The organism is Streptomyces flavotricini (assembly GCF_020639365.1).
Lineage (GTDB): Bacteria > Actinomycetota > Actinomycetes > Streptomycetales > Streptomycetaceae > Streptomyces > Streptomyces flavotricini.
The window spans coordinates 3,518,661-3,576,034 of record NZ_JAINUL010000001.1; the positions used below are offsets into that span (position 1 = coordinate 3,518,661).

Here is a 57,374-nt window from a genome sequence, read left to right on the forward strand (position 1 = left end):
CGGCTGCGGGGGTGCGGCGGCGGTCTCGGCCGGCGCGGGCTGCGGCTGCGCGGCCGGCGCACCTTGCGCGGCAGCGGGAGCGGGCGCCTCGGCGGGCTGCACCCCTACCCGGCTACTGCTCGTCGTCTCCATCGATGCGGCCTCTCGTTCCGTGGGGTCCGGAACGCGCCCTCCCCCACGTGTCGTCGGGGGGACCCCCACCCTGGGGCGTCCTGGGTCCGGACTCATGGAGGATAGCCACAGGACCCCGAATCGCCCGGGAAGGCTCGAACGAGGGGGTGTCTCAGGTGGCGTCGGCGTCGTACGGGGTGCGCTGGTCGGCGGCCGGGGCGGCGGGCTTCTTCAGCGGGTCCGGGCCGGTGGCGGCGGGCGCGGCGGAGCCGCCGGAGGCGGCCGGGGCGGCGTCCGCCCCGCGGCTGTTCACGGCGTCGGTGACGTCGTTCAGCTCCTTGCGGAGATCGAAGGTGCTCCGGATCTCCTTCAGGTCCTCGTTCTCGCCCAGCTGCTTGCGCAGGAACGTCTTCGGGTTCAGGTCCTCGAACTCGAAGTCCTTGAACTCGGGGCCGAGTTCGGACCGGATGTCCTGCTTCGCGCTGTCGGAGAACGCGCGGATCTTCCGGATGACCCCGGTGACGTCCTGGATCACCTTGGGCAGCTTGTCCGGGCCGAAGATGAGGATGGCGAGCACCACGATCGTGACCAGCTCGAGTGCGCCTATGTCGTTGAACACCTTGCCGCTCCTCGGCTCTCTTCACTTCGGGCCACGACACACGGTACCCGGCGTTGTCCGCGGGCCCGTACATCGGTGCCGCATCAGCCCGGGATTCTCCATCTGGTCATGATCCGTTCGCCGAACCCAGTACCAGTTCCAGGGTGAGCTCCCGGCCGTCGCGCAGCACGGTCAGGGTGAGCGGATCGCCGGGGCGGTGGGCGCGGATCTTGATGACGAGCTCGTCGCCGCCGTGCACGCGCACCCCGTCCACCTTGGTGATCACGTCGCCGCCCTTGATCCCGGCCCGGGCGCCGGGGCCGTCGGGGGTGACGGCGGGCTTGCCGCCCTCGCCCTTGGTGCCCACGCGGGCCCCGTCGCCGGTGTACTCCATGTCGAGGGTGACGCCGATGACGGGGTGGGTGGCGCGGCCGGTGCGGATCAGCTCCTCGGCGACGCGCTTGCCCTGGTTGACGGGGATGGCGAAGCCGAGTCCGATGCTGCCGCTCTGCTTGGCGCGCTCGGCGCCGTCCCCGCCGGCGTCGGCTCCCCTGATCGCGCTGTTGATGCCGATCACGCGGGCCTTGGCGTCGAGGAGCGGGCCGCCGGAGTTGCCGGGGTTGATGGGCGCGTCGGTCTGGAGGGCGTCGACGTAGCTGATGTCGCTGCCGTCGCCCTTGTCCCCGCCCGCGGTGATGGGGCGGCCGGTGGCGCTGATGATGCCGGCGGTGACGGTGTTGGAGAGGTCGAAGGGCGCGCCGATGGCCACGACGGGGTCGCCGACCTTCACGTTCTCGGAGTTCCCGAGGGAGAGCGGGTGCAGGCCCCGTACGCCGTCGACCTTGACCACGGCCAGGTCGTAGCCGCTGTCGCGGCCGACCAGCCCGGCGGTGACGCTCTCGCCGCTGCTGAAGGTGACCGTTATGTCCTTGGCGTCGGAGACCACGTGGTTGTTCGTGAGGATGTGGCCCTGGCCGTCGAGGACGAACCCGGTTCCGGTGCCGCTGCCGGTGCTGCCGCGTACGTGGAGGGTGACGACTCCGGGCAGCGCGGTGGCGGCGATCCCGGCCACGCTCTCGGGGGCGCGGCCCTTGTTCTCGACGGCGGCCTGGGGCAGTTCCAGGCGCGTGCTGCTCTGCCGCTCGGCGAGCACGCCGAGCCACCCGCCGATGCCACCGGCGAGGAGGGCGATGCCGAGGCCGAGTGCGAGGGCGTGCCGTATCCGTACCACCGGGCCGCCGCCGGTCGCCTTGCCCTGGTCGGCCACCTGCAGCGGCTGCTCGCCCCAGGGGTCGTACCGCGTCGCCGGCGCGGCTTCGGGGCTCTTCGGCGCGTCCCCGGCCGCCGGATCGGCATCCGGCCCGGGGACGGACTCGGCCGCCGGGCCGGAGCCCGCCTCCGGAGCCGCCCCGGGTGCCGCTTGCGGGGCGGCGGGGCGGCTCCACCACTTCGGGGCCGTGTCGGACTGCTGTTGGTCGGCCATGGGCGCTCCCCTGGGGGTCCCCCCGGCGGAGCCAGGGGGAGGGTACCTGTGGCACCGCCGGGCGGCGCATCTGCCGCCGATTCAACCAGGTGCTCCGTCGACCGGGGGCTCCGCCCCCGGTCCGCCGCGGACTCAGCGGGTCAGCGAGACCGGGCGCGGAGAGATCGACGGATGCACCGGGGGAAGGGGAGCCGTCGGCCTGGGGCCGGCCACGAAGCCGGGGCCGGGGCCCGGGCCGGGAGAGCGGTCGCGGACCACCGCGTCCGTCACCGACACGGCCGGGCCCGGACGGGATGCCGGGGGCTCTCCCCGTACGGTCTGGTCCATGGAGTCGATCGGGAGCGAACCGCCCAGTGCGATGGCGGCCAGCGAGACCGCTCCGGCCGCCACGAACGCGAAGCGGCGGCGCGGCCGCCCCACCTCGTGGATGCGGAAGCCCTGCTGCGGCGCGGCCGGAGCCACGTACCCGAAGAGATCCGCGCCGGGCGGGGCCAGCGGACCGGAGGGCGGGCCGGACGGCCCGTCGGGACCGCCGCCGGGCAGCCCCTGCAACCGGGCCAGCAGCCCGGGCGACAGCGGCGGCGGCGCGCTCTCGACGAACATGCTCTTCACGCGGCGCTGTGCGTCGGCCTCGGCCTTGCACCTGGCACACGTGGCCAGATGAGCCAGGACCCGCTCGCGCGCGTCATGGCTCAGTTCCCCGTCGACCAGGGCGGCCAGCCGGTCACCCAGGTGCTGTTCGGCAGGAGAGGGACTGACTCCGCTCACTCGGTTCCGCCCTCTCCCCCGGCGCCCGGTGCGCCCACCGCCACTCCCGCCAGCGCCCGCTCCGCCCGGGCCTCGGGGGACCGGTGCTTGAGCGCCTTGCGCAGGTGCGAGCGGCCGCGGTGGATTCGGCTGCGCACGGTGCCGAGCTTCACGCCCAGCGTCGCGGCGATCTCCTCGTACGACAGGCCTTCGATGTCGCACAGCACCACGGCGGCGCGGAACTCGGGCGCGAGGGTGTCCAGCGCCTGCTGCACGTCGGCGTCGAAGTGGGTGTCGTGCAGGACCTGCTGCGGGGACGGCTCGCGGCTCGGCAGCCGCTCGGCGGCGTCGTCGGCGAGCGCGTCGAAGCGGATCCGCTGCTTGCGGCGGACCATGTCGAGGAACAGGTTGGTGGTGATCCGGTGCAGCCAGCCCTCGAACGTGCCCGGCGTGTACGTGGACAGCGAGCGGAAGACGCGGACGAAGACCTCCTGCGTCAGGTCTTCGGCGTCGTGCTGGTTGCCCGTCAGACGGTAGGCAAGGCGGTAGACCCGCGCACTGTGCGTGCTGACGATCTCCTCCCATGAAGGAGGGGTCCACGCCTGGGTGCCCGCATCGGCGGCAAAGGTCGCGGTGGTTGCGGTGGCAGCGGTGTGGAAGCGGTCAGCAATGTCGGTCACGGATTTCGGCTCACCCGCCGACCAGAAGAGGCGTCTGAATACGCCTCCACGATCCACAGGCGCAGCCGCACCTCCCCTATCGGCTCTGGTGGTGTCCAGTGGAGTCCCTACCATAGCCACCCCTCCCGTCAGCTCCGGATAAGCGTTTTTGCAGTAACTTTGCACGTGCCTGAGGCCGGCGGGGCCGTCGATCTGCCCGCTGCCGCCCCATCTATCCCGGCCGCTGCCCGCCCATACGCCCCTTTTCACCTCGCTGGTTCAGTCCGCCGCTGTTTTCTCCAACGCCCGGTCCCATCTGCGGGTTCCCGACGTCAACGGATACAGTCACCGTTGCGCCAACTATGGGGACAGGAGAGGGTCATTACCGGCAACCGGCAGACGAGCTGGGCTTTCGCCGACGCGTTTGTCGCCGAGGACGACGCTCTGCGGTGGGCCCGCGACCGGGCCAGGGAAGCGGGCCTTCGCTCCGTCTCCCCCGGCACCGGGGCCGCGCTGCGCCTGCTCGCCGCCACCGCGGACGCCAAGGCGGTCGCCGAGATCGGCACCGGCACCGGCGTCTCCGGCATCCACCTCCTCCACGGCATGCGCCCCGACGGGGTGCTGACCACCGTCGACCCCGAGGCCGACCGGCAGGCCTTCGCCCGCCAGGCCTTCCGCGCCGCCGGCTTCGCGGGCAACCGTGCCCGGTTCATCCCCGGCCGCGCACTCGACGTGCTCCCCCGCCTCGCCGACGGCGGGTACGACCTCGTCTTCTGCGACGGGGACCCGTCCGAGTCCCTCGACTACCTCGCCGAATCGTTGCGCCTGCTGCGGCCCGGCGGGCTGGTCTGCTTCGAGGGGGTCTTCTCGGACGGCCGCACCGTCGACGGGGCGGCGCAGCAGACCGAGGTGCTGCGCGTACGGGAGCTGCTGCGCAGCGTCCGCGAGAGCCCGGCACTGGAGGCCGCCCTGCTCCCGGTGGGCGACGGCCTGCTCTGCGCGGTCCGGCGCTGACCGCCCGTACGCCGCGGCGGGACCCCGCCCGGGGGACCGGGCTCAGCCCAGCAGCAGGAAGATGAGGGCGGACGTACCGCCCAGCGCCGTGCCGGCCAGGAGTTGCGCCGGGGCGTGCGCCCGCAGGACCAGCCGGGACCGGGCGGCGGCGGCGGCGATCAAGGCCGCCGGGACCGTGTGGGCCGGCGCCAGCCCGTCGGATCGGTCCGGGGCGGGCTCCCCGGGACATGACACAACGCCGCCCCGACCGCGGGAAGCGGCCGGGGCGGCGCAGAGAATACGGGTACTGCGGTGCTGCCGACGGGTTAGCCGACGACCTTCTTCAGGGCGTCACCCAGGGCGTCCGCCTCGTCCGGGGTCAGCTCGACGACAAGCCGACCGCCGCCCTCGAGCGGTACGCGCATGACGATGCCCCGCCCCTCCTTGGTGACCTCGAGCGGGCCGTCGCCCGTCCGCGGCTTCATGGCCGCCATGCTCGTTCCCCTTCCTGAAACCAGCTCATCGTCAGCCGACGGCCCCATTCAGGCGCCTGGAACCCGGCATCGAACACATTGCTTCTTGGCCATTATCCCGCATGTCAGGACCCGATGACCAACATCGGCAGGGAACGCTTGCGCAACGCGCTCGGCCAAAACCACTCATTTCGGGGACGTGCCTGCGATACTTCGCCGCCGCACCCGGGGTCCGCCCTCGGCTTTCTTTGACGCACATCACATGCCCCGGAGCGGTCCGGTCCGCCATGCTGGCCCTTGCACCGGCCGGTACCGGCCGGTAGCCAAGCCCGCGACGAAGGGGGACCCCCTGCCATGGCCGACAGCGTGCTCTACGAAGTGACCGACGGACTCGCGAAGATCACGATCAACCGTCCCGACGCCATGAACGCGATGAACACCGAGGCCAAGGTCGCGCTGCGCGACGCGGTCCAGGCGGCGGCCGCCGATCCGGCCGTCCGCGCGGTGCTGCTGACGGCGGCCGGCGACCGGGCGTTCTGCGTCGGCCAGGACCTCAAGGAGCACATCGGGAACCTGGCGGCGGACCGCGAGACCGGTTCCTCCCTGACGATGAACACGGTCGCGGAGCACTACAACCCGATCGTGCGCGCCCTGACCGAGATGCCCAAGCCGGTGGTGGCGGGCGTCAACGGCGTGGCGGCCGGGGCGGGCTTCGGCTTCGCGCTGGCGGCGGATTTCCGGGTCGTCGCCGACACGGCCTCCTTCAACACCTCCTTCGCGGGGGTGGCGCTGACCGCCGACTCGGGCGTCTCCTGGACCCTCCCCCGCCTGATCGGCGCCTCCCGCGCCGCCGATCTGCTGCTCTTCCCCCGCTCGGTGAAGGCGCAGGAGGCGTACGAGCTCGGCATCGTGAACCGTCTGGTCCCCTCGGACTCCCTGCACGCGGAGGCCGAGGCGGTGGCCCGCACCCTGGCGGCCGGCCCGACGGTGGCCTACGCGGCCCTGAAGGAGTCCCTGGCCCACGGAGCGTCGCACTCGCTGTCCGAGGCACTGGACCACGAGGACACCCTGCAGGCCCGCGCGGGTGCCTCCGAGGACCACTCGATCGCCGTCCAGGCCTTCCTCGCGAAGCAGCCGCCGAAGTACCTGGGCCGCTGAGTCCGCCACCTCCGCCGCCTGCCCCGGCCCTCCCCCGCCTCAGGCGGGGTCGCGGGCGGCGCAGGCGGCCAGGTGGTCGTTGACCAGCCCGCAGGCCTGCATCAGCGCGTAGGCGGTGGTGGGCCCGACGAACCGGATCCCGGCCTTCTTCAACGCCTTGGACAGGGCCGTGGACTCGGGCGTCACCGCCGGCACCTCGGAGATCACCGCCGGTGCCGGGCGGCCCGGCTCCGGCACGTGCGACCAGATCAGCGCGTCCAGTTCGCCCGGCTCCCACTGCGCCAGGACCTTCGCGTTGGCGAGCGTGGCCTCGATCTTGGCCCGGTTGCGGATGATCCCCTCGTCGGCGAGCAGCCGCTGCGCGTCGGCCGGCCCGAATTCCGCGACCTCGGCGATCACGAACCCCGAGAAGGCCGCACGGAAGCCCTCCCGGCGGCGCAGGATCGTCAGCCAGGACAGCCCCGACTGGAAGGCCTCCAGGCACAGCCGCTCGTACAGGGCGTCGTCCCCGTGCACCGCGCGGCCCCACTCCGTGTCGTGGTACGCGATGTAGTCCTCGGTGGCCAGCGCCCAGGGGCAGCGCAGCCCGCCGTCCGGACCCGCGACCGCCGTCACCGGTCCTCCTCCCGGGCGTCCTTGTGCAGGTCGACGGGGGCCGGCGCCGCCTGTGCGCGGCCCTGCGCGGCGGCGGCCGTCAGCTCCGCGATCCGCGCGTCCCGCTCGGCGAGCTCCGCCGCGAGCCGCTCCAGTACGTCGTCCACCTCGGCCATCCGGTAACCGCGCGGCGCGACGGGCAGGCGCAGGGCGTCGACGTCGGCCCGTACGACCGGGCGGCTCTCCGGCAGCGCGTCGGCCACCCGGTCCGGCTCCGCCTCCGGCAGTACGGCCTCGGAGCCACCGCCCACCACGGCCAGGGTGACCGCCGCGACGACCACGACCAGCGCGATCAGCAAGAACCAGAACACGAGCAACTCCCTGAGAGACATCGGCCACCGGGCACCAGGTTAAGGTCGCAACGAGGCGCGAGGGCCGCCGGAGGAGGAAAGAACGGGATGCTGCGACTGGGCAGGCGCGAGTTCGACACCCACGAGCCGGTGATCATGGCCATCGTGAACCGGACTCCGGACTCCTTCTACGACCAGGGCGCGACGTTCCGCGACGAGCCCGCGCTGGACCGGGTCGAGCAGGCGGTCGCCGAGGGCGCCGCGATCATCGACATCGGCGGGGTCAAGGCGGGCCCGGGCGAGCACGTGGACGCGGTCGAGGAGGCCCGCCGCACGGTCGGCTTCGTGGCCGAGGTGCGGCGCCGCCACCCGGACGTGGTGATCAGCGTCGACACCTGGCGGCACGAGGTCGGCGAGGCCGTCTGCGAAGCCGGGGCCGACGTCCTGAACGACGCCTGGGGCGGGGTGGACCCGAAGCTGGCCGAGGTGGCGGCCCGGCACGGCGCCGGGCTGGTCTGCACCCACGCGGGCGGGGTCGAACCTCGCACCCGGCCGCACCGGATCACGTACGAGGACGTGGTGGAGGACATCCTGCGGGTCACGGTGGGGCTGGCCGAACGCGCCGTGGCACTCGGCGTCCGCCGGGACGCGATCATGATCGACCCGGGCCACGACTTCGGGAAGAACACCCGCCACTCGCTGGAGGCCACGCGCCGGCTGGGCGAGATGACGGACACCGGCTGGCCGGTGCTGGTCTCCCTGTCCAACAAGGACTTCGTCGGCGAGACCCTCGACAAGCCGGTCAAGGAGCGCCTGCTGGGCACCCTGGCCACGACGGCCGTCTCGGCCTGGCTCGGCGCCCAGGTCTACCGGGTGCACGAGGTCGCGGAGACGAAGCAGGTCCTGGACATGGTCCGTACGATCCAGGGCCACCGGCCGCCCGCGGTGGCCCGCCGCGGACTGGCCTGAGCCGCACGGCCCGACGGCCACCGGCCACCGGCGGTGGCCCCCGGCGGTGGCCCGCCGGGGGCTCGCGTGACGGCGGCGGCCGCGGCTACTTGCCGACTTCCTTGGTCACCAGCGCGATCGCCTCGTCCACGTCGTCCGTGACGTGGAAGAGGTAGAGGTCGCGCTCCGAGGCCTTGCCCTGCGCGATCACCGTGTTCTTCAGCCAGTCGACCAGGCCCGACCAGTACTCCGACCCGAACAGCACGATCGGGAACCGGGTGATCTTCTGGGTCTGGACCAGGGTCAGGGCCTCGAACAGCTCGTCCAGCGTGCCGAGTCCGCCCGGCAGGACCACGAAGCCCTGGCTGTACTTCACGAACATCGTCTTGCGGACGAAGAAGTACCGGAAGTTCAGCCCGAGGTCCACGTGCTGGTTGAGCCCCTGCTCGAAGGGCAGCTCGATGCCCAGGCCCACCGAGATCCCGTTGGCCTCCCGGGCGCCCTTGTTGGCCGCCTCCATCGCGCCCGGGCCGCCGCCCGTGATCACCGCGAAGCCCGCCTCCACGAGCGCGCTGCCGATCCGTACGCCGGCCTCGTACTCCGGCGAGCCGGCGGGCGTACGGGCCGAGCCGAACACGCTGATCGCCGGCGGCAGCTCCGCCAGCGTGCCGAAGCCCTCGATGAACTCCGACTGGATGCGCAGGACCCGCCAGGGATCGGTGTGCACCCACTCGGAAGGCCCGGCGGAATCCAGCAGCCGCTGGTCCGTCGTACTGCCGGCCTGCACCTGGCTCCGCCTGCGCAGCACCGGCCCGAGCTGCTGCTCTTCGGGCCGACGACGAGCGGACCCTTCGGAGTTGCCCATGATGTGCTCCCTCCTGCTGATCGTTGGATCAGACTAGGCGCACAAAGGTGACGAGAAGCGGAATTCAGGAGGTCAGCCAGGCGCGGAGTCGTTCTTCGCAGTGGAGGATGGCCTTCGTCTCCACGCGCTCGTCGACCTTGTGGGCCAGCAGGGCGTCGCCCGGGCCGTAGTTGACCGCCGGGACGCCGAGGGCGCTGAAGCGGGAGACGTCCGTCCAGCCGAACTTCGGCATGGCGCGGCCGCCGACCGCCTCCATGAACGCCGCGGCGGCGGGGTGGGAGAGGCCCGGGAGGGCGCCGCCCGAGAAGTCGTCGATGACGAACTCGTCGACGCCGCAGTCCGCGAAGACCTCCCGCACGTGGGCGATCGCCTCGTCCATGCTGCGGTCCGGGGCGAAGCGGAAGTTGACCGTCACCGTGCACGCGTCGGGGATGACGTTGTTGGCGACGCCGCCCTCGACGCGGACCGCGTTCAGGCCCTCGTGGTACTCCAGGCCGTCGATCACCGGCTTGCGGGGCTCGTACGCCGCGAGTTTGGCGAGAATCGGGGCCGCCGCGTGGATGGCGTTGGACCCCATCCAGCTGCGCGCGGAGTGGGCGCGCTCGCCGGCCGTGCGGAGCAGGACGCGCAGGGTGCCCTGGCAGCCGCCCTCGACCTCGGCGTTCGACGGCTCCAGCAGGACCGCGAAGTCGCCGGTCAGCCAGTCGGGGTGGGCCTCGGCGACCTTGCCCAGACCGTTGAGGTCCGCGGCGACCTCCTCCTGGTCGTAGAAGACGAAGGTGAGGTCGCGGTTGGGCTCGGGCACGGTCGCGGCGATGCGCAGCTGCACGGCGACGCCGGATTTCATGTCGGTCGTTCCGCAGCCCCACAGGACGTCGTTCTCGTCCAGGCGGGACGGGACGTTGTCGGCGATCGGCACGGTGTCGAGGTGGCCGGCGAGGACGACGCGCTCGGCCCGGCCGAGGTGCGTACGGGCCACGACGTTGTTGCCGTACCGGTCGACCGTGAGGTGCGGCAGGGCCCGCAGCGCGTGCTCCACCAGGTCGGCGAGGACCTTTTCGTCGCCGCTCACGGACGGGATGTCGACGAGCCGGGCGGTCAGCTCGGCGGCGTCCAGGGTGAGGTCCAGCTCGGATTCGGACATGTCCCCGACCCTAACGCCCAGGACTGCGGCGAAGCTCTCACGTCCGGCCGGTGGACGCGTCGCGTGGCTCAAGTACGGTGGGCGCCGTGACCCGGAACGATCCCCCCCGTCCTCGTCGCCGCCGCCGGCCGCTGCTCACGTGTGCCGGTGTGTTGGTGCTGCTCGCGCTGATCGGCTATTTCGCCGTGCAGTACAACACGACGAACGGCGGTGGCGGCGCGCCGCACTGCACGGCGAGCGTGCCGACGGGTTCGACCGGCGTCGACATGACCCCGGAACAGGCGGGCAACGCCGCGACGATAGCCGCGGTCGGCGTGGCCAAGGGCCTGCCGGACCGGGCCCTGACCATCGCGCTGGCGACCTCGATGCAGGAGTCGGGGCTGCGCAACCTCCCCCACGGCGACCGGGATTCGCTGGGTCTGTTCCAGCAGCGGACCTCGATGGGCTGGGGCACCGAGGAGCAGATCATGGACCCGGTGTACTCGGCCGGGAAGTTCTACGACCACCTCGTCCAGGTCAAGGGGTACGCCGATCTCCCGCTGACGGAGGCCGCGCAGGAGGTGCAGCGCAGCGGCTACCCCGAGGCGTACGCGAAGCACGAGGCGGAAGCGGTCGTGATCGCGGCGGCGTTCGCCGGGGACGGCGAGCTGACCTGCGGCGGACCCGCGCCGACCGCGCCGGGCGACCCGGAGAAGGTGCGTACCGAGCTCACCCGGATCTTCGCCAAGACCAAGATGCACAACGCTCCGGCGGAGCCGCGCCGTACGCAGGACGCGGCCGGGAAGGTCAAGGAGGCCGAGGTGACCTTCGTCGAGAAGAAGGACGGCGGGGCCTCCGCGGCGCGCGGCAGCAAGGTGATGGCGGGCTGGGCGGTGGCCAACTCGCGCGGGATGGGAGTCGTCCGGGTCTCGTACGGCCGGGCGAGCTGGGTGGCCGGCCAGGCGCGGGGCGAGTGGCAGGAGCTGGGCCCCGCCGGCCCGCAGGGCAAGGCCGGGGCGGTCGACCCCCACCGCGCGGAGGCCGGCTCGGTACGGATCTTCGTGGCCCAGTGAGGCACCCCCGGCCGTGGGTCCGCCTGTACGAGGCGTCCCCCGTGCGGGGGTGACCGGGCAGCGGCCCGATCCGCCTCCCGGAGGACGGAACCCCTGGTCGGCGCGCGTCCGACGCACTTGCCGCGCAGGCCGATTAAACGATGCGTTACCGATCCTTTACCCGGAGCCTCCGCAACTCCACCCGCCCCCCGAGCGGTTGTACACGGCGTACTCAGCCGCTACCGCTTAGGAGCATCATGTCCCTCCCCCTGACCCGCCGGATCGCCCGTACCGCGCTGCTGCTCGCAGCCGGGGCAGCTCCCGTGGTCGGTGCGGCCGGCGCGGCCAGCGCCGCGGGCCTGGAGTCCGTGCCGCAGCTGGGCGCGCTCACCAGCCCTGACGCCGCCGCTCCCGCGGGCGACGTGGTCGGCACCGGTGAGGCCGCTGCCGCCGGCGCGGCGGACACCGCCGCCCAGTCCGTACCCGGCGCCCCCGCCCAGGTCACCGACGCCGCGACCGGCCTGCTCGGCGGGCTGCCGGCGGCCAAGGGCCTGCCGACCGACGCGCTGTCCAAGGGCGTCCTGCCGACCGACACCCTGCCCACCAGCTCGCTGCCGACCGGTGCTCTGCCGACCGACGCCGTCCCGACCGGCAGCCTGACCAGCGCGCTCCCCACCCAGGCGCTGGGCGGCCTCCCGCTGGGCGGCTGACCCGCCGCACGCAGGAACACCGAGGGGCCGGGAGCACGAACTCCCGGCCCCTCGGGCCGTTCACCGGGTCCGCGGCGGATCAGGCGGCCAGGCGCTTGACCGCCGCTTCGACCCGCTCGTCCGTGGCCGTGAAGGCGACGCGGACGAACCGCGCACCCGCCTCACCGTAGAAATCGCCCGGCGCGACCAGGACGCCCAGCTCCGCGAGGTGGGCGACCGTGTCCCAGCAGGGCTCGTCCCGGGTCACCCACAGGTACAGGCTGGCCTCGCTGTGCTCGACCCGGAAGCCGTGCGCCTCCAGCGCCGCCCGCAGCGCCTCGCGCCGCGCCGCGTAGCGCCCGCGCTGCTCCGCGACGTGCGCGTCGTCGCCGAGCGCGGCGACCGTGGCCGCCTGCACCGGCGCCGGGGTCATCATGCCGCCGTGCTTGCGGATCTCCAGCAGCTCGCCGAGCACCTCGGCGTCACCGGCGATGAACGCGGCCCGGTAGCCCGCCAGGTTGGAGCGCTTCGAGAGGGAGTGGACGGCGACGATGCCCTCGTACGAGCCGCCGCAGACGTCGTCGTGCAGGACGGAGACGGGCTCGGCCTCCCAGCCCAGCTCCAGGTAGCACTCGTCGCTGAAGAGCAGGATCCCGTGCTCGCGCGCCCAGGCCACGATCCGGATCAGGTCTTCCTTCGGGATGACCTTCCCGGTGGGGTTGGACGGGGAGTTGAGCCACAGCAGCTTCACGCCGGCCGGGTCGAGATCGGTCGGGTCGTCGTAGACGACGGCCTCCGCGCCGCACAGCCGCGCGCCGACCTCGTACGTGGGGTACGCGAGCCGCGGGTACGCGACCTTGTCCCCGGCGCCCAGGCCCAGCTGGGTCGGCAGCCAGGCCACCAGCTCCTTGGAGCCGACGACCGGCAGGACGTTGCGGTGCCCGGCGGCGCTCGCGCCGAGGCGGCCCCGCAGCCAGCCGGTGATCGCGTCGCGCAGCGCGACGGTGCCCCACACCGTGGGGTAGCCCGGGGAGTCGGCGGCCGCGACGAGCGCGTCCCGGACCAGCTGCGGGACCGGGTCCACGGGCGTGCCGACGGACAGGTCGACGATGCCGTCCGGGTGGGCCGCCGCCGTCTTCTTGTACGGCTCCAGCTTGTCCCAGGGGAAGGCGGGAAGACGTGCGGATACTGCGGCCACGGTGTTCTCTGCTCTCTACTGGTGCTGGACGTACTGGCTGTACGGGCGTGCGGGACCGGCCGGCCGTACGGGCAAACGGCTCGGTCCCGCGCGGCACGGGGCCGTACGGGACCGAGGGGCGGTTCTGGCGGTACCGACCGTCGTCAGTGACTCGGGTTGATGTCCGCCGGAAGCGCCGCGATGAAGGGGTGGTCGCGCTCGATCAGGCCCAGCTTGGAGGCACCACCGGGCGAACCGAGCTCGTCGAAGAACTCGACGTTCGCCTTGTAGTAGTCCTTCCACTCTTCCGGAGTGTCGTCCTCGTAGAAGATGGCCTCGACCGGGCAGACCGGCTCACACGCACCACAGTCGACGCACTCGTCGGGGTGGATGTACAAGGACCGCTGGCCCTCGTAGATGCAGTCGACGGGGCACTCTTCGATGCATGCCTTGTCCTTGACGTCGACACAAGGCTCCGCGATGACGTAGGTCACGCTCTCGTTCCTCCTCGGTAGGGCTTTCCATATCGCGCGGGAGCGCGGCGTCGTCGATGCCCACGCCTAGTATCTCCGTTCCCGGGCACGATCCGAACAGGAGGGGCGGACAGAGCTGTGGAAATCACTGCCGGTGGGCTGCTGGAGATCCGTATTACCCCGGCTGACGTGGGTAAACGAGTCTCTGTACGACGGGTGCGGAGCGGGGCGGACGAGGCGCCCTCGTTCACTGACACGGTAGGGGTTCTCACATCCTGGGACCAAGGTGTGCTGACGATCACACGAAAGAGCGGTGAGACCGTCCACATCTCGGAATCGTCGCTGGTGGCGGGCAAGATCGTCCCCCCGGCGCCGGCCCGGCGCCGGGGTCCCGCGGCCTCTTTCGAGGAGCTGGCGCGGGTCGGCGCGCGGGCCTGGCAGCCCCTGGAGAGCGAGCCGCTCGGCGAGTGGACGCTGCGGGCCGCCGGCGGCTTCACCCGGCGGGCCAACTCCGTGCTGCCGCTCGGCGACCCGGGGGCGCCGCTGGACGAAGCACTCGCGCGAGTGACGTCCTGGTACGCGGAACGTGAACTTCCGGCGTATGTGCAGACGGCGACGGGCGCGGCCGGCACGCAGGAGCTGCTGGGCGCGGAGCTGGAGCGCCGGGGCTGGGTGAACGAGGTGTCGGCGGAGGTCCGGATCGCGGCGCTGGCGCCGATCGCGGACGTGGACACCGGTGCCGGCGCCCGCGAGGTACGGCTGACCCGCGCCCCGGACGAGGAGTGGCTCGGGATGTACGGGCGGGTCAAGGACCCGGAGGTGGCCCGGCGGGTGCTGGTCGCGGGGCCGTCGGTGTGGTTCGCGACGCTGCCCGGGCGGGCGATAGGGCGGCTGGTGGTGGACGGCCGGTGGGCCGGCTTCGCGGCGGTCGAGGTGGATCCGGAGCACCGGCGCGCCGGCCTGGGCACGGCCGTGATGGCCGTACTGGCACGGCAGGCGCTGGAGGAAGGCGCGTCGGCGGCCTGGCTCCAGGTGGAGGCCGACAACACGGGAGCGCTGGCGCTGTACGACGGGCTGGGTTTCGCGCGGCACCACGCGTACCACCACTTCCGGTACCGGGCCGAGGCGGCCTCGGCCGCGGGGGACCCGCGATGAGCGCGGAGTCCCGGGCGCGGTTCGCGGAGGAGGCCCGCTCGGAGCGGCCGGACCTGGCGCTGCTGTGCCTGCTGCTGGCTGCGGAGGCCGATCCGGAGCTGGACGAACGGACCGTGGACCGGGCGCAGATCGAGCTGGACCGGCTGGCGGGGATGCTGCCGTACGGGCTGCGCGGCGGGAAGGCGTGGGCCTCGGCGGTGACGGAGCTGCTGGGAGGCCGGATGGGCTTCCACGGCACGCCCGCGGACTACGACCGGCTGTCGTCCTCGCTGCTGCACGAGGTGCTGCGCAGACGCCGGGGCCTGCCGATCCTCCTGTCCGTCGTCTGGCTGGAGGTCGCGCGGCGCGCGGGCGCGCCGGTGTACGGGCTGGGACTGCCGGGGCACTTCGTCGTGGGGTTCGGGGATCCGGACGAGGGGCTGGTGGTGGACCCCTTCGCCGGGGGCGCCTCGCTGGGCGCCGGGCCGGCGGAGCAGGCGGCGGAGCCGCGGACGCCGGCCCGGACTCTGGACATCGTGCTGCGGATCCTGAACAACATCAGGGCGTGGGCCTCGGCTCGGCCGGAGCACTCGGGGGTGGCCTTGTGGGCGCTGGAGCTGTCGCTGCTGCTGCCCTCGCATCCGGCGTCGTTGCGGTACGAGCGGGCGAAGCTGCTGGTGGAGCGCGGGGAGTTCGCTTTCGGCGCCGCCGAGATGGAGTCCTACGCGGAGGTGGTCGACGCGATCGATCCGCCCGCCGCGGCGCGGATCCGCAGCGAGGCCCTGTCCGCCAGGGCGCTGCTGAACTGACCCGGCCGGGGGCGGGCGCCGCCGCGCGGGGCCGGTCCGGTCACAGCCAGCCCTTTTCGCGGGCCACGCGTATGGCTTCCGCGCGGTTGCGGGAGGCCAGCTTCTGGATGGCCGTCGAGAGGTAGTTGCGGATCGTTCCCTGGGAGAGGTGGAGCCGGGCCGCGAGTTCGGCGTTCGTGGCTCCGTCCTCGGCCGCGCGCAGGACCTCGCGTTCGCGGTCCGTCAGCGGGTTGGCGCCTTCCGCCAGGGCCGCCGCCGCCAGGGTGGGGTCGATGACGCGCTCGCCCGCCAGGACCTTGCGGACCGCCTCGGCCAGTTGCGCGGCCGGGGCGTCCTTGACGAGGAACGCCGAGGCTCCCGCCTCCATCGCGCCGCGCAGGTAGCCGGGGCGGCCGAAGGTGGTCAGGACCACGATCTTGAGGTCCGGGACCGCGGTCCGCAGGGCCGCCGCCGCCTCGATGCCCGTCATGCCCGGCATCTCGATGTCGAGCAGCGCGACGTTCACGTCGTGGGCCCGGGCCGCCGGCACCACCTCGTCGCCGCGGGCGACTTGGGCCAGCACCTCGATGTCCGGCTCCAGCCCGAGGAGGGCCGCGAGGGCTTCCCGGACCATGGACTGGTCCTCCGCCAGGAGGATCCGGATGGGGCGTGTGCTCATGATCCCGATCCTAGGGGGACGCGGGCCAGCAGGCGGAAGCCCCTCTTGCCGGTCGGACCTGCCGCCAGCGTGCCGCCGACCGCCTCCAGGCGTTCCGTCAGGCCCGTCAGGCCGTTGCCCGCCTCCGCGGAGCCGCCCCCGCCGTCGTCGGCCACCGAGAGCTCCACCACCGGTCCGGCCAGGGTCTGCGACCTCTCCAGCCGGACGGTGCAGCGCTGCGCCCCGCTGTGCCGGACCACGTTCGTCACCGCCTCGCGCAGCGACCAGGCCAGCGCCGACTCCACCTCTTCGGGGAGGTCCTCCACCGGCTCCACCGGGAGGTCCGCCGCCACGCCCGCCGCCGTCAGCGCGGTGCGGGCGCCCGCCAGTTCGCCCGGCAGGGTCGGCCGCCGGTAGCCGCTCACGGCTTCCCGTACGTCGACCAGTGCCTGCCGGCTGACCTGCTCGATGTCCGCCACCTGCTGGGCCGCCTGCTCGGGGTGGTCCGGCAGCATCCGCCCCGCCAGCTCGCTCTTGAGCGTGATCAGGGACAGCGAGTGGCCGAGGAGGTCGTGCAGGTCCCGGGCCATCCGCAGCCGTTCCTCGTTCGCCGCGAGCTGCGCCACCGTGGCCCGCGCCTCGCGCAGCTCCATCGTCGTGCGGATCATGGCGCGGATGCCGACCATCGCGAACCCGCCCATCAGGGCCGGGATCAGCAGTCCGGCCAGGTACTCGTCGCCGCCCGGCACCGCGAAGGCGGTCAGCGCGAGCAGCGCGGTGGCGCCGGGCACCGTGAACCGGGAGATCTCCCCCGGCAGCGCGGCGCCGGAGGCGATCGCCACGTACACGAAGAGGACGAGCCATTCGCGCCCCAGGCTCAGCGACAGGATCGTGGCCTGCGCGGAGAGGACCGCGACCGAGAGCAGCACGCGCCGCACCTCGGTCTGCCGCGCGGTGCGGAAGACCAGGATCAGGTACCAGGCGACGAAGGCCACGAGGCCCAGGCCGCCGAGCAGCCGGGCCCCGAGGCTGTGTCCGCCGCTGACCAGGTCGGTGACGGGGGCGCTGAGGTAGAACAGCCAGACGCTGATCCACAGCGACTTCACGATCTTCTGCCGCCGGTTCTCGGGGCGGAGGCCGACCCGGGGGCCGCCCTTCGTTCCCATCGGATCGGTCTCGGTCATCGGCTCCGTCGCGCCGGTCTTACCGGTCACTCCCGTCGCACCCATCACGCTCGTCACACCCGTCATGCCTTCAGCGAGTCCTTGCGGTACAGCCATGCGGCGGCACCGGTGAACAGTACGAAGTAGCCCGCCAGGATCGCCACGTCCTTCAGATGCGGCGCGCCCCCGAGCTCGATGGCCTGGCCGAGGCCCGCGTACGCCCGGGTCGGCAGCCACTCGCAGATGTTCTGGAGCCACTGCGGGAAGTTCGCGGTCGGCATCCACAGGCCGCCGAGGATCGACAGGCCGAAGTAGAACAGCATCGTGATCGGGCGGACGGTGTCCCCGCTCGCCAGGTAGCCGATCGCCACGCCGAGGGCGGCGAAGACCAGGCTGCCGGCCCAGATGGAACCGGTCAGGGCGAGCCATTGCCAGGCGTCGAACCGCACGCCCTTGACGATCGCGGCGACCGCGAACACGACCAGGATGGCGGGCAGCGAGAGGACGCCCGCGCTGGCGGTCTTGCCGAGGACGTAGCCGCGGCCGGGCAGGGCGGTCAGCCGCAGCTGGCGGACCCATCCCTTCTCGCGCTCCTTGGCGATGCGCTCGCTGTTGCCCATCAGGACGGCGGTCAGGGCGCCGAAGGAGGCCATGGCGACCATGTAGAAGGCCGGCATGGTCAGTTCCGTGCCCATGACCTTCGTGGTGCCGTCCAGGGTGCCGCCGAGCATCAGGAACAGCGCGGCCGGGTAGAGGACGGTGAAGAACAGGTACTTCTTGTTGCGCAGGGATCGGCTGATCTCGAGCTTGACGAGGTGGAGCGTTCCGGTGGTGGGCATCTTTACTTGGCCTCCTCGGCCTCGGTGAGGGCGATGAAGGCCTGCTCCAGGCCCAGCCCGGCGACTTCCAGGTTCCGGGGGTAGAGCCCCAGCGCGTACACGGCGTGGACGGTGGCGTCGGCGTCGCGCGACTGGAGCCTGACCGTGTCGCCGTGGCGCTCGTAGGACGTCAGGCACGGGAGGGCGCGCAGCGCCGTCTCGTCCACGGGGGCGTCCGGGGCCAGGTCGAAGGCGATCCGGCGGGCGCCGGCCTTGGCCTTGATCTCGGCGGCGGTGCCGTCGGCGAGCAGCCGGCCCTTGTTGAGGACGAGGACGCGGTCGGCGATCGCGTCGGCCTCTTCCAGGTAGTGGGTGGCGAACAGGACGGTGCGGCCCTGGGCGGCCTGGTCGCGCATGGTGGCCCAGAAGGCCTGGCGGGAAGTGACGTCCATGCCGGTGGTCGGCTCGTCCAGGACGATCAGGTCGTTCCGGCCGGCGGTGGCGAGGGCGAAGCGGACGCGCTGCTCCTGGCCGCCGGAGAGCTTGTTGACCATGCGGTCGGCGATCTCGGTGATCCCGGCGCGTCCGAGCACCTCCTCGACCGGGTAGCGGCGGGGGTGCAGGGCGCAGCCGAGGGCGACGACCTCCCGTACGGTCACGTCCTCCATCAGGCCGCCGCTCTGGAGCATCGCGCCGACCCGGCCGGCCGCGATGGCCTCGCGGGGGGTGGTGCCGAAGAGCTCGACGGTGCCGGAGTCCGCGGGGCGCAGGCCCAGCAGCAGGTCGAGGGTGGAGGACTTGCCGGCGCCGTTGGGACCGAGCAGGGCGACGGTCTCGCCGGGGTGGAGTTCCAGGGAGAGCCCGTCGACCGCGCGGACCGGGCCGTAGCTCTTGGTCACGTTCCGGAAGGCCACCACGGGGCCGGCGCCGGGGCCGGTGTCCTTCGCGGCGGTGGTGTGCGCCGAGGTCGTCGTCGTCGTCATGACCGAAGGTTCCCCCGTACGGAGGTGCACGCGGCAGTGCCCGCCGTCGTGACTGACGGATGACAGATGTCATGCGGCCGGCATGACGGGCCCTGCCGCCGGACCGGCGCCGGACACGGCGGAGCCCCCGTCCGAGGATCGGACGGGGGCTCCCGCGAACGGTCGTCAGCTGCCGTTGGTGTTGATCGTGACGGTCCGCTCGGCCGCGGTCTTCCCGCGCAGCGCCTGGCGCAGGGCGCCGACGACGTCCTGCGGGGTGACCGCGGTCTTCTCTCCCGTACCGCGCGTGATCAGGACGCCGTCGAAGGTGTTGCCGTACGTCGCCTTGAGCGCTTCCAGGTCGTACTTCTCGGTCAGGTGCCCGTCCACGACCTGCATGCTGAGGATCTTGGGGAGGGACTTGGCGCCGAAGGGGAGGGATTTGCCGCCCGCCTTGACGGTGGCCACGCCGGACATCGCGGGCTCGGCGAACTCCTTCATGGCCCGGTCCAGTTCGGCCTGGTCGACGACCGGGTTCTTGGTGGCGACCGGGAGTTCGACCGGGGCCGTCTTGCCGGTGGCGACCAGCTCGCGGAAGGCCTTCTTGACCAGTTCCGCGGAGGCGCCCGGGTCCAGGGAGCTGCCGGGCTTGCCGGGGACGGCGACGGCTTTGCCGGTGTCGAAGGTGATGGTGCCCTCGGTGGCGGTGCCGGCGGTGCCGGCCAGCTCCTGGAGCGCGACCTGGAGCTTCTCCTCGTCCACGGGCAGCACGGCCTCCGCGATGCGCTCGTTGCCGAGGAGGGAGCCGATGACCGTGACCGGGTTGTAGTCGCTGCCGGCCGCGTTGCGGACGGTGGTCTGGGAGTCCAGGCTCAGGCCGGCCTTCTCGGGCTTGAGCTCGACCTGCTTGCCGCCGACGGTGAGCGTGAGCGGGGTGGCGGCGCGGTTGGCGAAGGCCGTCTGGAGCTTGCCGACGGCCTCGTCGCGGGTACCCCCGATGTCGACGCCCATGACGGTGGTGCCCTTGGGGACGTCGGAGTGGTTCAGGAGCAGCCCGGCGCCGTAGGCCACGCCGAACAGGGCGATGATTCCGCTGCCTGCGAGGAGCAGCTTGGAGCGGCCCTTCTTGATCTTCGTCGGCTTCATGGAGGCCGGCTTCGGGCGCGCGGGCGCGGCCGCCGCCGGGGCGGGGACCGGCGTCGGGACCGGTGTCGGGACGACCGGGCCGGGGCCGCCCGGGCCGGGGACCGGCGGGAACGGGTCGTCCAGCTCGGGGCCGGGCCAGCGGGGGGCCTCGGCGCCCATGGGGGCGCCGCCCGGGACCGGGCCGCCGGGGACCGAGCCGAGCGCGGGGCCGCCGGTGCCCGCGGCCGGGGTGCGGGTCGGCAGCGCCGGGGCCGGAGCGGCGGCGGTCGCGGGCGCCGGAGCGGGCGACTTGCGCGGGGCGAACCAGTTGCTGGCCGGCTCCTCGGGCTCGGCGGCGGGCGCGGGCTCCGCCACGGCCGGCCCGGCGACGGCGACGGGCTCCGCCGCGGCCTCGGGCTCCGACTCGGAGGCGGCCGCCACCGGCGTGCGTACGACCACCGGCGGGATCGGCCGCGAACCCGGGATGTTGATCCGGATCCGGGTCGTCAGGGTGGTCTCGGTCTTCGGCCCGTCGGTGTCGGGCGTGGACGGGTTCGAGGTCACAGGGTTCTCCTCCGAGGCAGTCGCCGCGCCAGGCCCAGGCGGCACAGGCAAGGACGGGTTCCGGCCGGTTCCGTACGGCGGTGTACCCGAGGGGTAGGCGGCTCCACCGTGCCCCTGGGGCCCGGAGGACGAACTGTCGGTTTCACGACTCAAGGCAGGTTCTCCCGGTTGGCTCCGCCGCCCGCGTGCCGTGCGCGGGCAGCTCGGCGGCCCGACCACCATACTGGCCGGGGCCCGCACGCAACTGTCCTAGGGGAATCAGGGGTTCCCCTTCAACCCCCTCGCGACCCCTCCGAGCAGCCCGCGGACCCCCGCCCAACCCCCGTGAACGCACACCCCGACCGAGTTCAACGGCACGTCACTTGCCGGACTGCGCGGCCGAAACCGGCCCCTCGAACGGGGCTCGCAGCGTGGCACACATCACAGCCAGGATCGTCCCACCCAAAAGGTAGGCGTACATGCCGATTCCGGACGAACCGAGCAGGAAGTCCCCCTCGGGGCGCGGCACGCCGAGCACCACGTACGCGAGGAACCAGCCGAGCACCCCGGCGCCCACGCCGAGCCCGGACCCGACCGCGATCCGGCCGCCGAGGAACAGCCCGAAGAGCGCCAGCAGTCCCAGCAGCAGCCCGCCGGGGAACCACAGGTCCACGACGAGCCAGCCAGCCGCGCCGGTCAGCACGCCGACGGCCAACAGGCCGAGCAAGGTGGCGATCCGCCCGGGGGTCAGGGTGCCGGTCACGCCTCCACCCCCGCGAACAGGTCGTGCTCGCGCGTCCCCCGCGGAGCGCCGGAGCGGCCCGCGACCAGCTCGTAGTACTCGCGGGCGAACAGCGGCTGCGCGAGGTCGTTGGAGAGCGCGAAGAAGGGCCCGTCCACGGCGATCTGCGTGGCGTGGGCGCGCATCGCGGCCGTCTTGGCCGCCACGAACGCCTCCTCGGCCCCGATCTCGGCGGTGATCCGGTCGTCGGCGACGACGCCGGGCACGTCCTGCGGCGAAGCCAGCCCCGGGAAGGCCGTCTTGGTCCCCGCCGCCTTCAGCCGGGCGAAGCCCTCTTCGACCACCGAGCGCGGCACGCGGTTCCAGTAGATCTTGCCGATCCGCCACGGGTCGCCGAGGTCCCGGCGGTACGTGGGCTCCGCGGCCAGTTCCGCGCCGCGCATGGCGACCCGGTGGGCCTGGATGTGGTCGGGGTGCCCGTAGCCGCCGTCCGGGTCGTACGTGACGAGCACCTGCGGGCGCACCTCGCGGATGACCTCGACGAGGTGGGCGGCCGCCTCGTCGACGTCCGCGGACCAGAAGGACCCGGGCCGGCGGTTCTGCTCGGCGCCCATCATCCCGGAGTCCCGGAAGCGGCCCGGGCCGCCGAGGAACCGGTGGTCGGTGACGCCGAGTTCCGCCATGGCGGCGGCGAGCTCGCCGATGCGGTGGGGACCCAGGGCGTCGTCGCGGTCGGGCGCCAGGTGGGCGAGGTCCGGCGGGATGACCTCGCCCTCTTCGCCGAGGGTGCAGGTCACGAGCGTGACGTGGGCACCCTCGGCCGCGTACTTGGCCATGGTGACGCCGTTGTTGATCGACTCGTCGTCCGGGTGCGCGTGCACCAGGAGCAGCCGACGGGCGGGGAGACCGTTCATGGGGCCAAGCCTACGATCAAGCGGCGGGCGTCCTACAGCTTGAGGCCGCTGATCATGCTGGCCACGTTCGTGGTCAGCTGGCTGAGGGTCGGCGCGATGGTCGAACTCGCCAAGTAGAACCCGAGGAGCACACAGACAGCGGCGTGGCCCGCCTTCAGGCCCGACCGGCGGACCAGCAGGAAGACGACGATCGCCAGCAGCACCACGGCCGAGATCGAGAGTGCCACGGCGTTTCACCTCCACGTCGAGCGGACATCGGTACGCGTACTCGTACTCACTGCTCGGCGGAGTACATACCCACCGTGCGCTACGGATCATAACTATCCGTACCAGCGCATCGATCGAATTCCGGCAGCACGAGGGGCGCACGCCGCGCATGCGCAGGGTCACGGGGGAGGCCGGCCGGGGAGTCTGTACGCCTCCCCGGCCGGCTGTCGGCACCCGCACGGCCGCACGGAACCCAGGCTGCACGCCCCAGATCTCGGGACAGAAACGGTCAAGTTGCCTGCACGTAAATCGGGTTGGCGGAAAGGTGACCCTAACGGAGTGAATCCGCGCGGGGTGGCCGGATTTCGTCTGCGAAGTGACAGGCCGACGGGTGGGCCGCCGGGCCGGACGGAAAGGCCTCCGGAACGGCCAGCGGCGGGACCTCGTCCGTGCAGCGCTGCTGCGCCTTCCAGCAGCGGGTCCGGAAGGGACAGCCGGACGGCGGATTGGCCGGGGAGGGCACGTCGCCGGTCAGGATGATCCGCTCGCGGTGGGCCCGCGCCTGCGGGTCCGGGACGGGCACGGCCGACAGCAGGGCCTGGGTGTACGGGTGGGTGGGGTGGTCGTAGATCTGGGCGTCGGTGCCGATCTCCACCACCCGGCCCAGGTACATCACACCGACCCGGTCGGAGATGTGCCGCACGATCGAGAGGTCGTGCGCGATGAACACGTACGACAGGTCGAACTCGTTCTGGAGCCGCTCCAGGAGGTTGATCACCTGGGCCTGGACGGAGACGTCGAGCGCGGAGACCGGTTCGTCCGCCACGATGACCTCCGGCCGCAGGGCGAGGCCGCGGGCGATGCCGATGCGCTGGCGCTGACCGCCGGAGAACTGGTGCGGGTACCGGTTGATGTACTCGGGGTTGAGCCCGACCACGTCGAGGAGTTCCTGGACCCTGCGGCGCCGGTCGCCCTTCGGGGCCACCTCGGGGTGGATGTCGTACGGCTCCCCGATGATGTCGCCGACCGTCATGCGCGGGTTCAGCGAGGTGTACGGGTCCTGGAACACCATCTGGATGTTGCGGCGGACGGCCTTGAGGGCCCGGCCGGACAGCTTGGTGATGTCCTCGCCCTTGTACGAGATCGCACCGGCCGTCGGGCGTTCCAGGTTGACCAGCATCTTGGCGACGGTGGACTTGCCGCAGCCGGACTCGCCGACGATGCCGAGGGTTTCGCCGCGGGCGAGGCCGAAGGAGACCCCGTCGACGGCCTTGACCGCGCCGACCTGCTTCTTGAAGAGGATTCCCTGGGTCAGCGGATAGTGCTTGACGAGGTCCTCGACCTCCAGGATGGTCTCAGCCACCGAGGCACTCCTTCCAGAAGAAGCACGCGCTCGCGCGGTCTTGGCCCACCTGCGCGAGCGGCGGAACGTCGGTGCGGCAGACCGCCCGGGCCATCGGGCAGCGCGGGTTGAAGGCGCAGCCGGACGGGATGGCCAGCAGGTTCGGCGGCAGGCCCTTGATCGCGTACAGCTCCTGGCCCTTCTGGTCCAGGCGCGGGATGGAGTCGAGCAGGCCGCGGGTGTACGGGTGCGCGGGCGCGGCGTAGATCTCGTGGACGGGGGCCGCCTCGACGATCCGTCCCGCGTACATGACGGCGATCTTGTCGGCGACGTCGGCGACCACGCCGAGGTCGTGGGTGATGAGGATGAGCCCCATGTTGAGCTCGCGCTGGAGCTCGGCGAGCAGGTCCATGACCTGGGCCTGGACGGTGACGTCGAGGGCCGTCGTCGGCTCGTCCGCGATGATCAGGGAGGGTTCCAGGGCCAGCGCCATCGCGATCATGATGCGCTGGCGCATGCCGCCCGAGAACTGGTGCGGGTAGTCCCCCACCCGCTCCCGCGCCGCCGGGATCTTCACCCGGTCCATGAGCTCGACGGCCTTGGCCTTGGCGTCCTTGCGCGACATGCCGCGGTGGACCTCGTACATCTCGCCGAGCTGGGCGCCCACGCTGAGCACCGGGTTCAGGGAGGAGAGGGCGTCCTGGAAGATCATCGCCATGTCGGCGCCGCGGATCCTGCGCCGCTCCTCCTCCTTCATCTTCAGCAGGTCCTTGCCCTTGAAGAGGATCTCGCCGCCCGCGATCCGGCCGGGCGGGACGTCGAGGATGCCCATCACGGCCTGGGCGGTCACGGACTTGCCCGAGCCGGACTCGCCGAGCACGGCGAGCGTCTCGCCCTCGTCCACCGAGTAGTTGACGCCGTTGACGGCCTTGGCGACTCCGTCCCGCGTACGGAACTCCACATGGAGGTCGCGGACTTCGAGCAGCATGTGCCCACTCCTCAGCGCAGTTTGGGGTCGAGGGCGTCGCGCACCGCGTCGCCGAGCATGATGAACGCGAGCACCGTCAGGCTCAGCGCGCCCGCCGGCCAGAGCAGCATGTGCGGGGCGTTGCGGATCTGCGGGGCCGCGTTGGAGATGTCGATGCCCCAGGAGACGGTGGGCGGGCGCAGGCCGACGCCGAGGAAGGACAGGGTGGCCTCCAGGGCGATGTACGTGCCGAGCGCGATGGTGGCGACGACGATGACGGGCGCGACGGCGTTGGGCGCGACGTGCCGCAGCAGCATCCGGCCGTTGCCCGCGCCGAGCGCCCGGGCGGCCTGGACGTAGTCGTTCTGTTTGGCGGTGATGACGGAGCCGCGGCCGATGCGGGCGATCTGCGGCCAGCCGAGCAGCACGATGAAGCCGACGACCGGCCAGACGGTGGTGCTGGTGACCACGGAGAGGAAGACCAGGCCGCCGAGGACGACGGGGATGCCGAAGAAGATGTCCGCGACCCGGGAGAGCAGCGAGTCGCCCCAGCCGCCGAAGAACCCGGCGAGCCCGCCGAGCACCGAGCCGAGCAGGGCGGCGCCGAGGGTGGCGCAGACGCCGACGGTGATGGAGGCGCGGGCTCCGTAGACGGTGCGGGTGTAGACGTCGCAGCCCTGGGTGTCGTAGCCGAAGGGGTGGCCGGGGGAGGAGCCCTGCTGGGACTTGGACAGGTCGCACTGGAGCGGATCGCCGCTCGCGATGAGCTGCGGCCAGATCGCGATGATCACCAGGAACAGGATCATCAGCGAGGAGATGATGAAGACGGGGTTCCGGCGCAGCTGGTGCCAGGCGTCGGACCACAGGGAGCGGGCCTTCTCCTGCGGGCCGGGCCCGGTGGGGGCGTCCCCCAAGGGCTTCTCGAGGCTCTCGGCCTCGTCGAGCGCCAGATCCATGGGCCCGCCCTGGCCGGTGGGCGCGATGGCCTCCCCCTTTCCGGGCTGGAGTGGGTCGTATGCGGGGGGTCGGCGGCCGGGCTCGGGCTCGGGCTCAGGCATAACGGATCCTCGGGTCCAGGACCGCGTAGAGCAGGTCGACGAGCAGGTTCGCCAGCAGGAAGACGATGACGAGGATGGTCACGAAGCCGACCACCGTCGGGGAGTTGTTGCGCAGGATGCCCTGGTAGAGCTGGTATCCGACGCCGTGGATGTTGAAGATCCGCTCGGTGACGATGGCGCCGCCCATCAGGGCGCCGATGTCGGTGCCGATGAAGGTGACGACGGGGATGAGCGAGTTGCGCAGCAGGTGGCGGGTGACGACCCGGCGGCGCGGCAGGCCCTTGGCGACGGCGGTGCGCACGTAGTCGGCCTTGACGTTCTCGGCGATGGAGGTGCGCGAGAGCCGGGTGACGTAGGCGAGGGAGACCAGCGCGAGCACGATGCCGGGCAGGATCAGCTCGTTGAAGGGGGCGTCGGGGGAGACGGTGGGCCGGACCCAGCCCCATTTGACGCCGAAGAGGTACTGGAGCAGGTAGCCCGTCACGAACGTCGGCACGGAGATGACGACGAGGGTGAGCACCAGCACGCTGGTGTCCACGGACTTGCCGCGGCGCAGGCCGCTGATCACGCCGAGGGTGATGCCGATGACGACCTCGAAGAAGATCGCGACGATGGTCAGGCGCAGGGTGACGGGGAAGGCCGAGGCCATCAGCTCGGTGACGGGCTGGCCGTTGAAGGCCGTGCCGAAGTCGCCCTGGAAGATCTGGCCCATGTAGTGGAGGTACTGCTCCCACAGCGGGCGGTCGAGGTAGAGGTCCTTGCGGATGCGCGCGGCGGTGGCGGGGTCGGGCGCCTTGTCCCCGAAGAGGGCGGCGACCGGGTCGCCGAGCGCGTACACCATGAAGAAGATCAGGAACGTGCTGCCGATGAACACCGGGATCATCTGGAGCAGCCGCCGGATCACATAACGTCCCATGGACTGCTCCAGGATCGATCCGACGGAGGGTCAGCTGACCTTGATCTCGTTGTAGACGGGGACGCTGAACTGGTTGAGCGCCACGTCCGAGAGGCGTTCCGCGTAGCCGGCGCTGCCGTTCTGGTACCAGAGCGGGATGGAGGGCATCTGCGCGACGAGGATCTTCTCGGCGTCCTGGAACTTCGCGATGGCCTTGGCCGCGTCGCTCTCCTGGTTGGCCTCGTCGACGAGCTTGTCGAAGTCCGCGTTGCTGAACTTGCCGTAGTTGGAGGAGGCGCCGGTGTAGTAGAGCGGCTGGAGGAAGTTCTGGATCAGCGGGTAGTCGGCCTGCCAGCCGGAGCGGAAGGGGCCGGTCAGCTTGAAGGCGCTCTGCTGGTTGCGGAAGTCCGCGAAGGTGCCGACCGGGTTGACCGTGCAGACCGGCCCCTCGCCGATCGCGTTGTTGATGCTGTTGCAGACGGCGTCCATCCACTCGCGGTGGGAGCCGGTGTCCACGTTGGACGTCAGGGTGACCTTGCCCCCGGGGAGCCCGCCGGCGTCCTGGATGAGCTTCTTGGCCGCGGCCGGATCGTACGTGCAGGCGTCGCCGCAGAGCGTGGCGCTGAAGCCCCCCTTCTCGCCGAGGGCCGGGGAGGTCCAGTCCTTGGCCGGGGTGCGGGTCTCGCGGAAGATCTGCTTGGTGATCTCGTCGCGGTTGATGGCCATGGAGATGCCGCGGCGGACGTTCTCCATGCCCTCCTTGCCCCACTGCGGGTCGTACAGCGGGAAGGTGAGGGTCTGGATGATGAGGGCCGGCTGGTTGATGTACCGGTCGCCGAGGTCGTTCTTGACGTTCTTCAGCTGCTGCGCGGGGACGTCGTCGACGAGGTCGAGGTTGCCGGAGATCAGGTCGGTGTAGGCGGTGTTGTTGTCGGTGTAGACCTTGAGGTCGACGCCGCTGTTCTGCGCCTTGTCCTCGCCCGGGTAGCCGTCCCAGGTGCGCAGCTTCATGCCGGTGCCCTTGGTGTACGAGTCCACCGCGTACGGGCCGTTGCCGATGGGCTTGTTCAGCCAGCCGGCATGGTCGGTGAAGAAGGCCTTGGGCAGGGGGGAGAAGGCCTGGTAGCCGAGGGTCTCGGGCCAGGTGGAGAACTTGTTCTTCAGGGCCACGGTGAAGGTCTTGGGGTCCTTGACGACCAGCCCTGACATGGTCTTGGACTTGGGCTCCCCCGAGGCGGGGTGGACGTCCGCGTAGCCGGCGATGTCGGAGAAGAACGGCGAGTTGTTCTGCTTGTTGCGCACGTCCGCGCCGTAGTTCCAGGCGTCCACGAACGACTGCGCGGTGACCGGCTCGTCGTTGCTGAACTTCCAGCCGTCCTTCAGCGTGATGGTGAAGTTCTGGCTGTCGGTCGTCTCGATCTTCTCGGCGAGCATGTTCTTGGCCTCGCCGGTCTTCGGGTCGTACCGCTTGAGGCCGCGGAAGATCATGTCGAGGACCTTGCCGCCCTGCACCTCGTTGGTGTTGGCCGGCTCCAGCGGGTTCTGCGGGTCACCCCAGGAGGAGCTGACGATCCCCGCGCCACCGCCGCCTCCGCCGCTGTCGCTACCGCCGCAGGCCGTCGCCGCGAGGGCGACGGCCACCGCACATGCGGCCCACTTGGCGTGGGTGGCTCCGCGCATGGAGTGCCTCCTATGGCTCCCAAGACTCACTTAGGGCCCAATGTCACCCTATGTGGGGGCCGGAACACTCCTCGTTGGACCGATTGCACCCTCGCGTCCCGCGCCTGTCACCCGCGCGAGTGCAAACTCAGCTCCCAGGTGTCCACCGCGTAGTGCAGGCGCATGCCGTGAGCCTCGTACAGCGCGAGCGCGCCGGTCTCGTTGCGGGTGTCCACGCCGAGGCCCGCGGTGTCCCGGCCGCGGGCCGCGTAGGCGGCGAAGCCGTGGCGCAGCAGGAAGCCGCCGATCCCGCGGCCGCGCAGGTCGGCGCGGACGCCGAGGTGGCTGAGCCAGGCCATGCTGGTGCGGTCGTCGCGGGTGAGCAGGACGCCCGCGTCGCCCACACCGGGCAGGCTCGCGATCCAGACCAGCGACCAGTCGAGGGTGCGGGCGTCGAGGTGGTCGAGCCATGCCTCGTAGGGGCGGTGCACGTGGCCGAAGTGGGCGGCGAAGGTCTCCTCCACCAGGGCATGGACCCGGCGGCGGTCGCCCTCGTCGGCGGCGCAGTCGCGCAGGAGGAGTCCGCCGGGAGGGGCGGGCGGCGGATCGGCGGCCCGGGACAGGGCTCGGGTCATCACCTGGTACCGGCGCACGGGGCGGTAGCCGCGGCCGGGCAGCACGTCGGCGTCGAGGACGGGCCTCACGTTGAGCCGGAGCCGCATGACGGCGTCCCCCGACCCGCCGGTGAGCTCGCGGGCCCGGATCTCCATCAGCTCCAGGAGCCGGACGGCGGCCTCGCGCCGGCCGGGCAGCACGTAGTGCTCGGAGTCGACCGTGCCGGGCCCGGAGTCGGCCCACACCTGCGCGTGGGCCACGAGCCGGCCCCCCTCGAAGGCGAGCCAGGAGTCCTTGGCCAGGTCGATGTCGGGGTGGTGGAGGTCGGCCTCGACGGCGGCCAGATCGCTCTCCGGTCTGCCGATCTCGATGACGTCGACGGCGTTGAGCAGGGCGCAGATGTCGGACGCGTCCCCGGGCCCGGCGGGCCGTACGGTCAGCGTGCGCCGACTGCGGCGGGCGTACGGTGTCGCGGTCACCCGACCACTGTCCGCCCGCCGCGGGCGCCGCCGCAACTCTCTTTCGGCGCGGCCCCCGGCCGGGTGTCAGTTGAGCTCGACGTGCGCCAGGTCGATGCGACCCTGCGCGTCGACCCCGACGTTCTTCACGGTCTTGGAGTAGGCCACGGCCGACATGTACGTGAAGACCGGGATGTACGGGAGGTCCCTGATGACGATGTCGTCGGCCTGCTGGTAGAGCTTCAGGCTCTCGGCCGGGTCGGTCGCCCGGTCGGCGGCGGCGAGGACGGCCTCGAACTCGTCGTTCCCGTAGCGCCCGAAGTTGGAGCCGTTGGCGATGGCCTCCTTCGAGAAGACCGGGCGCAGGTAGTTCTCCGCCGCCGGGTAGTCCATGGCCCAGCCCATGCGGAAGGCGCCCTTGAACTTCTGCGACTTCACGTCGTCGATCAGCGCGGCGGCGCTCTGGTAGGGCTTGGCGGTGGCCTCGACGCCGAGGTTCGCCTTCAGCTGCGCGGCGACGGCCTCGATCCACTCCTTGTGGCCGCCGTCCTCGTTGTAGCCGAGCTCCAGCTTGTTGCCCGGTATGCCGCCGGCCTGCTGGAACAGCGCCTTCGCCTTGCTCGGGTTGTACGTGCCGGCCTCGCCCAGGGCGCCCCTGCGGTAGCCGGGGACGATCGGGCTGATGAAGTCGTCGGCCGGCTTGCGGGTGCCCTGGAAGATCTTCTTGGAGATGGCCTCGCGGTCGATGGCCATCGAGATCGCCTTGCGGATCTCGACCTTGCCGAAGGCCTCGGGGTTGGCCTCCAGCGGGAGGCCGAGGTAGCCGACGGAGGCTTCCGGCTTGTAGATGTAGCGGTCGCCGAACTCCTCGGAGACGGTGGCGAGCGCGGAGACCGGCAGCTTGTCGGTGATCTGCAGGGCGTTCTTGTGCAGGTCGTTGTAAGCGGTGTCCAGGTCGTCGTAGATCTTGAAGGTCACGCCGTCGAGCTTGGCCCGCCCCTCGGCCGGGTACTTGTCGTACTTCTTGACCTTGATCTGCTTGTGGTGCTCCCACCTGCCGTCCATGCGGAACGGGCCGTTTCCGATCGGGGCTTCGCCGAAGCCCTTCGGGTCGGCCTCGAACGCCTTGGGCAGCGGGTAGAAGGCGTCGTATCCCAGCACGGTCCTGAACTGGGAGAACGGCGCCTTCAGGGTGACGGTGAAGGTCCGGTCGTCGATGACCCGCAGGCCCTTGAGCTCCTTGGCGGTGGGCGTCCTGCCCTTGCCCGGGGCCAGCTCCTCCGAGCCCTCGATCTTCGAGAAGAAGCCCATCGCCTCGGCGGTGTTCTCCTGGTTGGCGCCCCAGTTCCAGGCCCGGACGAAGGACCGCGCGTCGACCTTCTCGCCGTTGTGGAAGGTGAACCCGTCCTTGATCCTGATCGTCCAGGTCTTCGAGTCCGTGGTGTCGACGGACTCGGCGATCGCCAGCTTGGGTTCGTTGGTCTTGGTGTCGTACGTGACCAGGCCGGTGAACAGGGCGTGGAGGACTTCGGCGCCCTCGGTCTCGGCGGTCTCCTGCCCCACCAGCCCGTGCTGCGGTTCTCCGAGGACCACGGTGATGTGCCCGCCGGTCCGGCCGGCCTCCGTGTTCTCGTCGGCGCTGCACGCCGTGGCGGCCATCGCCACGACGACGGCACCGACGATCCACTGGGCGCTCGCTGTGCGCATGGGTGGTTGCCTCCTCGGGAGTCGCTTTCGATGGGGCGGGAAAAGCGGACGGGGCCCAGCCTGGATCGGCTGGGCCCCGTCCTGCCGTTCCGGCGGGATCAGACGGCCAGGACGGCCTTCTCCTCCGCGAAGTGGCACGCGGACTCGTGCGCGGCCAGGGTGTTCACGCCCTGGAAGCGCGTCGGGATCGCCAGCAGCGGCTCCTCCGTGGAGCAGCGTTCCTCGGCCTTCCAGCAGCGGGTGCGGAAGCGGCAGCCCGACGGCGGGTTGGCCGGGGAGGGGACGTCACCGGTGAGGATGATCCGCTCGCGGCCCTCGCGGGCCTCCGGGTCCGGGACGGGGACCGCCGACAGCAGCGCCTGGGTGTACGGGTGCGTCGGGTGGTCGTAGATCTGGGTGTCGGTGCCGATCTCGGCCAGCTTGCCCAGGTACATGACGCCCACGCGGTCCGAGATGTGCCGGACGATCGAGAGGTCGTGCGCGATGAAGATGTAGGAGAGGTTGAACTCCTGCTGCAGCTTCTCCATCAGGTTGATGACCTGCGCCTGCACCGACACGTCGAGCGCGGAGACCGGCTCGTCGCAGATGATGATCTCCGGGTTGAGCGCGAGGCCGCGGGCGATGCCGATGCGCTGGCGCTGACCGCCGGAGAACTGGTGCGGGTACCGGTTGATGTACTCCGGGTTGAGGCCCACGACGTCCAGGAGCTCCTGGACCTTGCGGCGCCGGTCGCCCTTGGGAGCCACCTCGGGGTGGATCTCGTAGGTCTCCCCGATGATGTCGCCGACCGTCATGCGCGGGTTCAGCGAGGTGTACGGGTCCTGGAACACCATCTGGATGTTGCGGCGGACGGCCTTCAGCGCGCGCCCGGACAGCTTGGTGATGTCCTGGCCCTTGTAGAAGACCTCGCCCGCGGTGGCCCGCTCCAGGTTCATCAGCAGCTTGGCGACGGTGGACTTGCCACAGCCGGACTCACCGACGATGCCCAGCGTCTCGCCCTGGTACAGGTCGAAGCTGATGCCGTCGACGGCCTTGACGGCGCCGACCTGCTTCTTGAAGAGGATGCCCTGGGTCAGCGGGAAGTGCTTGACCAGGTTGCGGACCTGGAGGATCGGCTCGCCCTGGGGGGCGGTCTTGGTGAGCTCAGCCATGGAGCTGCTCCTTCCAGAAGTGGCAGGCGCTGGCGCGGCCGGGCAGCTCGGAGCCGTCCTGCTCGCTGACCACCTGGAGCAGGGGCACGTCGGTACGGCAGATGTCCTGCGCAACGGTGCAGCGCGGGTTGAACGAGCAGCCGGTCGGCAGCCGCAGGAGGTTGGGCGGCAGGCCCTTGATCGCGAAGAGGTCCTGGCCCTTCTGGTCCAGGCGCGGGATCGAGTCCAGCAGACCGCGGGTGTACGGGTGCGCCGGGCGCTTGTAGATCTCGTGCACCGGGGCCGTCTCGACGATCCGGCCGGCGTACATGACCGCGATCTTGTCCGCCACGTCGGCGACGACGCCGAGGTCGTGGGTGATCAGGATCAGGCCCATGTTGAGCTCGCGCTGGAGCTCCGCGAGCAGGTCCATGACCTGGGCCTGGACGGTCACGTCGAGGGCCGTGGTCGGCTCGTCGGCGATGATCAGGTCCGGCTCCAGCGCGATCGCCATGGCGATCATGATGCGCTGGCGCATACCGCCGGAGAAGTGGTGCGGGTAGTCGTCCACACGCTCCTTCGCCGCCGGGATCTTGACCTTGTCCATCAGCTCGATGGCCTTGAGGCGGGCTTCCTTCTTCGACAGGCCCTGGTGGACGCGGAACATCTCGCCCAGCTGGTAGCCGACGGTGAGCACCGGGTTCAGGGAGGACAGGGCGTCCTGGAAGATCATGGCGATCTTCCGGCCGCGCAGCTTGCGCCGCTCCTCGAAGCTCATCTTGAGCATGTCCTGGCCGCGGAAGAGGATCTCGCCCTGCGGGATCCTGCCGGGGGGCATGTCGAGGATGCCCATGATGGCCTGCGCCGTCACGGACTTGCCCGAGCCGGACTCGCCGAGGACGGCGAGGGTCTCGCCGGCGCTCACGCTGTAGTTGACGCCGTTGACGGCCTTGGCCACGCCGTCGCGGGTGTGGAACTCGACGTGCAGGTCGCGCACTTCGAGGAGCGGGGTCTGCGGGTTCCCGTCACGCGGGGAGGGAACGGTGCTGGTGTTGTCCATGGTGATCACGTACGCCCTCCTCAGCGCAGCTTGGGGTCGAGGGCGTTGCGGACCGCTTCGCCGAGCATGATGAAGGCGAGCACGGTCACGCTGAGCATCAGCGAGGGGTAGAGCAGGATGTGCTCGGCCACGCGGATCTGAGCGGCACCGGCCGAGATGTCCACACCCCACGAGATGGTCGGGGACGCGAGGCCCAGACCCAGGTAGGACAGGGTCGCCTCGGCTCCGACGTAGCCGCCCAGCGCGATCGTGGAGACCACGATCACGGGCGCCATGGCGTTCGGCAGGACGTGCCGGAACAGGATCCGGGTGGTGCCGGCGCCCAGCGCCTTCGCGGCGTGCACGTAGTCGGCCTGCTTCACGGTGATCACCGAACCGCGCATGACGCGGGTGATCTGCGTCCAGCCCAGGAAGGCCAGGGCGAAGACGACCGTCCACACCGTGCGCTTGGTGAAGGCCTGGAGGACGACCATCGAGCCGAGCAGGAACGGGATGCCGAAGAAGATGTCGGTGATGCGGGAGATGATCGCGTCCGTGATGCCACCGAAGTAGCCGGAGATCATGCCCGTGATCGAGCCGATGATCGTCACGATCAGCGTCACCGCGACGGCCACGATGATCGAGGCACGGGTGCCGTAGATCAGGCGGGCGTACACGCTGCGGCCCTGGCCGTCGTAACCGAACCAGTCGGGCGAGCCTATGCTGCCCAGCTCCGGCTTGGTCAGGAAGTGGTGCACCAGGTCGCCCTTGGTGGGGTCGGCACTGGTGAACAGGCCCGGGAAGGCGGCGATCAGCAGGAGTACGAAGATCAGCACCGACGACACGAGGAAGTACGGGTTGCGACGCAGGTCGGCCCAGGCGTCGCCCCACAGACTGCGGGGCTTCTCGTGGGTGACGGGTGCGATCGCGTCGACGGGGGCGACAGCGCCCTCGGTCGACAGGGCTTCGGTCTTGGTCATGTCAGGCATACCGGATCCTCGGGTCCAGGACCGCGTAGAGGAGGTCGACGAGAAGGCTGGCGACGAGGTAGACCACGACGAGGACGGTGACGACACCGACGACGGTCAGGCCTTCGCGGCGGATGATCGAGTCGTAGATCAGACCACCGACGCCCTTGACGTTGAAGATGCCCTCGGTGACGACGGCGCCGCCCATGAGGGCGCCGATGTCGGTACCCAGGAAGGTCACGACGGGGATCATCGAGTTGCGCATCAGGTGCACACCGATGACGCGGCGCTTCGGGAGACCCTTGGCGACGGCGGTGCGCACGTAGTCGGCGCGCAGGTTCTCGGCCATCGAGGTGCGGGTCAGACGGGCCACGTAGGCGAGGGACAGCGAGCCGAGCACGATGGCCGGCGTCAGCAGTTCGCCCCAGGTCTCGTTGTTGCTGACGTTGGGTTCGATCCAGCCGAGCTGGAAGGCGAACACCGTCTTGATGATGAAGCCGAGCACGAAGACCGGCATCGAGATGATCAGCAGCGTGAGGATCAGCACCAGGTTGTCCGCCAGCTTGCCGGCCTTGAGGCCGGCGACGATGCCGAGGCCGAGGCCCACGACCATCTCGATGGCGAAGGCCAGCAGGGCCAGGCGGAGCGTGACCGGGAAGGCGCTGCCGAGGACGTCCGTGATCTCACGTCCGCTTCGGATCTGCTTGCCGAAGTCGAAGTGGAACAGGATGTCCGAGATGTAGTTCCAGTACTGCTGCATGATCGGCAGGTCCAGCCCGTGCTCGTGCCGGAGTGCGGCCAGCGTGGCGGGGTCTGTGCCCTTGTCACCGAAGAGTCCGGCCACGGGGTCGCCGGGCAGGCTGTAAACCATCAAGAAGATGAGCAGGGTCGTCCCGAAGAAGACCGGGATCATCTGGAGCAGTCGTCGTGCGACATAGCGCCCCATCATGCCTCCGTAGAAGATGCGGCAGAGGCAGCCGGACGGGCCCTTTCGCCACGCACGCACGTGACGGGATCGTCACTGCGTCGCGAAAGGGCCCCCCGGGCTCTGCATTTAGGCCCGGATGCGGGCCGGCTCCCCGCCGGCCCACATCCGTCGAGCGGAATTACGCTGTGGGACTTACTTCTTGACCTCGACGCCTTCGAGGATCGGGTCGCCGTCCTGGGCGTACTTCACGTTCTGGACCTTCTCCGAGAAGCCCGCGTTGACCTTGTAGTACCAGAGCGGGATCGACGGCATGTAGTTGACCAGGTCCTTCTCCACGGCCTGGTACGCCTTCACCGACTCGTCGAGCGACGCGGCCGTGTCGGCAGCGGCGATCTTGGCGTCCAGGTCGGGGTTCGAGAACCCACCCTGGTTGCCGCCCGCGCCCGTGCGGAACAGGTCGCTGATGAAGTTGGCGTTCACCGGGTAGTCGAGGACCCAGCCGGAGCGGTAGATCGACTTGACCTGCTTGGACTTACGGGCCTGGAGGTCGGCCTGGAAGTCCGGCTTGGCGTCACCGGTGCACTTGACGCCGGTGGCCTGGGTGATGCTGTTGCAGACAGCGTCGACCCATTCCTTGTGACCGCCGTCCGAGTTGAACTGGATGGAGATCTCGTTGTTCGGAACGCCACCACCGGCGGTGATGAGCTCCTTGGCCTTGGCCGGGTTGAACTTGGTGACGTCACCGGTGGCGTTCGGCGTGTAGCCGAGGACGCCCTTGGCGACCCAGCCCGTGGCCGGCTCGCGGGTGCCCTGGAGCACCGTCTTGGTGATGGTGTCACGGTCGATCGCCATCGACAGGCCCTGGATGACCTTCGGGTCGACCGGCTTCGGGGTCTTCCACTGGTCGGCGTAGAAGGCGATGGCCAGGGTCTGGATCGCGGAGTACGCCTGGTCCACGGCGCGGTCGCCGAGGTCGTTGCGGTAGACCGGGAGGTCCTTCGGGCCGATCTGACGCAGGACGTCGACGTTGCCCGACTTCAGGTCCTCGTAGGCGGTCTCGAGGGTGGAGTAGTTCTTGAGAATCACACCACCGTTCTTCGCCTTGTTCTCGCCCTTGTAGTCGTCGAAGCGCGTGAGCTCGATCTGCTTCTTGTGCTCCCACGACTTGAACTTGTACGGACCGTTGCCGACCGGCTTCTCACCGGCGGCCTTCGGGTCCTTGTAGAAGGACTCGGGCAGCGGGGAGAAGACCTCGTAGCCGAGCTTGTACGCGAAGTACGGAACGGCGTTGGCGAGCTCGATGGTGAAGGTGTTCTCGTCGACGACCTTCAGACCCTCCAGCGCCTCGGCGGTGGGCTTGGCGCCCTCGGCCTCGGGGTGGAGCGCCTCGTAGCCCTTGATGTCCGCGAACCAGGACGCGTTGCCCTGCTTGTTGTTGATGTTCGCGGCCCAGTTCCAGGCCTTGACGTAGGACTCGGCGGTCACCTTGGTGCCGTCGTGGAAGGTCCAGCCCGGCTTGAGCTTGACGGTCCAGAGCTTGCTGTCCTTGGAGTCCACCGATTCGGCGTTCACCATGACGAGCTTGCCGTCGGCGTCGTAGTCGACGAGCTGCGAGAACAGCCCGGACATGACGATCGAGCCGTTCGACTCCATCGTGTCGGCCGGCTGGAGGAGCTTCTCGGGCTCGCCCACCTCGACGGAGTAGATGCCGTTCGGGTCAACCTCACCCTTGCCGGCGGCGTCGCCCTTGTCGTTGCCACCGCAGGCGGTCGCAGCCAGGGCGACGACAATCGCGCCCGCTACCCACTTGGCGCTCTTGGCACCGCGCATGGGTTTCCTCCTCATGAGTCCACTGTTTGATGTGCGGGACACATGAACGTTTCGCCGACACCCCTGACGGCGAGTTGAACAGTGCCCCGAGTGTGCTCGTGAGTCGACGCTCCCCACAGCGTGTGACCCATTGACCCGAGCTCAATGGAGCCATCCTCAGGGACGACCTGACCGTAAACCACACTTAACTGGTCTCGTTTTCACAACATCACCGCATGGCGAAAACCCGAAATCCGGACAAACAGATAGGAGACAGACACGTGCGAAACGGACTGTTAGTTCATCTTCCGGAGTGTCACGGTCGGTATACGGACACCGTGGACACTGGAACGCAATAATCCGGTTGACAAACGGCAGCAACCCCTCCCCCACGAAACCGTGGTGAAGGGGTTGCGGACGGAACGTCGGCCCGTCCGGGCCGACTTGCCGTTACTTCGCGGACTTGGCGCGCGACGCGGTGCGCGAGCGCTCCTTCTGGTCCAGGACGACCTTGCGGATGCGGACGGCCTCCGGGGTCACCTCGACGCACTCGTCGTCGCGGCAGAACTCCAGGGACTGCTCCAGGGAGAGCTTGCGCGGCGGGATCACGTTCTCCGTGTTGTCCGCCGAAGCCGCACGCATGTTGGTGAGCTTCTTCTCCTTGGTGATGTTCACGTCCATGTCGTCGGAGCGCGAGTTCTCGCCGACGATCATGCCCTCGTACACCTCGGTGCCGGGGTCGGTGAACAGGACGCCGCGCTCCTGCAGGTTGATCATCGCGAACGGCGTGACCGAACCGGCGCGGTCGGCGACCAGGGAGCCGTTGTTACGGGTGACCAGCTGGCCGAACCACGGCTCGTGGCCCTCGTGGATCGAGTGGGCGATGCCCGTACCGCGGGTGTTGGTCAGGAACTCCGTACGGAAGCCGATGAGGCCGCGCGACGGGACGACGAACTCCATGCGGACCCAGCCGGAGCCGTGGTTCGACATGTTGTCCATGCGGCCCTTGCGGACGCCCATGAGCTGCGTGACCGCGCCCATGTGCTCCTCGGGCACGTCGATCGTCATGCGCTCGACCGGCTCGTGCGTCTTGCCGTCGATCTCCTGGGTGACGACCTGCGGCTTGCCGATGGTCAGCTCGAAGCCCTCGCGGCGCATCTGCTCGACCAGGATGGCGAGCGCGAGCTCACCGCGGCCCTGGACCTCCCAGGCGTCGGGGCGCTCGGTGTCGAGGACGCGGAGCGAGACGTTGCCGATGAGCTCGCGGTCCAGGCGGTCCTTGACCTGGCGGGCGGTGACCTTGCGGTCCTTGACCGCGGACTTGGCGTCCGCGCCCTTGCCGCTGCCGCCGCGGCCGACCATCGGGGAGGTGTTCGTGCCGATGGTCATGGAGATCGCCGGCTCGTCGACCGAGATCAGCGGGAGCGCGATCGGGTTCTCCGGGTCGGCCAGCGTCTCGCCGATCATGATGTCGGGGATACCGGCGACCGCGCAGATGTCACCCGGGCCCGCCACCTCGGCCGGCTTGCGGGTGAGCGCCTCGGTCATCATCAGCTCGGTGATGCGGACGTTCGACTGGGTGCCGTCACGCTTGATCCAGGTGACGGTCTGGCCCTTGCGCAGCTCGCCCTGCTCGACGCGGAGCAGCGCGATGCGGCCGAGGAAGTTGTCGGCGTCCAGGTTGGTGACGTGGGCCTGGAGGGGGGCCTCGTCGTCGTACACCGGGGCGGGGACGTGCTCCAGGATGGTGGAGAAGAACGGCTCCAGGCTGTCGCTGTCCGCGGGGACGGTGCCGTCCTCCGGCTTGGTCAGCGAGGCCACGCCGTCACGGCCGCAGGCGTAGACGATCGGGAACTCGATCTGGTCCTCGTCCGCGTCCAGGTCCAGGAAGAGGTCGTACGTCTCGTTGACGACGTCGTCGATCCGGGAGTCCGGGCGGTCGGTCTTGTTGATGCAGAGGATGACCGGCATCTTCGCCTGCAGGGCCTTGCGCAGGACGAAGCGGGTCTGGGGCAGCGGACCCTCGGAGGCGTCCACCAGCAGGACGACGGCGTCCACCATCGACAGACCGCGCTCGACCTCACCACCGAAGTCGGCGTGGCCGGGGGTGTCGATGATGTTGATCGTGATCGGGGCCCCGCCGTCCTTGGGGTGATACTTCACCGCCGTGTTCTTGGCGAGGATCGTGATGCCCTTCTCACGCTCCAGGTCGTTCGAGTCCATCATGCGGTCGTCGAGGTGCTGGTGGGCGGCGAAGGCACCGGCCTGCTTGAGCATGGCATCGACGATGGTCGTCTTGCCATGGTCGACGTGGGCGACGATGGCGACGTTACGGATGTCGTGGCGCGTGGGCACTTCGGCGCTTCTCCCGGGATCGTGGATGGCGGCGCGTACGGTCCGGCACGCGCGCCTCGACCGGGCGGAAAACCTGCCACGGCCTTACCCCATCGTACGTCGCGTGGCGGGAACCGCCCGCCGGGGGGTCTGTCAAGAGGCCGGAAGGCTGAGCGGGGCCGGGTACGGGGTGGGGGGTTCCCGGCCGAGGATGGTGCGGGTATTGCCGCGGGTCAACGGGTATGGAACGACCTTGCCCGCCGGAGTTCCGGCGGGCAAGCGACTTGAGTCACATCTGAGCTTGGGAGCCGAAGCTCAACCTGTCCGGCCCCGTTTTGTCACTTCTTCTTCTTCGGTTCTTCCTTCGCGGCCGGCGGCTTCTTCCAGCCGATGTCCTGGAAGCGGGGGGTGCCGAGGCCGAAGGCGCCGGCGTTGACCAGGTTCGGCTTGACGGCCACCAGCTCGGGGCGCTGGTAGAGCGGGATGGACCCGGCCGCGGCCCAGATCCGGGCGTCAGCCTTGCGCATCAGCTCGCGCGAGGCCTCTTCGTCGAGCTCGCCGAGCGCCTGGTCGAAGAGCTGGTCGATGTGGTCGGTGCCGACGCGGGTGTAGTTCTGTTCGACGAGGAGCGAGCCGTCGGCGGCCGGCTCCGGCTTGGCGAAGATGGGGCGGGCGTCGGTGGCCGGGTAGGCCGTCGCGGGCCAGGAGTAGAGCGCCAGGTCGTACTGGCCCGAGGCCACGTGGTCCTTGAAGAAGCTCTCGTCGGCGACCTTGGTCACCTCGGTGCCGACGCCGACCTTCTTGAGCATCTGGGCGATCCGCTCGCCGACCGTGCGCAGGGCCTCCGAGCCGGGGCCGGCCGGGAGGACGAAGCGCAGGTTGAGGGCCTTGCCGTCCTTCGCGAGCATGTTCCCGGAGGTACGGGTCTGCTTGGCCGGGGCCGGCGCCGGGGAGGCGCTGGCGGCCTTGCCGGGACCGGGCGCCTCGCCGTCGCGGGCGGGGCCGCGCTTGGCATCGTCCCGGGTGTCCCGTTCGGCGGCCTCGTCCTCCTGGCCGGACGGGTCGATCCGCTCGCCCCGCTCGCCCTGAGGAGACGTTTCCGCGTCCGTCCTGATCGCGGACTTCACCACCGGGAGCCCCCGGTCCAGGCGGTCCCCGTTGCTCCCGTCGGTCTCGCCCACGATGTACAGGCCGTCGTTGCCGGTGCCCGGGCCCGAGGGGGTCTTCGAGTCGTCCTGGCCCTCCTCCGATTCCGGGCCGGCCTTGGCGCCGGACGGCTCGGTGATCTTGCCTCCCCGGCGCCAGCCCGCGTCCGCGAGCAGGGCCTGGGACGCCTGGAGGTCCTTGCCGCCGAGCGCGTCGCTGTTGTCGGCGTACGCCCGCTGCCCGGCCAGTGCCACGTGGCTGCCGACCGGCTTCGCCGGCAGGCCCAGGGGCTTCAGTACGATCTCGGCCAATTCCTTGCGGTCCAGGGCCCGGGCCACCGCCCGCCGGACCCGCTCGTCCGCCAGCGGGCCGGAGGCCCCGTTCATGGCGAGCTGCGTGTAGGCCGGCTCCAGGGACTTGCGGACCGTGAAGGTCCGCAGGGCCGACTGCTCGTCCGCGTACTTCTTGGCCGCCTCGGCGTTCTGCGCCCGGGTCTCGCGCTCCGTCGCCGCCTTGCCCTCGTCGGAGCCGTACGCGTGCGCCCACGAGAGCGTGGCCTGCGCCGGGGTCATCGCCGCGTCGGGGCCGTGCGCCGGGGCCCCGCCCGTGCCCGGGCCGTGCTCCGCGTCCCGGTGGGCCAGCGCGATCCGGTCGGCGCCCGCACGGTCGATCTCCGCCAGGTCCACCTTGCCGGCGGCCAGCGCCGCCGGGCGCTCGGCCCGCGGCACGGCGGTCAGCACCAGCGAGTCCAGCTTGGCCGGCCGGCCCCACCATCGGGCGTTGCGGGTCAGCGCGGCGGTGCCGGCCTTCTTGTCCATGGCCCCGAGGTTGAACGGCCCGGCGGTGACCTTGATGGTGCCGCGGGCGCCCTCGTTGAAGGCGTCCGGGGTGCCGGTGACCTGCTTGGGGTAGAGCGGGGAGAAGAGGGAGCGCCAGTCGGTGTACGGCTTGGCGAAGGTGACCTTGACCTCCAGGTCGGTCTTGCCGCGCTCGATCTTCTCGATCCGGTCGTACCCGGCGTTGCGGGCCGTCCAGTACGCCGAGTCCTTGCCGTTCAGGGCCCGCCACTGCGCCACGAAGTCGGCGGCGCCGATCTCGCGGCCGTCGCTCCACACCGCCTGCTGGTTCAGCTTGTACAGGACGACCTGCTTGGGCTCCCGCTCGACGACCTCGGCCTTCTCCAGGTAGTCCGGGTTGGCGACCGGCCGGCCCTTCCCGTCCAGGACGAACAGCTGCGGCAGCACCGCCCCGGCGATCCGGTTGGTGGTGGCGTCCGCGTCGGCCTGGAAGGTGTTCAGCGTGTCGGGGAGGGAGTCCACGGCCCAGCGCAGCACTCCGCCGTCGGCGACCTTGTCGCGGGCCGTCGACGCGATGTCCTGTCCGGCGGCCACCGGGCCGCCCTCGTCGTCACCAGAGCCGCAGCCCGCGAGCAGCGGCAGTGCGAGGACTCCCGAGGTCAGCAGCGCCAAAGACCTGCGCCTTCTCTGGGACATGGGTGGTACCTCCGGGGCGGGGCGCGAAAGGGGCAGCTTGATCACGTTTGGCGGTATATGGAGCTGATCACACTGGGTGCCGCAACACACTGAAATCCACCGCTCGCCGCACCTCCCGCAGCCGGCCCTCGCCACGCCGCGAACCCCACCCGTGCGGACCAATCCGGCTTGCGCCGCGGACGGGCGTTCGCCCGTAAGAGGGATCAAACTGGGAGCGAGGAGGGCGCACGGATTGCGCCTGCGCGCCCGCAATCGCTGCACGTCCCTTCACAACCGGGGACGGGAGGCGCGACACTCGCAGGCGCACATGAGCGTTGCCACCGCAACCAGCGGAAGTGAGGGCAAGTCATGTCCCTGCAAGATGATTTGACCGCCGTACGGCGCAATCTGAACGAGCTGGTCCGCTCGGTGGAACGGCTGGAGCGGGACGTCGAGAACGCGGCCCGGCAGGCTCCGGCCACCCCGCGGGCCCCACGGCAGGAGGGGATGGTCCCGGTACCGGACACCCCGTACGACAGCTCGCTGTGGAAGGACGCCGACGACGAGGGTCTCGGCGCCCGCGACCGACGGGCGCCCTGACCCGACGGGCGCCCTGACCCGGCGGGCACCCTGACCCGGCGGGCGCCCCCGCGCACCCGCGCAGCACCCGTACCTCCGCGCCACCCCAGCACCCCACCCGGCCCAGCCGTCCGCGGCTGGGCCTCGTGGGTCACCCCTCATCACTCCACCCGGAGTCCCCTTTGGCCACAGGCACGGAACCACCCCGGCTGACCGGCGTCCACGACCCCTCCCGGGCCGCGATCGCCGCCCGGCACCTGCGCACCGACCGGTGGTGGCTGGCCCCCGCCGTCACCGCGGCCGGGCTGCTCGCCTTCATCGTCTACTCGACGTGGCGGGCCTTCGCCAACGCCGACTACTACGCGGCCCCGTACGTCTCCCCGTTCTACTCCCCGTGTCTCGCGGAGAACTGCCAGGAGATGCGCGGCGGCCCGAACCTCGACCTGTTCGGCAGCTGGTGGGGCCTCTCCCCCGCGCTGCTGATCCTGGTCTTCCCGCTCGGCTTCCGGCTGACCTGCTACTACTACCGCAAGGCGTACTACCGGGGCTTCTGGGCCTCGCCGCCCGCCTGCGCCGTCGCCGAGCCGCACGCGAAGTACACCGGCGAGACCCGCTTCCCGCTGGTCCTCCAGAACATCCACCGGTACTTCTTCTACGCGGCGCTGCCGGTCGCCGGCATCCTCACGTACGACACGGCACTGACGTTCCGCAACGACCGGTACGAGTGGGGCCACATGGGCCTCGGCACGCTGCTGTTCCTCGTCAACATCGCGTTGATCTGGGCCTACACGCTCTCCTGCCACTCCTGCCGGCACATCATGGGCGGCCGCCTGCGCCACTTCTCCAAGCACCCGGTGCGCTACCGGCTGTGGGGCTGGGTCAGCCGGCTCAACTCCCGCCACATGCAGCTCGCGTGGGCCTCCCTGATCAGCGTGGCCCTGTGCGACTTCTACGTGTACCTGCTGGCCAGCGGCACCTTCACCGATCCGAGGTTCTTCTGAGATGGCTCAAGTCGACCGGCAGCAGTGGGACGTGGTCGTGGTCGGCGCGGGCGGCGCCGGGCTGCGGGCCGCGATCGAGGCCCGCGAGCGCGGCAAGCGCACGGCCGTGATCTGCAAGTCCCTCTTCGGCAAGGCCCATACGGTGATGGCGGAGGGCGGGATCGCCGCCTCCATGGGCAACGTCAACGAGGGCGACAGCTGGCAGGTGCACTTCCGCGACACCATGCGCGGGGGCAAGTTCCTCAACCAGTGGCGGATGGCGGAACTCCACGCGAAGGAGGCTCCGGACCGGGTCTGGGAGCTCGAGACCTGGGGCGCGCTCTTCGACCGGACGCCGGACGGGAGGATCTCCCAGCGCAACTTCGGCGGCCACGAGTACCCGCGCCTCGCGCACGTGGGCGACCGGACCGGCCTGGAACTGATCCGCACCCTCCAGCAGAAGATCGTCCAGCTCCAGCAGGAGGACTTCAAGGAGTGCGGGGACTACGAGGCCCGGCTCAAGGTCTTCCAGGAGTGCACGGTCACCAGGGTCCTGAAGGATCGGGGCACGAGCGGCGGGGAGAGGGTCTCGGGGGCCTTCTGCTACGAGCGCGAGTCCGGCCGGTTCTTCGTCCTGGAGGCCCCGGCGGTGGTCCTGGCCACGGGCGGGATCGGCAAGTCCTTCAAGACCACCTCCAACTCCTGGGAGTACACCGGCGACGGACACGCGCTGGCCCTGCTCGCCGGGGCGCCCCTGCTGAACATGGAGTTCGTGCAGTTCCACCCGACCGGCATGGTCTGGCCGCCCTCGGTCAAGGGCATCCTCGTCACCGAGTCGGTGCGCGGCGACGGCGGGGTGCTGCGCAACAGTGAGGGCGAGCGGTTCATGTTCGACTACGTCCCGGACGTCTTCAAGGAGAAGTACGCGGAGTCCGAGGAGGAGGGCGACCGCTGGTACGAGGACCCCGACCACAACCGGCGCCCGCCCGAGCTGCTGCCCCGCGACGAGGTGGCCCGGGCCATCAACTCCGAGGTCAAGGCCGGCCGCGGCTCCCCGCACGGCGGGGTGTTCCTCGACGTGTCCACCCGGATGCCGGCCGAGCGGATCAAACGTCGGCTGCCCTCCATGTACCACCAGTTCAAGGAGCTGGCGGACGTGGACATCACCGCCGAGCCGATGGAGGTCGGCCCGACCTGCCACTACGTGATGGGCGGGATCGCGGTGGACTCCGACACCGCCGCGGCCGTCGGGGTCCCCGGCCTGTTCGCGGCAGGTGAGGTCGCGGGCGGCATGCACGGCTCGAACCGGCTGGGCGGGAACTCCCTGTCCGACCTGCTGGTCTTCGGCCGGCGGGCCGGGCTGCACGCCGCCGAGTACGCCGACGGCCTCGCCGGAGCGCTGCCCGCGGTCTCCCAGGCGGAGATCGACGCGGCGGCGACGGAGGCGCTGGCCCCGTTCCACGCCGCCGATGGCGCGGAGAACCCGTACACGCTCCACCAGGAGCTCCAGACGACCATGAACGACCTGGTCGGGATCATCCGCCGCGAGGGCGAGATGGCCGAGGCCCTGGAGAAGCTGGCGGGTCTGCGCGTACGGGCGGCCCGGGCCGGGGTCGAGGGGCACCGGCAGTTCAACCCCGGCTGGCACCTCGCCCTGGACCTGCGGAACATGCTGCTGGTCAGCGAGTGCGTGGCCCGCGCGGCCCTGGAGCGCACCGAGAGCCGCGGCGGGCACACCCGGGAGGACTGCCCGTCGATGGAGCGCGCCTGGCGCCCGGTGAACCTGCTGTGCCGTCCGGTGGAGCCGGCGCCCGAGGACCCCGCGGCCGACCGGATCGTCCTCGTCCGCACCCGTACCGAACCCGTCCGCCCCGACCTGCTCGCGCTCTTCGAGAAGGAAGAGCTGGCCAAGTACCTCGCCGAAGAGGAGCTGTACGAATGAGTACGTACGACGCGAGCTTCCGGATCTGGCGGGGCGACGCGGAGGGCGGATCGCTCAGGGACTTCACCGTCGAGGTGCACGACGGCGAGGTGGTCCTGGACATCGTCCACCGGCTGCAGGCCACGCAGGCCTCGGACCTCGCGGTGCGCTGGAACTGCAAGGCGGGCAAGTGCGGCTCGTGCAGCGCCGAGATCAACGGCCGGCCGCGGCTGATGTGCATGACCCGCATGTCCACCTTCGAACGGTCCGAGACGATCACGGTCACGCCGCTGCGCGCCTTCCCGGTGGTCCGGGACCTGGTGACGGACGTGTCGTTCAACTACGAGAAGGCGCGCGAGGTCCCGGCCTTCGTGCCGCCGCAAGGGGTGGCTCCGGGGGCGTACCGGATGCAGCAGGTGGACGTGGACCGCTCGCAGGAGTTCCGGAAGTGCATCGAGTGCTTCCTGTGCCAGGACACCTGCCACGTGGTGCGCGACCACGAGGAGAACAAGACCGCCTTCGCCGGTCCCCGTTTCCTGATGCGGGTGGCGGAGCTGGACATGCACCCCCTGGACGCGGCGCAGGAGGCTGGCCTGGACCGCAAGCGCACGGCCCAGGAGGAGCACGGGCTCGGCTACTGCAACATCACCAAGTGCTGTACGGAGGTCTGCCCGGAAGGCATCAAGATCACCGACAACGCGCTGATCCCGCTGAAGGAGCGGGCGGTGGACCGCACCTACGACCCGCTGGTGTGGCTGGGCAACAAGATCCGCAGGCGTGCCGATCTGTAGCACCCCCGGCCGTTCACTGGGCAGGACACAATGCCCCCTGGGAAAACGTCGTATGACGTGATGTCAGGGGGCTCTGCGGTGCGGGTGGGGGATGAACTGGCCGGCCGGTACCGGCTGGAGCGGCGGCTCGGCCAGGGCGGCATGGGCGAGGTGTGGCGCGGGCACGACCTGGTGCTGGACCGGTCCGTGGCGGTCAAGGTGCTGCTGGAGGCGGCCACGAACGACGAGGTGGTCGCGCGGTTCAGACGCGAGGCCACGATCGGGGCGCGGCTCCAGCACCCCGGGATCACCGTGGTGCACGACGTGGGACAGCAGGACGGCCGGCTGTTCATCGTGATGGAGCTCCTCTCCGGCGAGGACCTGTCCACGGTGCTGGCGCGGGACGGCGGGCTCGCCGTGGACCTCGCGGTGGACCTGGCCGCGCAGACGGCGGAGGCGCTGGCCGTCGCGCACGGACAGGCCGTGGTCCACCGGGACTTGAAGCCCGGCAACCTGTTCCTGCTGCCGGGTTCGCGGATCAAGATATGCGACTTCGGGATCGCGCACTCCGCGGAAGCGACCGCCGGCTGGACGGTGACGGGGCGGATCATCGGCACCCCCGCGTACATGGCGCCGGAACAGTGGCGGGGCGAGCGGGTGGGCGCGCGGTGCGATCTGTACGCGCTGGGGTGCGTGCTGTACGCGCTGGTGAGCGGGGCACCGCCGTTCGGGCAGGCCGAGTCGCCGTACGTGCTGATGCACCGGCACGTCGCCGAGGCGCCGCTCCCGCTGCGCGAGGCGGGGACGCCGGTTCCGGTGGAGCTGGACCGGCTGGTGCTGGCCCTGCTGGCGAAGGAACCGGCGGACCGGCCGGAGTCGGCGGAGGCGGTGGGCAAGGCCCTGCGCAGCCTCCGCGCGGGCGGGAACGGGGGCGCGACGGGGTACGGCCCAGTGGAGCCCCGGCCGGAGCCGGGTCCCGGCCCGGCCGCGCGGGCGGGGGAACCGGCGGCCGGCGGGCGGCCACCGGGTGCGGAGACCACCGAGGAAGCGGCCGAGGACGGGGCCGGGGCCGGGCGGGCGGCGGGGCCGGAGCGCGGGTCCGGCGACCGGCCGCCGGGATCGGGGGCCGGGGCGGATTCCGGGGCGGATTCCGGGATGGCGGACGGGTCGGGGGGAGTGGAGCCGGCTTCCGGGCCGGCCGCCGGGGCGGATCCCGGCCCCGACCCGGCCTCGGGCGTGGCTTCCGGGGTGCGGGAGTTCGTACGGGAGCTGCTGGCACAGGCGCAGGAGGAGCTGCGCGGGCGGCCGGGTACCGGCGACGCCCGCGTCGAGGTGCTGGCCGTCGCCGCCGATGCCGCGGCCCGCTTCGACGCGGAACTCGCGGCCTCGCTGCTCGCCGAAGCGGAGAGCGCGGCGTGGACCGACGGCCGGGGCGACGGGGCCGGCGTGGCCCGGCTGCTGACGGCGCTGGCCCGGACCACCGCCCCGCACGCCCCGGCGCGGGCCCGGCGGCTGCTGACCGACGCGCAGCAGGCGCTGTTCACGGTCTTCGGCCCCCGGCGGGAAGCTCCGCTGCGCGCGCTGGCGGAGGAACTGATCAAGGTGGCCCCCGAGCAGGCCTCCCAGATCGCCGGCCACCACCTCGGCGGACGCCCGGCGCCCGGCGGGCTCCGCGCCCGGATCGAGGCGGCCCTCGTGGCGGCGCTGCCCGAGGAGGCCGAGGGCAGGCTGTCCCGGATCCAGGACCCGGGACAGCGGGCGGCGGCCACGTACGACACGGTGCTCGCCGTCGCCCCGCGGGACCTGGAGACGGCCCTGCGCCTGAGCGAGCGGATCGGCTCCGCCGGGGCCCGCCTGCTGGCGCTGTGCCAGGTGGCCCAGGACCTGGCCGCGGCCGGGGACCGGGCGGGCGGGGCGCGGGCCCTGCAGCAGGCCGAGGCCGCGCTCCCCGAGGTGCTGGAGGAGCGGGCCGCCTGGCTGCGCGAGGAGGCGGACCACCAGGAGGGCGACGGCGGCCGCGTCCAGGCCGAGCGGCTGCGCACGCGGGCCGGCGCCCTGTTGCGCGGCCGCCCCGAGACGGCCGGCGACGAGAAGGCCGACCACGCCCTGGCCGCGCTCGCGGCGGCCAGGGACCGGGTGGCCGCGGCCACCCGGCCCGCGCCGGAGCCGGCGCGGGCCCGGGAGCGCGCGGAGCAGGCCCGCGCCCTGCCCGAACCGGCGGACCGGGCCCGTGCGCTGGCCCGGATCGCCCGGGACTGCGTGGCCGCGGCGGGTACGCCCTGGCTGCCGGAGGTGGCGGCCGGTACGGGGAGCCCGCCGCCGCCCGCGCTGACCACGCTCGGCGAGCGGGTCCCCGCCCCGCGGCCGCCCGACGCGGACGGGCGGCGGTGGCAGCAGGGCGGCCGCCCGGACGCCCTGCACTGCGCCGGGGACGGCCTGGTGCGGCGGTCGGGGGCCGAAGTGGGCTGCGTACGGGCCGACGTGGGTGCGCCGCGCTGGACGGCGTACGCCGACGAGGGTGCGATCGCGCCGCCGCTGCCGGGGACCGGGCGGCTGCGGGTGTCCTGCGTGGCGGATGCCGCGACGGTGTACGTCGCCGTACGGCGGGAAGGCGGGGCGGGCGTACGGCTGGTGGCGCGGGAGCAGCGCGACGGGCGGGTGCGCTGGTGGCGGGACCTGCCGGAACAGGGCGCGGGTGTGCTGTGCGGCGCCGGGCCGGTGCTGGTGCACCGGGCGGCGAACGGCCTGACCGCGCTGCGGGCGACGACGGGCGGGGTGGCGTGGGAGCACACGCTGCCGGGGGTCCGGTCCCTGCAGGCGGTGGGCGGCTGCCTGGTCCTGGCGGACGACGCGTGGTTCCGGGCACTGGACCCGTCGGACGGACGGCAGCTGTGGGGACACGTCCGGGGTTCGGAGCCCGTCGGGCCGACGCCCGGCGCGCAACCGGTGCACCTGGTGGACGGCACGCGCCTGTACGCCCTGGACCGCGACACCGGACGCCTGCGGTGGCGGTTCGCCCCCGGGCTGCGGATGGCGCGGCCGCTGGTCGAGCGCGACACGGTGTACGTGGCGGCGCACCGGCAGTTCCACGGGGACCTGGTGCTCGCGCTCGACGCGCGCACCGGGGCGGTGCGCTGGCGGCGGACGGTGGCCCGGAACGAGGGGAGGGGAGCCCGGGACGAGGAGGCGGGGAGCTCGCTCGAACTGCTGGGCCTGCGGCCGGGCGGGCTGTACGTGAAGGCCGCCCGGGGCGGCCGGCGCGGGCTGCTGGGCCGGGAGCTGGGGCCGTTCGTGGCGGTGCTGGATCCGGCATCGGGCAGACCGCTCCGCCAGTGGGAGCACCCGGGGCTCGGCGGCGGGGACACCCTGCTGATCGGCGACCGGCTCGTGCTCTCCGCTCCGGCGCTGGCGGCGTACGACCTGCCGTAGCGGTCGCCGACCGCGGCGGTGCTCCGGGTGCGAGGGGCCTGAAGCGCCCATACCCTCCCAAATGTGATGCCGCCCAGGAGCAGGTCGAAGCGACGCACCACTGCCGGGATATCCGTACGGGCCGGGCTCGTCCTGGCCGCCGCGCTGCTGGGGCTCGGCGGCTGGGGGCCGGCCGGGGCGCCGGCCGCCCGGGCCGAGGATCCCGTCACGCTGTCGCAGCAGGGGCAGATCACCGACCGCGTGGGCGCCCTCGGCGACCGGACGGCCGCCGTCACCGCAGCGCTGGAGCGGCTGTACGCCGGCCACCGGATCCAGCTCTTCGTGACGTACGTGCACGATTTCTCCGGGCGTTCCGCGCAGAGCTGGGCGGACGCCACCGCGCAGAAGAACGGCCTCGGTCAGGACGACGTACTGCTGGCGGTGGCGACCGGGGCCCGCCAGTACGCCTATTCGGCCGATGTCGACTCCGGTTTCACGCAGGCCCAGCTCGCGGACGTCGCCCGCACCGCCATCGAGCCCGCGCTGCGGCAGAACGACTGGGCGGGGGCCGCGATCGGCGCCGCCGAAGGGTACGGGGCCGTGCTCGACGGGAAGCCCGTACCGGTGCCGGCCGTCACCCCCGGCGTCGCGAACCCCGGCGGCGGCGCGGACGAGGGCGGCGGGGCCGGGGACTACGTGCTCCCGGTGGTGGTCGTCGGCGCGGCGGGGGCCCTCGGGGCGTACGCGTACAGCCGCCGCAAGCGCAAGGGCGGCCGGGGCGGCGGCTCCGGTACGACGGGCTGGGGCGGGCAGCCCTCGACCACGACCGCGCTCCCGCTGCCCGAACTCGACGCCAAGGCCAAGGCCCTGCTGGTGGAGACCGACGACGCGATCCGCACCAGCGACGAGGAGCTCGGCTTCGCCTCCGCCCAGTTCGGAGACGAGGCGGTGGGCACCTTCACCGCGGCCGTGGCCTTCGCCCAGAGCGAGCTGACGGCCGCGTTCCGGCTGCGCCAGCAGCTCGACGACGCGTACCCGGAGGACGATCCGACGCGGCGGCGGATGCTGGACGAGATCGTGGCCCGCTGCACCGAGGCGAACCGGCGCCTCGACGCCGAGTCGGCCGACTTCGACCGGCTGCGGGACCTGGAGAAGAACGCCCCGCAGGCGCTCGCCACGGTGGAGGCGCACTTCCGTGCGCTGACGGGCCGTACGACGACGGCCGAGGCGACGCTGACCGCGCTGACCGGGCGCTACGCGGACTCGGCGGCCGCGCCGGTGGCCTCCAACGCCGAACAGGCCAAGGACCGGCTGCTGTTCGCGACGACCAGCCTCGGCGAGGCGCGGGCGGCGATCGACGGCGGCGACAACGGGAAGGCGGCCGTGCACGTACGGGCCGCCGAGGGCGCGGTGGACCAGGCGGCCACGCTGGTCGACGCGGTGGAGCGGCGGGCGCAGGAGCTGGCGGAGGCGGCCGGGAAGCTGCCCGGGGCGATCACGGAGACGGACACCGATCTCGCCGATGCGCGCGGCCTGCTGACCGGCACCGCGGAAGGGGCCTCGACGGCGGACCTGCGCGGCCGGATCGGCCGGGCGGAGGCGGTCCTGGCCGACGTACGCCGGGAGCAGGCGGCCGGCCGGTACGACCCGATCGACGCCCTGCGCCGGGTGGAGGAGGCCGACGCCGTCCTGGACGAGGCGCTGGCCGGGGCGCGGGAGCGGGAGACGGGCCGGCAGCGGGCGGCCGCCCTGCTGGACCAGGCGATGCTCTCGGCGCGCAGCGCGATCGGGGCGGCGACGGACTACGTCACCACGAGCCGGGGCGCGGTCGGCAGCCAGGCCCGGACCCGGCTGGCGGAGGCGCGGCGGCGGCTGGAGCGGTCGCAGGCGCTGGCGGGCTCGGACCCGGCGGGCGCGCTGGCGGAGGCGCAGCGGGCGGACGGGCTGGCGCGGCAGGCGCAGGAGCTGGCGGAGCAGGACGTACGGGCGTACGAGAACCCGTACGGCGGGCAGCGCCGGAGCGGGGGCATGGGCGGCGCGGTCCTCGGCGGGATCATCCTGGGCGAGATCCTGGGCGGCGGCCGGGGCCGGGGCGGGGGCGGAGGCTTCGGTGGGGGCTTCGGGGGCGGCGGCTTCGGCGGCGGGGGGCCCGGCCCGGGCTCGTTCGGCGGCGGGGGCACCCGTGGCCGCATGGGCGGCGGCGGCCGTTTCTGACCCACTCTTCCCCACCCCGTGGAAAGGGCACCGATGAGCAAGCAGAGCATCCTCGGCCGCGTCACCCAGCTCGCGAGGGCCAACATCAACGCGCTGCTGGACCAGGCGGAGGACCCGCAGAAGATGCTGGACCAGCTGATCCGCGACTACACGAACAACATCGCGGAGGCGCAGGAGGCGGTCGCCACGACGATCGGCAACCTGCGGATGCTGGAGGCGGATCACGAGGAGGACGTGGAGGCGGCCGCGGAGTGGGGCGGCAAGGCGCTGGCGGCGAGCCGGAAGGCGGACGAGCTGCGGGCGGCGGGGGCCGTGGCGGACGCGGACAGGTTCGACACCCTGGCGAAGGTCGCGCTGGGCCGCCAGCTCCGGTCGGAGAAGGAGGCGAAGACGGCGGAGCCGACGATCGCCGCCCAGACGGAGGTCGTGGACAAGCTCAAGTCCGGGCTGGACTCGATGAAGAACAAGCTGACGGAGCTGACGGCGAAGCGCGACGAGCTGGTGGCCCGCGCCAAGACCGCGCAGGCGCAGAACACGATGATGGACGCGGTGAAGAACATCGACGTCATGGACCCGACGAGCGACATCGCCCGCTTCGAGGACAAGGTCCGGCGGGAGGAGGCCCGGGCGCTCGGCAAGCAGGAGCTGGCGGCCTCGTCCCTGGACGCCCAGTTCGAGGCCCTGGACGACCTGGGCACGTCCTCGGAGATCGAGGCCCGGCTGGCGGCGCTCAAATCCCGCGGGGCCGCGTGACGAAACCGCCGGGCGGGGTCCGCGGGGGCTCTGCTCCCCCGGCCCCGCCCGGCGGCGCTCAGCCGTACATGCTCAGCAGCTGCTCCGCCGACAGCTCCGTCACCGGCTCCGACCCGCCGCCCGGCAGCGGGAGTTCGAACCACACCGTCTTCCCCCGGTGGGTCCGCCGCGTGCCCCAGCCCGCCGACAGCATGCCGACCAGCTGGAGGCCGCGCCCGCCCTCGTCGGTGTCCCGGGCGCGGCGGCGGCGCGGCTGCACCAGATTGCCGTCCCAGACCTCGCAGACCAGGGTGCGGTCGAGCAGCAGGCGCAGCCGGATCTCGCCCTCGCCGTACCGCAGTGCGTTCGTCACCAGCTCGCTGACCAGCAGTTCGGTGGTGTCGAGCAGCCCCTCCAGCCCCCACGCCGGGAGCTTCGCCCGTGCCAGCTCCCGCGCCCGGCCCACCGAGCGGGCCTCACGCGGCAGCTGCCAGTCGCCGACGGCGTCGATCGGCAGCCCCTGCACCCGTGCCATCAGCAGCGCGATGTCGTCCTCGCCGTGCCGGGTGTTCAGCGTGTTCAGCACGTGGTCGCAGACGTCCTCCAGCGGCCGCACCGGGTCGGCGAGCGCGTCCCGCAGTCCGCGCAGCCCCTCCTCCAGCGGGTGGTCGCGGGATTCGACCAGCCCGTCCGTGTAGAGGGCCAGCAGGGCGCCCTCGGGGAGGTCGACCTCCACCTCCTCGAACGGCTCCCCGCCCACCCCGAGCGGCATCCCGGGCGGCACCTCCAGCAGCAGCGCGGGCCGCGGCGGGGCGCCCGGTTCCGCCGGCTCCACCAGGACCGGCGGCATGTGCCCGGCGTTGGCGATGGTGCAGCGCCGGGTCACCGGGTCGTAGACGGCGTACACGCAGGTCGCGAGGTACACCTCCGAGCGGTCGGCGTCCCGCGAGTGCAGGGCCGCCCGGGAGGCCTGCTGGGCGCCGCCGGGTGCGCCGAGCCCGCGGGCGATCTCGTCCAGCGCGGTCAGCACCTCCGCCGGTTCCAGGTCCAGCAGCGCCAGGGTCCGTACGGCGGTGCGCAGTTCGCCCATCGCGACGGCGGCCCGCAGCCCCCGGCCCATCACGTCGCCGACGACGAGCGCCGTGCGGTGCCCCGGCAGCTCGATGACGTCGAACCAGTCCCCGCCGACCTCGGTGGCCGCGTTCCCGGGCAGGTACCGGCAGGCGATGTCCAGGCCGGCCGCCTCGGGGTCCCCGGGCGGCAGCAGGCTGCGCTGGAGGATCAGCGCCCGCTCGTGCTCGCGCCGGTAGAGGCGCGCGTTGTCGATGCAGACGGCGGCACGCGCGGCGAGCTCGACGGCCACCGCCCGGTCCCGTTCCCCGAAGGGCTCGCTGCCCTTCGTACGGGAGAACTGGGCGAGCCCGACCACCGTGTCGTGCGCGACCATCGGCACGACGAGCGTCGACTGGACGAGGTCGTCCGCTCCGCCGCCCTCGATCAGCCGGGGCCGCGCGGTCCGCAGGGCCAGCGCCCCCGGCGAGGCCGCCGGATAGCGGTGCACCTCCCCCACGGAGACGGCCGCGCCCGGGTCGGACAGCGGACCGTCCGAGACGGCCGAGGCGAAGGCGACCCGCCGCAGCGGCGGGGAGGGGGCCCGTTCGGGACCGCGCCCGTGCGGCAGCGGGGGCACGCCGGGCCCGTGCGGCCGCGCGGGCCTGTCGTCGTCGCCGAGCAACAGCCCCTGGTAGAGGTCGACGGCGGCGAGGTCGCAGAAGCCCGGAACGGTCACGTCCAGCAGTTCGCGGGCGGTGGTCTCCAGATCGAGGGAGTTCCCGATGCGGTGTCCGGCCTCGTTGAGCAGGGCGAGATTGCGCCGGACCCCGGCGGCCTCGCGCGCGGCGAGGTGGCGGCGGGTGACGTCGGTGCCCAGGCCGGCGACGCCGATGGGGCGGCCGGTGCCGCCGTGGACGCGGTAGAGGTTGATGGACCAGTGGCGGTGGTCCCGGCTGCCCGGGGCGGCGCCGGTGATCCGGAGGTCGGTGACGGAGTCTCCGGTCTCCAGGACCCGCCGCAGGGCCTCGGCCATCCGGTCGGCCTCCTGGGCCGGGAGGTAGTCGTGGACGGTGCGCCCTCGGTGCTCCTCGACGGCACCGCCGAACACGGTCGCGAAACCGCGGTTGGCGCGCTGCACGGTGAGGTCCGTACCGAAGAGCAGGAAGCCGAAAGGAGATTGGCCGAATATGGCCTGCGAAGCTGCAAGATCGGATTCGATGCGGCGCAGCGCGCGTACGTCGACGACGACGCACAGCGCGGCCCGTTCGGCGGTCTCGGTCTGGGTGGGCATCACGTAGATCTCGGCCACGCCGTGCGCGCCGTCCCCGCCGGGAATGCGGAAGGGGACGAGGCCGGTCCATTCCTTGCCGTCGAGGATCTCGGCCATTCTGCGGTGGCCGTCGGCGCGCAGCTCCGGCGGCATGAAGGCGTCCACCGGGTCCCGGCCCACGGCCTGCCCGGCGGTCAGCCCGAACAGCTCCTCGGCGCGCAGGCTCCACTGGTCGACGAGCCCGTCGGGTCCGATGGAAAAGGACGCGACCTTTATGTAGTCATATATCGAGCCAGGCGGGCTGCTGTGCCACAGGGAGTCGTGCCATGTCTCCCCGGGCACACGGGCCTGATGTGCCTGCGCAGGTATCTCGCTCACGCGACCGTCCCCTCCAGCTCACCGCAACCGGACCGGCCATGACCGAAGTATTCAGCACCACGGCCCCGCACGGCACGGCGTTCACGATCACAAAAAGGTCCCGACTATTTCGAGCCATGCCCTGTGATCGTCGGCCATCCGTCACCTTGTTACTCACCAGGAAGTGCCAACTCGAACCACACGGTCTTGCCCGATTTCCCGTGGCGGGTTCCCCAGCGCTGCGCCGAGACGGCGACCAGATGAAGCCCCCTGCCGCCCTCGTCGTCCGGCGTCGCCGCCCGTTCGCGGGGCGGATCCGGAAGCGGATCGGAAACCTCCACCAGCAGCGCGGCACCTCCCACCGGACTTCCGCTGGCCGAATTCTGCCGCACCAGCCGGACCCCGATGGGGCCGGAGGCGTACCGCAGTGAATTGGTGACCAACTCGCTGACCAGCAGGACGGTGACATCGCCGACGGAGTCGAGGCCCCAGGAGCTCAGCGTGCCGCGCACGGCGTGACGGGCGGTGCGGACGGCGCCGGGCTCTGCGGGGAAGGCCCACTCGGCGCATTCACCGTCTGTGTCGATCACGCCGATCACTTCCCGGGCCGGCAACGGCCCCAGTCCGATTCCGCAGGGACAGAGCCACGAGAGGCAGTACACGATAGGGACTAATAGCGACATACCCGATATTCGAGGCGTCGTACCACCCGATCCTTCACGCACCGGCGCACTGTGGCGCAGACGGCCCAGCGCACGCGCGTCACGCGCCCCCGTGCGACCTGGTGTGCCGTTCACGGCGCTCGTCGCGCCCGTTGCGCCCGTCGCGCAGCCGGCGGCCGGCTTCGGCGACGGCCGGCCGGTCCTGGTCGAGCCAGTCCACGGAGTCCAGCTCGTCCGGCCCGAGCCAGCGCAGCTCGTCGTGGTCCTCCAGCGGCGCGGGCTCCCCGGACAGCAGCCGCGCGGACCACACGTGCAGGACGAGCCCGGGCCCGAGCGGCCACTCTCCCGGGATCCGCTCCAGCGGCTCGGTCTCCACGCCGAGCTCCTCGCGCAGTTCGCGTACGAGGGCCTCGGGCACGGACTCGCCGGGCTCGGCCTTGCCGCCGGGCAGCTCCCAGCGTCCGGCCAGCTCGGGGGGTGCGCTGCGGCGGGCGGCCAGCAGGCGGCCCTCATGACAAAGGGCTCCGCCCACGACCACTCGTACCGTCATGGGGCGGAGCCTATGCCACCGCGCGGACGCTCAGTTCGTCGTGGCGGTCTGACCGATCCGCTCGACCCAGTACAGCTGCTTGTGGCCCCTGTCTTCGAGGCTGTCGACGACCTTCTGGGCCTCGGACCGGGTGGGGTAGCGGCCCACCCGGTAGCGGTTGCCGTTGTCGTCCTGACGTATGACCAGCCATGGGAGCAGGGCATCGCTGTCGTTCATCGCGTTTCACCCTCCGCCGATGTACCTGCCCGGGAAACCGCATTGCGCATATGCCCGAGCGTACGCCCGACCTTTACGGAGCGGATACGGTTTTTTACGAAGAGATACCTCACGGCGTACGCATCCGGCCATGCGTACGAGAGCGCCGTGCGCGCCGGTTCCCACCGGGCGCACCTCGCGGCGAACCGCACGGTCAACGGGCACGGGACGCGGGCGAGTCCGGCCGCGGGGAGGGCGCGCGAGCGCGGGCGGACTTCGGCGCGCGGGGCGCACGCCTCGAAGAAGGCGAGGACCGGCGCGGCGGGGGCGATCACCATCGCGCCGAAATCCGCCGGGTCCATGACGCCCCGTCACACGGCGGCGTTCCCCGGGGGTGCCCCACCCGGGGAACGCCGCTCGCGACGGTGGCCGGCCGGGAAACGACCTAGCGGACCGGCAGGTGGTACGAGAGGCGGTAGCGGTCCGCCGGGACGACCACGTCGGCGGTCTCGACCGCCAGCCCGGACGCGAAGTACGTACGGCCGATCACCAGGACCACATGGCCCGGGACCCCGCCCAGCAGCATGTTCTCCTCCGCCAGGCCCGGCC

51 protein-coding genes and 1 pseudogene (1 of these 52 only partly in view) are annotated in these 57,374 nt (G+C 71.7%); 14 read left to right on the forward strand and 38 right to left on the reverse strand.

The window, feature by feature from the left end; all coding sequences use genetic code 11:
- Positions 1-283: 283 nt before the first annotated feature.
- From K7B10_RS15655 to sigE, 4 genes and pseudogenes are all read right to left on the reverse strand, one after another.
- A complete protein-coding gene (locus K7B10_RS15655; RefSeq protein ID WP_229336632.1) occupies positions 284-730 on the reverse strand; it encodes a sec-independent translocase in 447 nt (148 codons plus the stop codon).
- Positions 731-836: 106 nt separating this feature from the next.
- A complete protein-coding gene (locus tag K7B10_RS15660; RefSeq protein ID WP_308284585.1) occupies positions 837-2,192 on the reverse strand; it encodes a S1C family serine protease in 1,356 nt (451 codons plus the stop codon).
- 303 nt (positions 2,193-2,495) lie between these two features.
- A pseudogene (locus tag K7B10_RS15665) lies at positions 2,496-2,960 on the reverse strand (anti-sigma factor family protein); the annotation flags it as partial.
- Positions 2,957-3,733, reverse strand: a complete 777-nt coding sequence (gene sigE, locus K7B10_RS15670) for an RNA polymerase sigma factor SigE (RefSeq protein ID WP_229336633.1) — start codon at positions 3,731-3,733, stop codon at positions 2,957-2,959. The pseudogene K7B10_RS15665 and the gene sigE, both read right to left, overlap by 4 nt.
- A gap of 216 nt (positions 3,734-3,949) precedes the next feature.
- Between sigE and K7B10_RS15675 the strand changes: the two genes are divergently transcribed.
- Positions 3,950-4,612, forward strand: coding sequence for an O-methyltransferase (locus tag K7B10_RS15675; RefSeq protein WP_030153432.1), 663 nt, complete (start codon positions 3,950-3,952; stop codon positions 4,610-4,612).
- A 305-nt stretch (positions 4,613-4,917) separates the two neighbouring features.
- Here the strand turns inward: K7B10_RS15675 and K7B10_RS15680 are convergent, their stop codons facing one another.
- Positions 4,918-5,085 (reverse strand): DUF3117 domain-containing protein, encoded by a 168-nt coding sequence (locus K7B10_RS15680; protein ID WP_003966491.1) that lies wholly within the window; start codon positions 5,083-5,085, stop codon positions 4,918-4,920.
- A gap of 333 nt (positions 5,086-5,418) precedes the next feature.
- Between K7B10_RS15680 and chcB the strand changes: the two genes are divergently transcribed.
- The gene (chcB, locus tag K7B10_RS15685; RefSeq protein WP_229336634.1) at positions 5,419-6,222 is read left to right on the forward strand and encodes a 2-cyclohexenylcarbonyl CoA isomerase; all 804 of its coding nucleotides are present in this window, start codon (positions 5,419-5,421) and stop codon (positions 6,220-6,222) included.
- A 39-nt stretch (positions 6,223-6,261) separates the two neighbouring features.
- Here chcB and K7B10_RS15690 read toward each other — a convergent pair whose 3' ends face one another.
- Positions 6,262-6,837: a DNA-3-methyladenine glycosylase I gene (locus tag K7B10_RS15690; protein WP_308284586.1), complete on the reverse strand. Its 576-nt coding sequence runs from the start codon at positions 6,835-6,837 to the stop codon at positions 6,262-6,264.
- Complete coding sequence (locus tag K7B10_RS15695; RefSeq protein WP_372481418.1) at positions 6,834-7,187, reverse strand: DivIVA domain-containing protein; 354 nt, start codon at positions 7,185-7,187, stop codon at positions 6,834-6,836. Before K7B10_RS15695 ends, K7B10_RS15690 begins: the two co-directional genes overlap by 4 nt.
- An 87-nt stretch (positions 7,188-7,274) precedes the next feature.
- On the opposite strand from K7B10_RS15695, the gene folP reads away from it, so the two are divergent.
- Entirely contained in the window at positions 7,275-8,135 is an 861-nt protein-coding gene (gene folP / locus K7B10_RS15700) for a dihydropteroate synthase (RefSeq protein WP_229336635.1), read from the forward strand.
- A gap of 85 nt (positions 8,136-8,220) precedes the next feature.
- On the opposite strand, the gene K7B10_RS15705 is transcribed toward folP, so the two are convergent.
- Both K7B10_RS15705 and dapE read right to left on the reverse strand, forming a co-directional pair.
- Entirely contained in the window at positions 8,221-8,979 is a 759-nt protein-coding gene (locus K7B10_RS15705; protein WP_229336636.1) for an LOG family protein, read from the reverse strand.
- Positions 8,980-9,043: 64 nt separating this feature from the next.
- The gene (dapE, locus tag K7B10_RS15710; protein WP_229336637.1) at positions 9,044-10,123 is read right to left on the reverse strand and encodes a succinyl-diaminopimelate desuccinylase; all 1,080 of its coding nucleotides are present in this window, start codon (positions 10,121-10,123) and stop codon (positions 9,044-9,046) included.
- Positions 10,124-10,209: 86 nt separating this feature from the next.
- Between dapE and K7B10_RS15715 the strand changes: the two genes are divergently transcribed.
- Positions 10,210-11,175 (forward strand): hypothetical protein, encoded by a 966-nt coding sequence (locus K7B10_RS15715; protein WP_229336638.1) that lies wholly within the window; start codon positions 10,210-10,212, stop codon positions 11,173-11,175.
- 236 nt (positions 11,176-11,411) lie between these two features.
- Positions 11,412-11,864, forward strand: coding sequence for an ATP-binding protein (locus K7B10_RS15720; protein WP_229336639.1), 453 nt, complete (start codon positions 11,412-11,414; stop codon positions 11,862-11,864).
- Positions 11,865-11,943: 79 nt separating this feature from the next.
- Here K7B10_RS15720 and dapC read toward each other — a convergent pair whose 3' ends face one another.
- Positions 11,944-13,041: a succinyldiaminopimelate transaminase gene (dapC, locus tag K7B10_RS15725; protein ID WP_229336640.1), complete on the reverse strand. Its 1,098-nt coding sequence runs from the start codon at positions 13,039-13,041 to the stop codon at positions 11,944-11,946.
- Between the two features lie 143 nt (positions 13,042-13,184).
- The gene (gene fdxA / locus K7B10_RS15730; RefSeq protein ID WP_030868357.1) at positions 13,185-13,514 is read right to left on the reverse strand and encodes a ferredoxin; all 330 of its coding nucleotides are present in this window, start codon (positions 13,512-13,514) and stop codon (positions 13,185-13,187) included.
- Between the two features lie 117 nt (positions 13,515-13,631).
- Here fdxA and K7B10_RS15735 point away from each other — a divergent pair, with 117 nt between their 5' ends.
- Complete coding sequence (locus K7B10_RS15735) at positions 13,632-14,648, forward strand: GNAT family N-acetyltransferase (RefSeq protein WP_229336641.1); 1,017 nt, start codon at positions 13,632-13,634, stop codon at positions 14,646-14,648.
- Positions 14,645-15,436 (forward strand): transglutaminase-like domain-containing protein, encoded by a 792-nt coding sequence (locus K7B10_RS15740; protein WP_229336642.1) that lies wholly within the window; start codon positions 14,645-14,647, stop codon positions 15,434-15,436. Before K7B10_RS15735 ends, K7B10_RS15740 begins: the two co-directional genes overlap by 4 nt.
- Positions 15,437-15,476: 40 nt before the next feature.
- Here the strand turns inward: K7B10_RS15740 and K7B10_RS15745 are convergent, their stop codons facing one another.
- The 22 genes from K7B10_RS15745 to K7B10_RS15850 form a co-directional block, all read right to left on the reverse strand.
- Positions 15,477-16,094: a response regulator transcription factor gene (locus K7B10_RS15745; protein WP_030868363.1), complete on the reverse strand. Its 618-nt coding sequence runs from the start codon at positions 16,092-16,094 to the stop codon at positions 15,477-15,479.
- Positions 16,091-17,239: a sensor histidine kinase gene (locus K7B10_RS15750; protein WP_229345099.1), complete on the reverse strand. Its 1,149-nt coding sequence runs from the start codon at positions 17,237-17,239 to the stop codon at positions 16,091-16,093. Before K7B10_RS15750 ends, K7B10_RS15745 begins: the two co-directional genes overlap by 4 nt.
- 80 nt (positions 17,240-17,319) lie before the next feature.
- Positions 17,320-18,075 (reverse strand): ABC transporter permease, encoded by a 756-nt coding sequence (locus K7B10_RS15755; RefSeq protein ID WP_229336643.1) that lies wholly within the window; start codon positions 18,073-18,075, stop codon positions 17,320-17,322.
- Positions 18,076-18,077: 2 nt separating this feature from the next.
- Entirely contained in the window at positions 18,078-19,037 is a 960-nt protein-coding gene (locus K7B10_RS15760; protein ID WP_229336644.1) for an ABC transporter ATP-binding protein, read from the reverse strand.
- Positions 19,038-19,202: 165 nt separating this feature from the next.
- Positions 19,203-20,858: a peptidoglycan binding domain-containing protein gene (locus K7B10_RS15765; protein WP_229336645.1), complete on the reverse strand. Its 1,656-nt coding sequence runs from the start codon at positions 20,856-20,858 to the stop codon at positions 19,203-19,205.
- 205 nt (positions 20,859-21,063) lie between these two features.
- The gene (locus K7B10_RS15770; RefSeq protein ID WP_229336646.1) at positions 21,064-21,447 is read right to left on the reverse strand and encodes a DUF6113 family protein; all 384 of its coding nucleotides are present in this window, start codon (positions 21,445-21,447) and stop codon (positions 21,064-21,066) included.
- Positions 21,444-22,340 carry an N-acetyl-1-D-myo-inositol-2-amino-2-deoxy-alpha-D-glucopyranoside deacetylase gene (gene mshB, locus K7B10_RS15775; RefSeq protein WP_229336647.1) on the reverse strand — a complete coding sequence of 299 codons (897 nt, stop codon included), beginning with the start codon at positions 22,338-22,340 and terminating at the stop codon, positions 21,444-21,446. The genes K7B10_RS15770 and mshB overlap by 4 nt, the downstream gene beginning before the upstream one ends.
- Before the next feature lie 32 nt (positions 22,341-22,372).
- Positions 22,373-22,567, reverse strand: coding sequence for a hypothetical protein (locus tag K7B10_RS15780; protein WP_030153401.1), 195 nt, complete (start codon positions 22,565-22,567; stop codon positions 22,373-22,375).
- 311 nt (positions 22,568-22,878) lie between these two features.
- Positions 22,879-23,910: an ABC transporter ATP-binding protein gene (locus tag K7B10_RS15785; protein ID WP_229336648.1), complete on the reverse strand. Its 1,032-nt coding sequence runs from the start codon at positions 23,908-23,910 to the stop codon at positions 22,879-22,881.
- Entirely contained in the window at positions 23,903-24,877 is a 975-nt protein-coding gene (locus K7B10_RS15790; protein ID WP_229336649.1) for an ABC transporter ATP-binding protein, read from the reverse strand. Before K7B10_RS15790 ends, K7B10_RS15785 begins: the two co-directional genes overlap by 8 nt.
- An 11-nt stretch (positions 24,878-24,888) precedes the next feature.
- Positions 24,889-25,914 (reverse strand): ABC transporter permease, encoded by a 1,026-nt coding sequence (locus K7B10_RS15795; RefSeq protein ID WP_372481420.1) that lies wholly within the window; start codon positions 25,912-25,914, stop codon positions 24,889-24,891.
- Positions 25,907-26,830 (reverse strand): ABC transporter permease, encoded by a 924-nt coding sequence (locus K7B10_RS15800; protein ID WP_229336650.1) that lies wholly within the window; start codon positions 26,828-26,830, stop codon positions 25,907-25,909. The genes K7B10_RS15795 and K7B10_RS15800 overlap by 8 nt, the downstream gene beginning before the upstream one ends.
- Before the next feature lie 30 nt (positions 26,831-26,860).
- Positions 26,861-28,489 (reverse strand): peptide ABC transporter substrate-binding protein, encoded by a 1,629-nt coding sequence (locus tag K7B10_RS15805; RefSeq protein ID WP_229336651.1) that lies wholly within the window; start codon positions 28,487-28,489, stop codon positions 26,861-26,863.
- A gap of 107 nt (positions 28,490-28,596) precedes the next feature.
- Entirely contained in the window at positions 28,597-29,562 is a 966-nt protein-coding gene (locus tag K7B10_RS15810; RefSeq protein ID WP_229336652.1) for a GNAT family N-acetyltransferase, read from the reverse strand.
- Positions 29,563-29,628: 66 nt separating this feature from the next.
- Positions 29,629-31,248: a peptide ABC transporter substrate-binding protein gene (locus K7B10_RS15815; protein WP_229336653.1), complete on the reverse strand. Its 1,620-nt coding sequence runs from the start codon at positions 31,246-31,248 to the stop codon at positions 29,629-29,631.
- Between the two features lie 98 nt (positions 31,249-31,346).
- Entirely contained in the window at positions 31,347-32,399 is a 1,053-nt protein-coding gene (locus K7B10_RS15820; protein WP_030868397.1) for an ABC transporter ATP-binding protein, read from the reverse strand.
- The gene (locus tag K7B10_RS15825) at positions 32,392-33,438 is read right to left on the reverse strand and encodes an ABC transporter ATP-binding protein (RefSeq protein WP_267502033.1); all 1,047 of its coding nucleotides are present in this window, start codon (positions 33,436-33,438) and stop codon (positions 32,392-32,394) included. Before K7B10_RS15825 ends, K7B10_RS15820 begins: the two co-directional genes overlap by 8 nt.
- A gap of 20 nt (positions 33,439-33,458) precedes the next feature.
- Complete coding sequence (locus tag K7B10_RS15830) at positions 33,459-34,406, reverse strand: ABC transporter permease (protein ID WP_229336655.1); 948 nt, start codon at positions 34,404-34,406, stop codon at positions 33,459-33,461.
- The gene (locus K7B10_RS15835; protein ID WP_229345105.1) at positions 34,399-35,331 is read right to left on the reverse strand and encodes an ABC transporter permease; all 933 of its coding nucleotides are present in this window, start codon (positions 35,329-35,331) and stop codon (positions 34,399-34,401) included. Before K7B10_RS15835 ends, K7B10_RS15830 begins: the two co-directional genes overlap by 8 nt.
- A gap of 174 nt (positions 35,332-35,505) precedes the next feature.
- A complete protein-coding gene (locus tag K7B10_RS15840) occupies positions 35,506-37,143 on the reverse strand; it encodes a peptide ABC transporter substrate-binding protein (protein WP_229336656.1) in 1,638 nt (545 codons plus the stop codon).
- 429 nt (positions 37,144-37,572) lie between these two features.
- Positions 37,573-39,477 carry a translational GTPase TypA gene (gene typA / locus K7B10_RS15845; protein WP_229336657.1) on the reverse strand — a complete coding sequence of 635 codons (1,905 nt, stop codon included), beginning with the start codon at positions 39,475-39,477 and terminating at the stop codon, positions 37,573-37,575.
- A 317-nt stretch (positions 39,478-39,794) separates the two neighbouring features.
- Positions 39,795-42,095: an ABC transporter family substrate-binding protein gene (locus tag K7B10_RS15850; RefSeq protein WP_229336658.1), complete on the reverse strand. Its 2,301-nt coding sequence runs from the start codon at positions 42,093-42,095 to the stop codon at positions 39,795-39,797.
- Positions 42,096-42,443: 348 nt separating this feature from the next.
- Here K7B10_RS15850 and K7B10_RS15855 point away from each other — a divergent pair, with 348 nt between their 5' ends.
- The 7 genes from K7B10_RS15855 (at position 42,444) to K7B10_RS15885 (ending at position 52,699) form a co-directional block, all read left to right on the forward strand.
- Positions 42,444-42,674, forward strand: a complete 231-nt coding sequence (locus K7B10_RS15855; RefSeq protein WP_229336659.1) for an Rv0250c family protein — start codon at positions 42,444-42,446, stop codon at positions 42,672-42,674.
- Positions 42,675-42,835: 161 nt separating this feature from the next.
- Positions 42,836-43,654: a succinate dehydrogenase subunit SdhC gene (gene sdhC / locus K7B10_RS15860; protein ID WP_229336660.1), complete on the forward strand. Its 819-nt coding sequence runs from the start codon at positions 42,836-42,838 to the stop codon at positions 43,652-43,654.
- Position 43,655: 1 nt separating this feature from the next.
- Positions 43,656-45,575, forward strand: coding sequence for a fumarate reductase/succinate dehydrogenase flavoprotein subunit (locus tag K7B10_RS15865; protein WP_229336661.1), 1,920 nt, complete (start codon positions 43,656-43,658; stop codon positions 45,573-45,575).
- On the forward strand, positions 45,572-46,345 hold the full coding sequence (locus K7B10_RS15870) for a succinate dehydrogenase/fumarate reductase iron-sulfur subunit (RefSeq protein WP_229336662.1): 774 nt from the start codon (positions 45,572-45,574) through the stop codon (positions 46,343-46,345). The genes K7B10_RS15865 and K7B10_RS15870 overlap by 4 nt, the downstream gene beginning before the upstream one ends.
- Before the next feature lie 78 nt (positions 46,346-46,423).
- Positions 46,424-49,753, forward strand: coding sequence for a serine/threonine-protein kinase (locus tag K7B10_RS15875; protein WP_229336663.1), 3,330 nt, complete (start codon positions 46,424-46,426; stop codon positions 49,751-49,753).
- Between the two features lie 66 nt (positions 49,754-49,819).
- Positions 49,820-51,946 carry a TPM domain-containing protein gene (locus tag K7B10_RS15880; protein WP_229336664.1) on the forward strand — a complete coding sequence of 709 codons (2,127 nt, stop codon included), beginning with the start codon at positions 49,820-49,822 and terminating at the stop codon, positions 51,944-51,946.
- Between the two features lie 33 nt (positions 51,947-51,979).
- On the forward strand, positions 51,980-52,699 hold the full coding sequence (locus K7B10_RS15885; protein WP_229336665.1) for a PspA/IM30 family protein: 720 nt from the start codon (positions 51,980-51,982) through the stop codon (positions 52,697-52,699).
- Between the two features lie 58 nt (positions 52,700-52,757).
- Here K7B10_RS15885 and K7B10_RS15890 read toward each other — a convergent pair whose 3' ends face one another.
- From K7B10_RS15890 to K7B10_RS15910, 5 genes are all read right to left on the reverse strand, one after another.
- Positions 52,758-55,316, reverse strand: a complete 2,559-nt coding sequence (locus tag K7B10_RS15890; RefSeq protein ID WP_229345107.1) for a SpoIIE family protein phosphatase — start codon at positions 55,314-55,316, stop codon at positions 52,758-52,760.
- A gap of 212 nt (positions 55,317-55,528) precedes the next feature.
- Positions 55,529-55,957, reverse strand: coding sequence for an ATP-binding protein (locus tag K7B10_RS15895; protein WP_229345109.1), 429 nt, complete (start codon positions 55,955-55,957; stop codon positions 55,529-55,531).
- A 163-nt stretch (positions 55,958-56,120) separates the two neighbouring features.
- Positions 56,121-56,570 (reverse strand): (deoxy)nucleoside triphosphate pyrophosphohydrolase, encoded by a 450-nt coding sequence (locus K7B10_RS15900; RefSeq protein WP_229336666.1) that lies wholly within the window; start codon positions 56,568-56,570, stop codon positions 56,121-56,123.
- A gap of 30 nt (positions 56,571-56,600) precedes the next feature.
- A complete protein-coding gene (locus K7B10_RS15905) occupies positions 56,601-56,786 on the reverse strand; it encodes an SPOR domain-containing protein (RefSeq protein WP_229336667.1) in 186 nt (61 codons plus the stop codon).
- 424 nt (positions 56,787-57,210) lie between these two features.
- Positions 57,211-57,374 carry the final stretch of a GntR family transcriptional regulator gene (locus tag K7B10_RS15910; protein WP_229336668.1) on the reverse strand. The gene runs 589 nt beyond the window's last position, so 164 of the gene's 753 nt are visible here — the last part of the coding sequence; its start codon lies off the right edge, out of view — the gene reads right to left on this strand; its stop codon occupies positions 57,211-57,213.

Coding starts and splice junctions, on each gene's coding strand:
- K7B10_RS15745 (WP_030868363.1), bottom strand. CDS start 16,094: ATGAGCACACGCCCCATCCGGATCCTCCTGGCGGAGGACCAGTCCATG.
- K7B10_RS15680 (WP_003966491.1), bottom strand. CDS start 5,085: ATGGCGGCCATGAAGCCGCGGACGGGCGACGGCCCGCTCGAGGTCACC.
- K7B10_RS15820 (WP_030868397.1), bottom strand. CDS start 32,399: ATGGCTGAGCTCACCAAGACCGCCCCCCAGGGCGAGCCGATCCTCCAG.
- K7B10_RS15900 (WP_229336666.1), bottom strand. CDS start 56,570: ATGACGGTACGAGTGGTCGTGGGCGGAGCCCTTTGTCATGAGGGCCGC.
- K7B10_RS15830 (WP_229336655.1), bottom strand. CDS start 34,406: ATGCCTGACATGACCAAGACCGAAGCCCTGTCGACCGAGGGCGCTGTC.
- K7B10_RS15795 (WP_372481420.1), bottom strand. CDS start 25,914: ATGCCTGAGCCCGAGCCCGAGCCCGGCCGCCGACCCCCCGCATACGAC.
- K7B10_RS15870 (WP_229336662.1), top strand. CDS start 45,572: ATGAGTACGTACGACGCGAGCTTCCGGATCTGGCGGGGCGACGCGGAG.
- K7B10_RS15840 (WP_229336656.1), bottom strand. CDS start 37,143: ATGCGCGGTGCCAAGAGCGCCAAGTGGGTAGCGGGCGCGATTGTCGTC.
- dapE (WP_229336637.1), bottom strand. CDS start 10,123: ATGTCCGAATCCGAGCTGGACCTCACCCTGGACGCCGCCGAGCTGACC.
- K7B10_RS15790 (WP_229336649.1), bottom strand. CDS start 24,877: ATGCTGCTCGAAGTCCGCGACCTCCATGTGGAGTTCCGTACGCGGGAC.
- K7B10_RS15855 (WP_229336659.1), top strand. CDS start 42,444: ATGTCCCTGCAAGATGATTTGACCGCCGTACGGCGCAATCTGAACGAG.
- K7B10_RS15660 (WP_308284585.1), bottom strand. CDS start 2,192: ATGGCCGACCAACAGCAGTCCGACACGGCCCCGAAGTGGTGGAGCCGC.
- K7B10_RS15885 (WP_229336665.1), top strand. CDS start 51,980: ATGAGCAAGCAGAGCATCCTCGGCCGCGTCACCCAGCTCGCGAGGGCC.
- K7B10_RS15720 (WP_229336639.1), top strand. CDS start 11,412: ATGTCCCTCCCCCTGACCCGCCGGATCGCCCGTACCGCGCTGCTGCTC.
- K7B10_RS15880 (WP_229336664.1), top strand. CDS start 49,820: ATGCCGCCCAGGAGCAGGTCGAAGCGACGCACCACTGCCGGGATATCC.
- K7B10_RS15800 (WP_229336650.1), bottom strand. CDS start 26,830: ATGGGACGTTATGTGATCCGGCGGCTGCTCCAGATGATCCCGGTGTTC.
- K7B10_RS15755 (WP_229336643.1), bottom strand. CDS start 18,075: ATGCCCACCACCGGAACGCTCCACCTCGTCAAGCTCGAGATCAGCCGA.
- K7B10_RS15740 (WP_229336642.1), top strand. CDS start 14,645: ATGAGCGCGGAGTCCCGGGCGCGGTTCGCGGAGGAGGCCCGCTCGGAG.
- K7B10_RS15835 (WP_229345105.1), bottom strand. CDS start 35,331: ATGGGGCGCTATGTCGCACGACGACTGCTCCAGATGATCCCGGTCTTC.
- K7B10_RS15805 (WP_229336651.1), bottom strand. CDS start 28,489: ATGCGCGGAGCCACCCACGCCAAGTGGGCCGCATGTGCGGTGGCCGTC.
- K7B10_RS15750 (WP_229345099.1), bottom strand. CDS start 17,239: ATGGGAACGAAGGGCGGCCCCCGGGTCGGCCTCCGCCCCGAGAACCGG.
- K7B10_RS15865 (WP_229336661.1), top strand. CDS start 43,656: ATGGCTCAAGTCGACCGGCAGCAGTGGGACGTGGTCGTGGTCGGCGCG.
- sigE (WP_229336633.1), bottom strand. CDS start 3,733: ATGGTAGGGACTCCACTGGACACCACCAGAGCCGATAGGGGAGGTGCG.
- K7B10_RS15825 (WP_267502033.1), bottom strand. CDS start 33,438: ATGGACAACACCAGCACCGTTCCCTCCCCGCGTGACGGGAACCCGCAG.
- K7B10_RS15815 (WP_229336653.1), bottom strand. CDS start 31,248: ATGCGCACAGCGAGCGCCCAGTGGATCGTCGGTGCCGTCGTCGTGGCG.
- K7B10_RS15850 (WP_229336658.1), bottom strand. CDS start 42,095: ATGTCCCAGAGAAGGCGCAGGTCTTTGGCGCTGCTGACCTCGGGAGTC.
- K7B10_RS15760 (WP_229336644.1), bottom strand. CDS start 19,037: ATGACGACGACGACGACCTCGGCGCACACCACCGCCGCGAAGGACACC.
- chcB (WP_229336634.1), top strand. CDS start 5,419: ATGGCCGACAGCGTGCTCTACGAAGTGACCGACGGACTCGCGAAGATC.
- folP (WP_229336635.1), top strand. CDS start 7,275: ATGCTGCGACTGGGCAGGCGCGAGTTCGACACCCACGAGCCGGTGATC.
- mshB (WP_229336647.1), bottom strand. CDS start 22,340: ATGAACGGTCTCCCCGCCCGTCGGCTGCTCCTGGTGCACGCGCACCCG.
- K7B10_RS15705 (WP_229336636.1), bottom strand. CDS start 8,979: ATGGGCAACTCCGAAGGGTCCGCTCGTCGTCGGCCCGAAGAGCAGCAG.
- K7B10_RS15905 (WP_229336667.1), bottom strand. CDS start 56,786: ATGAACGACAGCGATGCCCTGCTCCCATGGCTGGTCATACGTCAGGAC.